46 protein-coding genes and 1 pseudogene (2 of these 47 running past the window's edge) are annotated in these 57,671 nt (G+C 71.9%); 24 read left to right on the forward strand and 23 right to left on the reverse strand.

Translation table 11 applies throughout. The features are described from left to right. On the reverse strand, positions 1-461 hold the 5' portion of the coding sequence (locus BLS99_RS10515) for a phosphatase PAP2 family protein (protein ID WP_176953302.1). Its footprint begins 313 nt before the window's first position; only the first 461 of its 774 coding nucleotides appear in the window; its start codon is at positions 459-461; its stop codon lies off the left edge, out of view. Positions 462-557: 96 nt separating this feature from the next. Next, on the reverse strand, positions 558-1,508 hold the full coding sequence (gene mdh / locus BLS99_RS10520) for a malate dehydrogenase (RefSeq protein ID WP_091048375.1): 951 nt from the start codon (positions 1,506-1,508) through the stop codon (positions 558-560). 245 nt (positions 1,509-1,753) lie between these two features. Between mdh and BLS99_RS10525 the strand changes: the two genes are divergently transcribed. Then, the gene (locus tag BLS99_RS10525) at positions 1,754-2,653 is read left to right on the forward strand and encodes a sulfite exporter TauE/SafE family protein (protein ID WP_091048378.1); all 900 of its coding nucleotides are present in this window, start codon (positions 1,754-1,756) and stop codon (positions 2,651-2,653) included. Positions 2,654-2,701: 48 nt separating this feature from the next. Here the strand turns inward: BLS99_RS10525 and BLS99_RS10530 are convergent, their stop codons facing one another. Further along, positions 2,702-3,868: an acyl-CoA dehydrogenase family protein gene (locus tag BLS99_RS10530; protein ID WP_091048381.1), complete on the reverse strand. Its 1,167-nt coding sequence runs from the start codon at positions 3,866-3,868 to the stop codon at positions 2,702-2,704. Positions 3,869-4,159: 291 nt separating this feature from the next. Between BLS99_RS10530 and BLS99_RS10535 the strand changes: the two genes are divergently transcribed. Continuing rightward, the gene (locus tag BLS99_RS10535; RefSeq protein WP_091048384.1) at positions 4,160-5,554 is read left to right on the forward strand and encodes a UDP-glucose dehydrogenase family protein; all 1,395 of its coding nucleotides are present in this window, start codon (positions 4,160-4,162) and stop codon (positions 5,552-5,554) included. Between the two features lie 123 nt (positions 5,555-5,677). Here the strand turns inward: BLS99_RS10535 and BLS99_RS10540 are convergent, their stop codons facing one another. Both BLS99_RS10540 and BLS99_RS10545 read right to left on the reverse strand, forming a co-directional pair. Further along, on the reverse strand, positions 5,678-5,929 hold the full coding sequence (locus BLS99_RS10540; RefSeq protein ID WP_218126414.1) for a hypothetical protein: 252 nt from the start codon (positions 5,927-5,929) through the stop codon (positions 5,678-5,680). A 10-nt stretch (positions 5,930-5,939) separates the two neighbouring features. Beyond that, the gene (locus BLS99_RS10545) at positions 5,940-6,530 is read right to left on the reverse strand and encodes a non-oxidative hydroxyarylic acid decarboxylases subunit B (RefSeq protein ID WP_091048388.1); all 591 of its coding nucleotides are present in this window, start codon (positions 6,528-6,530) and stop codon (positions 5,940-5,942) included. A gap of 53 nt (positions 6,531-6,583) precedes the next feature. On the opposite strand from BLS99_RS10545, the gene BLS99_RS10550 reads away from it, so the two are divergent. Further along, entirely contained in the window at positions 6,584-7,477 is an 894-nt protein-coding gene (locus tag BLS99_RS10550; protein ID WP_091048391.1) for a polysaccharide deacetylase family protein, read from the forward strand. 7 nt (positions 7,478-7,484) lie between these two features. Here the strand turns inward: BLS99_RS10550 and BLS99_RS10555 are convergent, their stop codons facing one another. The 5 genes from BLS99_RS10555 to BLS99_RS10575 form a co-directional block, all read right to left on the reverse strand. Beyond that, entirely contained in the window at positions 7,485-7,943 is a 459-nt protein-coding gene (locus tag BLS99_RS10555) for a hypothetical protein (protein WP_143034749.1), read from the reverse strand. Positions 7,944-8,059: 116 nt separating this feature from the next. Continuing rightward, complete coding sequence (locus BLS99_RS10560; RefSeq protein ID WP_091048399.1) at positions 8,060-10,069, reverse strand: CDP-alcohol phosphatidyltransferase family protein; 2,010 nt, start codon at positions 10,067-10,069, stop codon at positions 8,060-8,062. Next, positions 10,066-10,839 (reverse strand): ABC transporter ATP-binding protein, encoded by a 774-nt coding sequence (locus BLS99_RS10565; RefSeq protein WP_245712216.1) that lies wholly within the window; start codon positions 10,837-10,839, stop codon positions 10,066-10,068. Before BLS99_RS10565 ends, BLS99_RS10560 begins: the two co-directional genes overlap by 4 nt. A gap of 218 nt (positions 10,840-11,057) precedes the next feature. Continuing rightward, on the reverse strand, positions 11,058-11,390 hold the full coding sequence (locus tag BLS99_RS10570) for a hypothetical protein (protein ID WP_143034750.1): 333 nt from the start codon (positions 11,388-11,390) through the stop codon (positions 11,058-11,060). Beyond that, entirely contained in the window at positions 11,387-13,885 is a 2,499-nt protein-coding gene (locus BLS99_RS10575) for a glycosyltransferase (protein ID WP_091048409.1), read from the reverse strand. Before BLS99_RS10575 ends, BLS99_RS10570 begins: the two co-directional genes overlap by 4 nt. A gap of 163 nt (positions 13,886-14,048) precedes the next feature. Here BLS99_RS10575 and BLS99_RS10580 point away from each other — a divergent pair, with 163 nt between their 5' ends. Both BLS99_RS10580 and BLS99_RS10585 read left to right on the forward strand, forming a co-directional pair. Next, positions 14,049-15,548 carry a glycosyltransferase gene (locus BLS99_RS10580; RefSeq protein ID WP_176953303.1) on the forward strand — a complete coding sequence of 500 codons (1,500 nt, stop codon included), beginning with the start codon at positions 14,049-14,051 and terminating at the stop codon, positions 15,546-15,548. 9 nt (positions 15,549-15,557) lie between these two features. Further along, positions 15,558-16,982 carry a glycosyltransferase family 2 protein gene (locus tag BLS99_RS10585; RefSeq protein ID WP_091048418.1) on the forward strand — a complete coding sequence of 475 codons (1,425 nt, stop codon included), beginning with the start codon at positions 15,558-15,560 and terminating at the stop codon, positions 16,980-16,982. Here BLS99_RS10585 and BLS99_RS10590 read toward each other — a convergent pair. Continuing rightward, positions 16,896-18,119 carry a glycosyltransferase family 2 protein gene (locus BLS99_RS10590; protein ID WP_091048421.1) on the reverse strand — a complete coding sequence of 408 codons (1,224 nt, stop codon included), beginning with the start codon at positions 18,117-18,119 and terminating at the stop codon, positions 16,896-16,898. The genes BLS99_RS10585 and BLS99_RS10590 overlap by 87 nt on opposite strands. A gap of 338 nt (positions 18,120-18,457) precedes the next feature. On the opposite strand from BLS99_RS10590, the gene BLS99_RS10595 reads away from it, so the two are divergent. Continuing rightward, a complete protein-coding gene (locus BLS99_RS10595; protein ID WP_091048423.1) occupies positions 18,458-19,747 on the forward strand; it encodes a nucleotide sugar dehydrogenase in 1,290 nt (429 codons plus the stop codon). A 226-nt stretch (positions 19,748-19,973) separates the two neighbouring features. On the opposite strand, the gene BLS99_RS10600 is transcribed toward BLS99_RS10595, so the two are convergent. After that, complete coding sequence (locus BLS99_RS10600; protein WP_091048426.1) at positions 19,974-20,735, reverse strand: ABC transporter permease; 762 nt, start codon at positions 20,733-20,735, stop codon at positions 19,974-19,976. Between the two features lie 2 nt (positions 20,736-20,737). Beyond that, the gene (locus BLS99_RS10605) at positions 20,738-21,706 is read right to left on the reverse strand and encodes an ATP-binding cassette domain-containing protein (protein ID WP_091048428.1); all 969 of its coding nucleotides are present in this window, start codon (positions 21,704-21,706) and stop codon (positions 20,738-20,740) included. Between the two features lie 169 nt (positions 21,707-21,875). On the opposite strand from BLS99_RS10605, the gene BLS99_RS10610 reads away from it, so the two are divergent. The 3 genes from BLS99_RS10610 to BLS99_RS10620 all read left to right on the forward strand — a co-directional run bounded on the left by BLS99_RS10610 (position 21,876) and on the right by BLS99_RS10620 (position 26,316). Continuing rightward, positions 21,876-22,550, forward strand: a complete 675-nt coding sequence (locus BLS99_RS10610; RefSeq protein ID WP_176953304.1) for a PadR family transcriptional regulator — start codon at positions 21,876-21,878, stop codon at positions 22,548-22,550. Between the two features lie 326 nt (positions 22,551-22,876). After that, positions 22,877-24,619, forward strand: a complete 1,743-nt coding sequence (locus BLS99_RS10615) for an acetyl/propionyl/methylcrotonyl-CoA carboxylase subunit alpha (protein WP_091048436.1) — start codon at positions 22,877-22,879, stop codon at positions 24,617-24,619. Between the two features lie 260 nt (positions 24,620-24,879). After that, positions 24,880-26,316 carry a GuaB1 family IMP dehydrogenase-related protein gene (locus BLS99_RS10620; protein ID WP_091048439.1) on the forward strand — a complete coding sequence of 479 codons (1,437 nt, stop codon included), beginning with the start codon at positions 24,880-24,882 and terminating at the stop codon, positions 26,314-26,316. 422 nt (positions 26,317-26,738) lie between these two features. Here BLS99_RS10620 and BLS99_RS10625 read toward each other — a convergent pair whose 3' ends face one another. Both BLS99_RS10625 and BLS99_RS10630 read right to left on the reverse strand, forming a co-directional pair. Continuing rightward, the gene (locus BLS99_RS10625; RefSeq protein ID WP_091048442.1) at positions 26,739-27,380 is read right to left on the reverse strand and encodes a response regulator; all 642 of its coding nucleotides are present in this window, start codon (positions 27,378-27,380) and stop codon (positions 26,739-26,741) included. Beyond that, entirely contained in the window at positions 27,377-28,288 is a 912-nt protein-coding gene (locus BLS99_RS10630) for a sensor histidine kinase (RefSeq protein ID WP_091048446.1), read from the reverse strand. Before BLS99_RS10630 ends, BLS99_RS10625 begins: the two co-directional genes overlap by 4 nt. Before the next feature lie 109 nt (positions 28,289-28,397). Between BLS99_RS10630 and BLS99_RS10635 the strand changes: the two genes are divergently transcribed. The 3 genes from BLS99_RS10635 to BLS99_RS10645 all read left to right on the forward strand — a co-directional run bounded on the left by BLS99_RS10635 (position 28,398) and on the right by BLS99_RS10645 (position 31,089). Beyond that, positions 28,398-29,129: an ABC transporter ATP-binding protein gene (locus BLS99_RS10635; RefSeq protein ID WP_245712218.1), complete on the forward strand. Its 732-nt coding sequence runs from the start codon at positions 28,398-28,400 to the stop codon at positions 29,127-29,129. Further along, positions 29,126-29,881, forward strand: coding sequence for an ABC transporter permease (locus BLS99_RS10640; protein WP_091048453.1), 756 nt, complete (start codon positions 29,126-29,128; stop codon positions 29,879-29,881). Before BLS99_RS10635 ends, BLS99_RS10640 begins: the two co-directional genes overlap by 4 nt. Positions 29,882-30,081: 200 nt before the next feature. After that, positions 30,082-31,089 carry an L-type lectin family protein gene (locus BLS99_RS10645; RefSeq protein WP_143034752.1) on the forward strand — a complete coding sequence of 336 codons (1,008 nt, stop codon included), beginning with the start codon at positions 30,082-30,084 and terminating at the stop codon, positions 31,087-31,089. Positions 31,090-31,194: 105 nt separating this feature from the next. On the opposite strand, the pseudogene BLS99_RS10650 reads toward BLS99_RS10645, so the two are convergent. Beyond that, a pseudogene (locus tag BLS99_RS10650) lies at positions 31,195-32,586 on the reverse strand (NAD(P)H-quinone dehydrogenase); the annotation flags it as partial. Positions 32,587-32,642: 56 nt separating this feature from the next. On the opposite strand from BLS99_RS10650, the gene BLS99_RS10655 reads away from it, so the two are divergent. Continuing rightward, positions 32,643-33,086, forward strand: coding sequence for a gamma-glutamylcyclotransferase family protein (locus tag BLS99_RS10655; protein WP_091048462.1), 444 nt, complete (start codon positions 32,643-32,645; stop codon positions 33,084-33,086). A 293-nt stretch (positions 33,087-33,379) separates the two neighbouring features. Here the strand turns inward: BLS99_RS10655 and BLS99_RS10660 are convergent, their stop codons facing one another. After that, the gene (locus BLS99_RS10660; RefSeq protein ID WP_091048466.1) at positions 33,380-34,570 is read right to left on the reverse strand and encodes an amidohydrolase; all 1,191 of its coding nucleotides are present in this window, start codon (positions 34,568-34,570) and stop codon (positions 33,380-33,382) included. A gap of 536 nt (positions 34,571-35,106) precedes the next feature. Then, positions 35,107-36,693 carry an acyl-CoA mutase large subunit family protein gene (locus BLS99_RS10665; protein WP_091048469.1) on the reverse strand — a complete coding sequence of 529 codons (1,587 nt, stop codon included), beginning with the start codon at positions 36,691-36,693 and terminating at the stop codon, positions 35,107-35,109. Positions 36,694-36,875: 182 nt separating this feature from the next. Between BLS99_RS10665 and BLS99_RS26170 the strand changes: the two genes are divergently transcribed. Together BLS99_RS26170 and BLS99_RS10675 are read left to right on the forward strand one after the other, a co-directional pair. Then, entirely contained in the window at positions 36,876-38,849 is a 1,974-nt protein-coding gene (locus BLS99_RS26170) for a protein kinase domain-containing protein (protein ID WP_176953305.1), read from the forward strand. Positions 38,850-38,905: 56 nt separating this feature from the next. Further along, a complete protein-coding gene (locus BLS99_RS10675; protein WP_091048473.1) occupies positions 38,906-40,564 on the forward strand; it encodes a phospho-sugar mutase in 1,659 nt (552 codons plus the stop codon). Between the two features lie 139 nt (positions 40,565-40,703). Here the strand turns inward: BLS99_RS10675 and upp are convergent, their stop codons facing one another. Continuing rightward, on the reverse strand, positions 40,704-41,336 hold the full coding sequence (upp, locus tag BLS99_RS10680) for a uracil phosphoribosyltransferase (protein ID WP_091048476.1): 633 nt from the start codon (positions 41,334-41,336) through the stop codon (positions 40,704-40,706). 94 nt (positions 41,337-41,430) lie between these two features. Between upp and deoC the strand changes: the two genes are divergently transcribed. From deoC to BLS99_RS10715, 7 genes are all read left to right on the forward strand, one after another. Then, positions 41,431-42,345 (forward strand): deoxyribose-phosphate aldolase, encoded by a 915-nt coding sequence (gene deoC, locus BLS99_RS10685; RefSeq protein WP_091048479.1) that lies wholly within the window; start codon positions 41,431-41,433, stop codon positions 42,343-42,345. A 2-nt stretch (positions 42,346-42,347) separates the two neighbouring features. Next, on the forward strand, positions 42,348-43,766 hold the full coding sequence (locus BLS99_RS10690; protein ID WP_091048483.1) for an aldehyde dehydrogenase family protein: 1,419 nt from the start codon (positions 42,348-42,350) through the stop codon (positions 43,764-43,766). Further along, positions 43,759-44,643 carry an aldehyde dehydrogenase family protein gene (locus BLS99_RS10695; RefSeq protein WP_091048486.1) on the forward strand — a complete coding sequence of 295 codons (885 nt, stop codon included), beginning with the start codon at positions 43,759-43,761 and terminating at the stop codon, positions 44,641-44,643. Before BLS99_RS10690 ends, BLS99_RS10695 begins: the two co-directional genes overlap by 8 nt. Before the next feature lie 142 nt (positions 44,644-44,785). Next, the gene (locus BLS99_RS10700) at positions 44,786-45,661 is read left to right on the forward strand and encodes a hypothetical protein (protein ID WP_091048490.1); all 876 of its coding nucleotides are present in this window, start codon (positions 44,786-44,788) and stop codon (positions 45,659-45,661) included. A gap of 314 nt (positions 45,662-45,975) precedes the next feature. After that, entirely contained in the window at positions 45,976-47,541 is a 1,566-nt protein-coding gene (locus BLS99_RS10705) for a hypothetical protein (RefSeq protein ID WP_143034753.1), read from the forward strand. Next, entirely contained in the window at positions 47,538-47,963 is a 426-nt protein-coding gene (locus tag BLS99_RS10710; RefSeq protein ID WP_091048495.1) for a roadblock/LC7 domain-containing protein, read from the forward strand. The genes BLS99_RS10705 and BLS99_RS10710 overlap by 4 nt, the downstream gene beginning before the upstream one ends. A gap of 400 nt (positions 47,964-48,363) precedes the next feature. Continuing rightward, the gene (locus tag BLS99_RS10715; RefSeq protein ID WP_091048498.1) at positions 48,364-50,451 is read left to right on the forward strand and encodes an HNH endonuclease signature motif containing protein; all 2,088 of its coding nucleotides are present in this window, start codon (positions 48,364-48,366) and stop codon (positions 50,449-50,451) included. 203 nt (positions 50,452-50,654) lie between these two features. Here the strand turns inward: BLS99_RS10715 and BLS99_RS10720 are convergent, their stop codons facing one another. The 4 genes from BLS99_RS10720 to BLS99_RS10735 all read right to left on the reverse strand — a co-directional run bounded on the left by BLS99_RS10720 (position 50,655) and on the right by BLS99_RS10735 (position 55,412). Next, a complete protein-coding gene (locus BLS99_RS10720; protein WP_091048501.1) occupies positions 50,655-51,242 on the reverse strand; it encodes a GTP-binding protein in 588 nt (195 codons plus the stop codon). 6 nt (positions 51,243-51,248) lie between these two features. Then, complete coding sequence (locus BLS99_RS10725; RefSeq protein ID WP_091048505.1) at positions 51,249-51,626, reverse strand: DUF742 domain-containing protein; 378 nt, start codon at positions 51,624-51,626, stop codon at positions 51,249-51,251. Between the two features lie 216 nt (positions 51,627-51,842). Further along, positions 51,843-52,241 carry a roadblock/LC7 domain-containing protein gene (locus BLS99_RS10730; RefSeq protein WP_030161947.1) on the reverse strand — a complete coding sequence of 133 codons (399 nt, stop codon included), beginning with the start codon at positions 52,239-52,241 and terminating at the stop codon, positions 51,843-51,845. Between the two features lie 45 nt (positions 52,242-52,286). Next, a complete protein-coding gene (locus BLS99_RS10735; RefSeq protein WP_176953306.1) occupies positions 52,287-55,412 on the reverse strand; it encodes a sensor histidine kinase in 3,126 nt (1,041 codons plus the stop codon). 636 nt (positions 55,413-56,048) lie between these two features. On the opposite strand from BLS99_RS10735, the gene BLS99_RS10740 reads away from it, so the two are divergent. Beyond that, positions 56,049-56,852, forward strand: a complete 804-nt coding sequence (locus BLS99_RS10740) for an MHYT domain-containing protein (RefSeq protein WP_091048512.1) — start codon at positions 56,049-56,051, stop codon at positions 56,850-56,852. An 80-nt stretch (positions 56,853-56,932) separates the two neighbouring features. Beyond that, positions 56,933-57,671, forward strand: the 5' portion of a protein-coding gene (locus tag BLS99_RS10745) for an MHYT domain-containing protein (protein WP_091048515.1). It continues 329 nt past the right edge of the window; the window shows 739 of its 1,068 coding nt (coding positions 1-739); its start codon is at positions 56,933-56,935; its stop codon lies off the right edge, out of view.

Below are 57,671 nucleotides of genomic sequence, written 5' to 3' on the forward strand. Positions count from 1 at the left end.
CGGTCCGGGTAGTACAGGAGCGCCTGCGCGGCGTCCGCGTACGGGCCCGGGTCGGGCCGGGGCCAGTGCGGGTAGATCCGCGGGAACGCGAGCTTGAGCAGCAGCACCAGGCCCGCCATGCCGTACATGAACAGGAACGCGATCATCGGCCGCACCGTGTGCCGCGCCCGGGCCACCGCCGCGGCCACCGCGAGCGCCACCGCCGAGACGATGCCGCCCTGCCCGAGCTTGTTGGTGTACACCAGGACCGTCGCCAGCCACGGCGGCCGGTGCGCGTCCACGAAGTCCCGCAGCCAGATGTCGAGGTCGATCAGGGGGCTGTGGAACGCCGACAGCCACGTGCAGATCCCGAACGCGACGAGCACGGCGGCCTCGGGCCACCACGAGCGGGGACGCCGCGTCACGAAGGGCGCCCACTCGCCCGGTGGGGTCCGATCCACGCGCTGCCTCTTCACGGTCACGGGCGTAAGCCTAGCGACGCCCGATCTCGCCCCGAAGCCATGTCGGAGCACGCGGGAGGGGCGCCCGCACCCGCGGACGCCCCTCCCGTGCACGCACTACAGCTCGGCGACGTCCGCCTGCTTGGCGCGGACGGCCTCCGCGGCCTCCTTCAGGTTCGCCAGCTCGCCGTCGGTGAGGGGGGTCTCGACGACCTCGACGACGCCCGCGGCGCCGATCTTCGCGTTGACGCCCAGGTAGACGCCCGAGATTCCGTACTCGCCGTCGACCCACGCGCACACCGGCAGCACCGCGCCGGAGTCCTCGGCGACGGCCTTCGCCATGCGCGCGGCCGCGGCCGACGGGGCGTAGTAGGCCGAACCGGTCTTCAGCAGCGCCACGATCTCCGCGCCGCCGTTGCGGGTCTTGGTCACCAGCTCCTCGACCTTGTCGGCCGGCAGCAGGTCCGCGAGCGGCTTGCCGTCCACCGACGACTGGCTCGGGACCGGGACCATGGTGTCGCCGTGCGACCCGAGCGTCAGGGTCGTCACCGACTTCACCGGCACCTGCAGCTCCTCGGCCACGAAGTTCGTGAAGCGCGCGGTGTCGAGCATCCCCGCCTGGCCCAGGACGCGGTGCTTGGGGAAGCCCGAGGCGAGCTGCGCGAGCGCGGTCATCTCGTCGAGCGGGTTCGACACGACGATGATGACGGCGTTCGGGGAGTGCTTGACCAGGTTCTCGGTCACGCCGCGCACGATGCGGGCGTTCACTTCGAGCAGGTCCATGCGGCTCATGCCGGGCTTGCGCGGCAGGCCCGCGGTGATGACGATGACGTCCGACCCGGCGGTCTTCTCGTAGCCGTTGCCGTCGTTGTCGGTCGTGGCGCCCACGACCTTGGTCTCGAAGCCCTCGATGGTGCGGGACTGGTTCATGTCGAGGGCGATGCCCTCGGGCTTGCCCTCGACGATGTCGGTGAGGACGACCTCGTCGAAGACGTCGTACTCGGCCAGGCGCTGGGCGGTGGTGGAGCCGTAGAAACCGGCGCCGACGACCGTGACCTTCTTACCCATCGAATGCTCCTCTGCATTGCTCGAATGCCTGTGTGCTGCGCAGGCGGGTTGCCGGTAGGGGCTACGCGAGCGTAACCAGGACCGTTCCCCCACGCTATGACCCTGGTCTCGCGCAGCGCATCCGGCCCCTCACCGGGTGGCGGAGACCTCCATATCCCCCGGTCGCGGCCGGTACGGGACGCCTCCGGGACAGGCCCTGGGAGCGTCTATCCTGAGTCCGTCCGAACCCGAGGGAGCCACGCGTCATGATCCCGGTCGCCGTCGCCTCAGCCGTCGCCGCGGGGCTCGTCGCCCAGCTCGTCGACGGCGGCCTCGGCATGGGCTTCGGCACCGTCGCCACCGCCCTCCTCACCGGACTCGGCCTCGCCCCCGCCGTCGTCGCCGCCGCGGCCGCCTCCGCCGCCCTCGTCACCGGCACCGTCGGCACCGCCGCGCACCTGCGCTTCGGGAACGTCCACTGGCCCACCGCGATCCGCCTCGGCGCCGCCGGCGCCGCGGGCGGCTTCACCGGCGCCTGGGCCCTCGCCGCGCTCGCCGGACTCGGCACCGCCACCCCGATCGCGAGCGCCGCCCTCCTCGCCGTCGGCGCCGCCCTCGCCTGGCGCGGCTACCGCGGCACCCTCCCGGCCGGCCCGGTCCGGCACGCCCTCACCGTCCCCACCGGCCTCGTCGGCGGCTTCACCGGCGCCGTCGCCGGCACCTGGGGGCCGGTCACCGTCCCCGTCCTCCTCGCCGTCTCCCGCCTCGAACCCCGCAAGGCCGTCGGCTCCGCCGCCGCCGGGCAGGCCCTCGCCGCCGCGGGCGCCCTCCTCGGGTTCTGGGCCTTCGCCCCGCAGAGCCTCCAGGTCGCCATGCCCCTCGCCGAGGGCCTCGCCGTCGGCGGCGCCCTCGCCGCCCCCGTCGCCGCCTGGCTCACCGGCCGCGTCCCCGCCGCGAAGCTCACCGCCACGATCGGCATGCTCGCCGTCGCCCTCCACCTGCGCGCGCTCCTGACCGGCCTCGCGCTCCCCTGGCCCGCCGTCGCGGGCCTCTACCTCGTGCTCGCCGCCGCATGGGCCCTCGCGCTGGCGGGCCCGCGCCGCCGACCGGTCCCGGCGATCCCCGAGCAGCGCGCCGCCCCGGTCGAGGCCGAGGCGCAGCAGTAGGCACGGAGAAGGGCGGGCCCCGCAGGACCCGCCCGTGCCCGTACGCCTCTAGAACGCGTTGCCGCGCTGGAGCTCGCGCGCGATGACGATCCGCTGCACCTGGTTGGTGCCCTCGTAGATCTGGGTGATCTTGGCGTCGCGCATCATCCGCTCGACGGGGAAGTCGCGGGTGTAGCCGTAGCCGCCGAGGACCTGGACCATGTCGGTGGTGATCTGCATGGCGGCGTCGGAGGCGAAGCACTTGGCGGCGGCGCCGAAGTAGGTGAGGTCGGCGTCGCCGCGCTCGGACCGCGCGGCGGCGGCGTAGGTGAGCTCGCGGGCGGCGCTGATCTTCATGGCCGCGTCGGCGAGGAGGAACTGGACGCCCTGGAACACGGCGATCGGCTTCCCGAACTGCTCGCGCTCGGCGGCGTAGGCCGTGGCGGCGTCGAGCGCGCCCTGGGCGATGCCCAGGGCCTGCGCGGCGATGGTGACGCGCGTGTGGTCGAGGGTCCGCATGGCGAGCGAGAACCCCTGGCCCTCCTCGCCGATGAGGCGGCCCGCGGGGAGGCGCACCGAGTCGAAGTAGACCTCCGCGGTCGGGGAGCCCTTGATGCCGAGCTTCTTCTCGGGCTTGCCGAACGAGACGCCGGCGTCGCCCTTCTCGACCACGAACGCGGAGATCCCCTTGGCGCCCTTGCCGGGCTCGGTGACGGCGAAGACGGTGTAGTACTCGCTGACGCCCGCGTTGGTGATCCACCGCTTGACGCCGTTCAGGACCCACTCATCGCCTTCACGGACGGCGCGGGTGGTCATCGAGGCGGCGTCGGAGCCGGCCTCGGGCTCGGAGAGGCAGTAGGAGAACATCGCGTCGCCGGCGGCCACGGGCGGCAGGTATCGCTGCTTCAGCTCCTCGGACCCGTCGAGGATCACCGGGAGCGAGCCGAGCTTGTTGACGGCGGGGATGAGCGAGGAGGAGGCGCACGCGCGGGCGACCTCCTCGATGACGATCGCGGTGCCGAGGGCGTCGATGCCCGCGCCGCCGTACTCGGCGGGGATGTGCGGGGCGTGGAGGTCGGCGGACCTGAGCGCCGCGTACGACTTTTCGGGGAAGGTCGCGGTCTCGTCGGCCTCGGCCGCGTGGGGGGCGACCCCGGCGTCGCAGACCCCGCGCGCGGCGGCGCGGATGTCGGCGTAGTCGTCTGGCAGCTGGTAGGGGCTGAACCCGGTGGACATCGACGGCTCCCGGCGATTGAACGGCAGTTGTTACTGGTCAGTAATACCGACTGAGTCTAGCCCATGGATCGTCGCACCGGTGATGGCCGCCACGGTGAATTATCCGCCGGTTCGCCGCAACGTCACCACGAGTTCATGCGTGGAGCTGAATATACGATGGCGCAGGCCATAGGGGCGTTCACGTACAATTCGAGGTCGCCGCGCGATGCGGGATCATTCGTACGGGCGCCGTCGCACCCCGACCCCGCACCCGACCAGCACTGCACCGATCACAGACAGGGCACGCATCTGATGGCCAACGCGAACCAGACCCCCTCGCAGAACCCGACGACCCGTCCGCGCATCTCCTTCCTGGGCTGCGGCTACCTCGGGGCGACCTACGCGATCTGCTTCGCGGAGCTGGGCTACGAGGTGGTCGGGTACGACGTCGACACCGCGAAGATCGAGTCCTTCGCCTCCGGCACCGTCCCCTTCCACGAGCCGGGCCTGCCCGAGCTGCTGAAGAAGAACCTCGAGTCGGGCCGCCTGCGGTTCACGACCGACGTCCAGGCCGTGGCCGACTTCGCCGACGTCCACTTCATCTGCGTGGGCACCCCCCAGCGCAAGGGCGAGCACGGCGCGGACCTCTCCTACATCGAGGCGGCCGTGGTCGACCTCGCCAAGCACCTGACGCGCAAGGTCCTCATCGTCGGCAAGTCCACGGTGCCCGTCGGCACCGCCTCCTGGGTCCAGGAGCTGGTCGACCGCCACGCCCCCGCCGGGCTCGGCGTCGAGGTCGGGTGGAGCCCGGAGTTCCTCCAGGAGTCGAACGCGATGCACGACGTCCTGCGCCCCAACCGGATCGTGTACGCCGCCCAGTCCGAGTGGGCCTCGCAGCTGCTCAAGGACGTCCACCGCGGCATCCTCGAACTCGCCGCGGTCGAGGACCGCGAGGTGCCGGTCGTGGAGACCGACCTGGCCACGGCCGAGCTGGTGAAGGTCGCGGCGAACGCGTTCCTGTCGACCAAGATCTCCTTCATCAACGCGATGGCCGACCTGTGCGAGGTCACCGGCGGCGACGTCGCCGACCTGGCCAAGGCCATCGGCTACGACCAGCGCATCGGCAACAAGTTCCTGCGCGCCGGCATCGGCTTCGGCGGCGGCTGCCTGCCCAAGGACATCCGCGCGCTCTCGGCGCGGGCCGGGGAGCTCGGGGTCGGCGAGTCGTTCCGGTTCCTCGACGAGGTCGACGGCATCAACACCCGCCGCCGCACGCACACCGTGCGCGCGGTCGCGAACCTGGTGGGGCGCACGCCGGGCCCGAACGGGCCGGACCTGTCGGGGGTGCGCGTGGCCTACCTGGGCGCGACGTTCAAGCCCGACACCGACGACATCCGCGACTCCCCCGCGCTCGACATCGCGCGGCGCCTGCGCGCCGCGCGCGCCGACGTGGTCGTGTACGACCCGGAGGGCCTGGAGAACGCGAAGGCGTTCGCGCCGGAGCTGAGCTTCGTGAAGACCCTGCCCGAGGCCGTGGCGGGCGCCGACGTGGTGTGCGCGATGGTGCCGTGGGAGGAGTTCCGCACGCTCGACCCCGAGGCCCTGGGCCGCCAGGTCGCCGAGCGCCGCCTCCTCGACGGCATGAACGCCTACGACCCGGAGCAATGGCGCAAGCACGGCTGGACGTATCAGGGCATCGGCCGCTAAAGCCACATTTCGGACTCTAGAGGGACCCCTGGATCAATGCTGACACAGGGGTCCGACAAGAACCATTCGAACAAGTCGCGACGAACAATCACGAACCGACACGACAGGCAAGCGGTGCCCGCCTCAGGTCGTGACGTTCACGCGTGTGAAGGGCCACGCGTGGGGCGCCCGTTCGACGAGCTCCTCGGGCGGGTCGGGGAGGCGCCCGGGCGGCTCGTCGCCGACGGCGATGACGACGACCCGGTCGCCGGCGATGAAGACCTCGGTGCGGACCGACGGGTCCGCCACGGCGTGCACGCCTTCGTCGAGGACCCAGCGCAGCAGCGCCGCGCCCCGTCCCTCGGCGGCCTTAGCCTCCCACATCAGGGTGTCCACCGGCTACTCCTCACTCCAAGGGGTCAGTGGAGCCATTGTCGCCCAAGCCGTCCCAGCGGCGCGCCTTGGAGTGGTCGAGTCCGAACTGGTCGAGGGTCCGCGCCACCACGTGGTCCACGATGTCCTCGATGGTCTCGGGCCGGTTGTAGAACGCGGGCACCGGCGGGAGCACGACCGCGCCCATGCGCGAGAGCGCGAGCAGGTTCTCCAGGTGGATCTCCGAGAGCGGCGACTCGCGCGCCAGCAGCACCAGGCGGCGCCGCTCCTTGAGCGTCACGTCCGCGGCGCGCCCGATGAGGCCATCGGTGTAGCCGGTGCGCACGGCCGCGACGGTCTTCATCGAGCACGGGGCGATGATCATGCCGTCGGTGCGGAACGACCCCGAGGAGATCGGCGCGGCCTGCTCGCTCGCCCCCCACGTGAAGTCCGCGAGCGCGGCCACCTCCGCGGGCGAGTACGGCGTCTCCAGCCGCAGCGTCGTGCGCGCCCAGCGGCTCATCACCAGGTGCGTCTCGACGGTCCCGGTCTCGCGCAGCGCCTGGAGCAGCCGCACCCCGAACACCGCCCCCGTGGCCCCCGTCATCCCCACGACCAACCGCACGCGCGCCTCCTCGAATCACCGGACAGATAGCCCGGGACACCTACAATCACGGCATGGGACGCCACAAGTACGGCATCGCCGCCGCGCTCCTCGCGCTGCTCCTGCTCGCGTGGATGTGGCCCGAGGGCGAGACGCCGCCGTCGGGGACCCTGACCGCGACCGAGCCTACCGGGGAGGAGGCCCCCGCGTCCTCCGCGGACGAGGAGGCCCCGGCCACCGAGGACGGCGGTTCCTCCTCCGAGCAGGAGACGAGCGCCGCCGCCGAGACCACTCCTGCGGCCTCGCCGTCGCCGCAGTCGCCCGCGCCGCCCTCGTCGGCGCCCGCCGCCGAGCCGGCCGGGAACACCTACGACGGGCCGCTGGGGACCCGCAACCACACCGGGGACGAATCGGTCGCGCTCACCTTCGACGACGGCCCCTCGCCCGAGTGGACTCCGAAGGTCCTCGACATGCTCCGCGAGCGCGGCATCAAGGCCACGTTCTGCCTCATCGGCGCCTACGCCGAGTCGTACCCCGAGCTCGTCGCCGACATCGCCCGCGAGGGCCACACGCTGTGCAACCACTCCTGGTACCACGAGTTCGACCTGGGCACCTGGAGCGGGGAGGAGATCCGCGCGAACCTCCAGCGCACCAACGACGCGATCCTCAAGGCCGCGCCGGGCGCCGAGGTCCGGTACTTCCGGCACCCGGGCGGGCAGTGGACCGAGAAGGCCATCGGCGTGGCCGCCGACCTGGGCATGGAGTCCCTGCACTGGGCCGTGGACCCCTCGGACTGGGACAACGCGACCACCGAGCGGCAGATCGAGGACCACGTCCTCGACAAGACGACCCCCGGGGCGATCATCCTGCTGCACGACGGGGCGTCGAACCAGCAGGACATGTGCGGGGCGCTGGGGTCCATCCTCGACGAGTTCGAGGACCGCGGCTACGCGTACACGGCGCTCTAGGGCCGTCCTAGCGCAGGTTCGCGGGCATCCGCCGGCCCGGCAGGAGCGCGAGGAACGCGAGCGCGAGGAGGCCGACGCTCATGCCGGCCTGGACGGGGAACGCGAGGCCGAGGATGCCGTCGGACTCGTTCTCGCCGCCGTCGGCGGGGCCCGAGCCGGGGTTCCCGGCCTCGCCGGTGGGGCCGTCGCCGCCGGGGCCGCCCTCGCCGTCCGAGCCGTCGCCGCCGTCCTGGCCGTCCTCACCGTCGGGGCCGTCGGCGGTGCCGTCGCCGTCGTAGCTGGGGCTCTCGGTCAGGTCGGAGCCGGGCGGCCACGGGTTGGTCTCGTCGGCGTTCACCCAGTCCACTTCGGATACCGCTGAGTCGCTTCGCGGGTCGGCGCCGGCGTACCAGGGCAGGGAGAGCACGCCCACCGCCCCGATCACGGACGCGACGAGCACCAGACGCCGGAGCCCACACTTGCGCACACGTACACCTTAGTCGCGAGCGGCCAGGACCGCTCGCCTGTCGGGGCATGTAATCCGAACGAGTTCGCTTGACGGTCAAAGGGGATCGGGCGGGCGGCGCCGGGCGCGCCGCGGGTTCAGGCGGCGGCGGTGCGGGAGGCGCGGACGGTGCCGGCGACGACGGCGCCCACGAAGACCGCCGCGACGTACACGGCGAGCACCCCGTAGACCACTGTGGCCACTGCCGGCGCGGTCGCGACGGCGACCGCGGCGGCGGCGATGGCGATGAGGCTGCGGGCGGGCCAGCCGAGGCCGAGGTCCCGGCGGGCCACCGGGGAGGCGGCCTTGTCGAGCCCCGCGGCGAGGTCGTAGAAGTACAGTGCGATGACGGTGAGCAGCAGGTACAGGACGGGCCAGGCGACGCCGGCGGCGATCCCGGCGGCGCTGATCGCCCCGAGTTCGACGGCGCGGAGCCCGGCGGGGATGTACCAGTCGAGGATGCCGTCGTGGTCGGTGCGGGCGACCGATCCGGCGAGCACGAGCGCGAGCGCGGCGAGTCCGAAGGGGACCCACGGGGGCGCGTCGAGGGCGGCGGCGAGGACGCCGGCGCCGGCGGCGAGGACCGCGGCGGCGGTCGCGGCGAACGGCGTCATGTCGCCGCCGAGGCGGGTGCGCGGGACGATGCGGGCGAGCGGCCCGTCGTCGCGGTGCGCGGCCCGGTCGGGGCGGCGCAGGGCGGCGGTGCGGGCGGCGAGCGACCGGAGGGTGCGGCCCGCGGTCGTGTAGCCGAGGGCGAGGAGCTGCCAGGTGAGGAGCGCGGCGAGCGCCGCCTGCGGCCCGAAGGCGACGGCGGCGACGGCGAGGAGCAGCCAGCGCTCGCCGACGGGGGCGACGACGGTGCGCTTGGCCCAGTAGAGGACCGAGCGGTGGGCGCCGATGACCTGCTCGGACGCGGAGCCGAGGCGTTCGCCGAGGTGCGCGGCGCGGCCCGAGGGCGGCGCGGACTCGCGTTTGCGGGCCTGGCGGACCACGGCGGTGTCGAGGAGGACGGCGTACCAGGTGTCGGCGGTGTGCCGGACGGTCTGGGCGGCCATGGCGGCGATGGCGAGCCCCCATGCGGCGGGGGCGCTCGCGCCGCCCGCGACGGCGCCGGCGGCGAGGCCGGCGTAGATGAGGAACTCCTTGGACCGGTCGGCCATCATGTCGAGCCAGCCGCCGAAGGACGAGAAGTTCTGGGTGTAGCGGGCGAGCTGGCCGTCGACGCAGTCGAACACGAAGCTGAAGTACATGAGGGCGGCGGCCCCGAGGTACGTCCACGGCACCAGGTTGTCGGCGAGGACGGCGGGGGCGGCGGCGAAGATCGCGGCGGCGGCCACGGCGAGGGCGATGGACACCCACGTGATCGGGGTGGGGGTCCAGCCGAGGCGCGCGGCGAGCTTGACGAGCTTGGGCGACCAGGTGGAGACGGCGTAGGTGGCGAAGAGGTCGTCGTCGTGCTTGACGGCGTTCTTGAGGCGCCACGCGTCCATGTCGACGGCCTCGAACGCGGCGACGACCTCGCGGGCCTCGTCGGCGGTCTGGACCTGGCGGTGTTCGAGCCCGCCGGTCCGGTAGGCGTTGACGGGGATCGCGCGGGCGTGGAGGGCGGCGAGGACGTCCGCGAAGGCGTCCGCCCCCTGCGCGCGGCGCGGCCAGTGGCGCTCCAGCCGGGCGAGGTGCGCGGCGGAGACCTTCGCGAGCCCGCCGAGGCGGGTCGGGCCGGGCCCGGGGCCGGTGACGAGGCCGCGTTCGACCTGGACGGGGGCCGCGGACGGGTCGTCGGCGCCGACGAGGACGCCGGAGCGGCGCGAGGAGTCGGAGAGGACGGCCGCGACGGTGGTCTGGGAGGCGACGAGGTCGGCGCAGGCGAGGTAGAGCGGGCCGTCCTGCGCGAACGCGATCTCGCCGATGTGGGCGAGGTCGGCGTCGGCGTCGGCGGAGACGATCTGCGTCGCCTTGACGGGCCGGTCGGTGCCGGGCCGGGTGAGGACGGTGACGTCGTCGCATCCGGCCTCGCGGATCTGTGCGACGAGCCGGTCGAGGACGGTGCGGTCCTCGTCGATCTCGGTGGAGCCCCCCCGGGCCGGCAGGATGACGGCTCGGCTCACGCGCCCGCCTCGGCCGCTCCCGGCACGAGGACGGGGGCGGGGGCCGCCTTCGCGGCCTCGGCGGCCTTGGCGGCGGCGGCGCGGGCCTTGCGCTCCTCCTTGGCCTTCTGGTCGCGGGCCTCGGCCTCCTTGTAGGAGTCGAGGGCCTCCTGGACGGTGCCGTCGGTGACGAGGGTCCCGGCGTCGAGGAAGATGCCGCGCTCGCAGTACTTCTTCAGGTCGCCTTCGGAGTGGGAGACGAACACGAGGGTCCGCCCCTCCTTGAGGAGCCCGGCGATGACCTGCTGGCACTTGCGCTTGAACGCGGCGTCGCCGACGGCGAGGGCCTCGTCGACCAGGAGGATCGGGTGCGGGAGCTGGGTGATGACGCCGAAGCCGAGGCGCACCTTCATGCCCGAGGAGTAGTACTTGACGGGCGTGTCGATGAAGTCCTCGAGCTCGGAGAAGTCGACGATCTCGTCGAACTTGTTCTTGATCTCCTTGGTGGTCATGCCGTGGAGGGCGGCCACCAGGTTGACGTTCTCGCGGCCGGTGAGCTCGCCGGAGAACCCGGCGGACAGGGCGATGAGGGGGGCGACGCGGCCTTCGCGGCGGACGTACCCCTCGTCGGGGATGAGGACGCCGGTGATGAGGCGCAGCAGCGTGGACTTGCCGGTGCCGTTGCGTCCGATGATGCCGACGGCGTCGCCGGGGAAGATGTCGAAGTTGACGTGGCGCAGCGGCCAGAAGTCCTGCGCCGGCGTTCCCTGCTTGTTGGCGGCGCGCCGCACGAACAGGTCCTTGACCCGGCCTTTCTTCTGCTTGCCTTTCGCAAAGCAGATCCCGAGGTCACGAGCCTGAATGATCGGCTCCTCCATGGGGGCGGCCCTCCCGGAACAAGATGGTTGCAGTGCGCCTTTCGATGGCGCGCCAATACTACCGCCCGGCCTTCGCGGGCAGATCACGGCCGATCCGAGAGGAATCTCATGGGGCCGGCGCGGGCGGGGCGTCAGGCGGCGCGGTCGCCGCCGCCGGCGTGGCGGCGCTCCGCTGCCAGGCGCTCGACCTCGAACGCGGCCAGGATGCGCCGGTAGGTGACCTCGGCCCGCTCGGCGGAGGCGCGGGCTTCGAGGCGGGCCTGGCGGGCCTCGTTCCACGCCAGCGCGAGCCCGGCGAGGGTGACCAGGCTCATCAGGAATGACGCGGCCCACACGAGCCGGGTGGTGCCGAGGAGGGCGAGGGCGGTGAGGCCGGCGGCGGCGAGGATCGCGGCGGCGACGGCGAGGCGGGCGGGCGCGGGGCGGCCGAGCCGCCGGTACACGGCTTTGAGCAGTCGTTTCATCGGAGCACTCCCGGTCGGGCGGCGGTGTGGTCGAGGTCGCGGTCGGCGAGCAGTCCGGCCGCGAGTTCCCGGTAGGAGTCGTGGCTGAACCGCTCGCGCACCCGCCGCTGGGCGAGGGCGCTGCGGGCGAGGAACCGCTCGGGGTCGGCGTACAGGCCGTCCACCAATGGGACCACTTCGGCGGGCTCGCAGTACAGGGCCGCGTCGCCGAAGACCGGCGCGAACCGCGGGGGGAGGACGGTGACGCACCCGGCGGCGAGGGCCTCCAGGACGGCGCGGCCGAACGCCTCGTACTGCATCGGGTGGGGGAAGTAGATCCAGAAGTCGAGCTGGTACAGGAACGAGTCGACGTCGGTCTCGTCGAAGCCGTAGCAGGTCCACTCGGAGGGCACGGGCTCGCCGGTGATCGCGGCGACGGCCTTGACGCCGCCCATGATCCGCACGTCCCAGCGGCCGTCCCCGGGGTAGACGAGGGGGAGGTCGGCGGCGGCGGGCCACTTGGTGCGGTCGTCGCGGGAGTGGCGGCCGACGACGGGGAGCGTGGAGCGGAACCCGGTGCGGGCGGGGTGGATGCCGGCGGTGTCGAGGATGCCGGGCATGTCGAAGTCGGCGAGGCGGCCCGCGGTGAGCCCGGCCAGGGCCTCGCGGACCTGCGGGCCCTGCGGGACCCACAGGGGTTCGACGCCGAACATGTCGACGGCGTTGGCGTGGCAGCCGTCGGGGTCGTAGCGGACGTCGGTGCCGTCGCGCTCGGCCGGGGCCTGGTTGGCGAGGACCACCATCCGCTCGGGGCGCACGGACGATCGCTCGCCGGACCGGAACTGGAGGATCGGCGGGTAGCGCAGGACCAGGAGCCCGCACTCGACGTCGTCGGTGGGCAGGACCTGGTCGACGTAGCCGTCGTTGACCATGCGCTGCACCGGTTCGCACATGGGCCGGTCCTCGGTGGTCATGTGCCGCCACGACTCCAGGTGCATGACGGCGACGCTCCGGCCGTCCTCGCGGAGGGCCCGGATCTCCTCGATCGCGGACTTCTGGGGGCCGCCGAAGGGCCGCCAGTCGAGGCAGAACACGGCGTCGAAGCGGCGGCGGCGCTGGTCGGCGCGGGCGACGGCCGCGTGGTAGGGGGCCCAGAAGGGGCGCCGGACGGGCCGGCGGGGCAGGTACGGGTCGGCCTCGCCCGCGGCGATCTGCCGGTGCCACAGCGGGTACGAGGACTGGTAGGCGCGGCGGGACGGGTGCTTCCAGCCGGGCCCGAACTCCTCGCGCGACAGCGACCCGGGGGCCTGGCGCATGAGCGTGTCCGCCGCGTCCAGGCGCCGCACCGCGGCCGCACCGTAGGCGGCGGTGAAGCGGTGCAGGAGTTCGGTGTCGGCGCCCTTGCGGATCTCGTCGTAGAACCCGAGCCGGTCGAGTGCGCTGCGGCGGAACGTCATCGACGCGGTGGAGGCGGTGGTGAGGACCCGGCCGGGCCGGGTGGCGACGAGGTCCTCGGTGAACAGGAACGCCTCGCCGTACGTCAGCTGGAGCGCGGGGTCGGCCAGGAGTGGGGCGACCGAGCGGGCGAGGCGGCCGGGCGCGGCCCAGTCGTCGGCGTCCAGGCCGGTCACGAATTCGCCGGTGAGGGCCTCGAACGCGGTGTTGCGGGCCGCGAACGTGCCGCCGTTGGCGTCCTTGCGGATGACGCGGACGCGCGGGTCGAGCGCGGCGGCCGCGGCGAGGACCGCGTCGTACCCGGGCCCGGAGGCGTCGTCGACGACCAGGAGCTCCAGGTTCGCCCACGTGCCCGACAGGATCGACCGGGCGGCGGTGAGCAGGGCCCGGTCGGGCCGGTACGCGGTCATGACGACCGAGACCTTCGGCCCGTCGACGCTCGCGGGCGCGGCGTCGGCGCCGAGCCGGTCGAACCACGGCGGTGCACCGTCGGCATCGGCCTCGGCATCGAGGTCGACCCGCAGTTCCGGGTGCCCGCACAGGGCGCCGAGCCGGGCGACCCACGCCTGCGCGTCGCCGCCCGCGTCCGGGTGCTCCAGGTCCGCGAGCAGCGCGTCCCGCTCCGGTTCGGGCAGGTGCTTGTAGCGGCGCAGCAGCCGCCGGACCCGGTCGGCGTCGCCCGCGGCGAACGCGAGCTGCGCGTGCACCGCCGCGTCGCGGGCCGCGACCCGCTTCGGGCCGCCCAGCTCCAGCGCGAGGTCGTAGAGCGCCAGCGCGTCCCGCCGGTCCTCCGCGGTCCCGAACTGGAGGCCGACCACGCGGGCGAGGTCGCACAGCGCCTCGGGGTCCGCGTCGACGCGCCGCCCCTCCCGCGCCGCCGCCAGCAGCTCCGGGAGCGTCAGGTCGCGGGTCGCGGCGGCCGCGAGCAGGTACCGGCCGCCCGGGGAGCGGGTCCGCAGGGCGGTCGAGGCGAGCGAGCCCCGCCGGCGGGCCTTCGACTGCGCCAGTTGGTCGTCGATCAGGCGGGCCGGGTAGCGCGAGCCCTCGTCAGCTGGGGTCATCTCGTCCGTTCATCTCTGCGTCGCATTCAGCCAAGATCCTCGCGTGCCCAGTGGCTCGGAAGTTGAATTGAAAGCGAACGGACGCCCTCACCTGCGTAAACAGATGTTGAACTGGGAAGCCGGTCGATGTCCGCCGCCGCTCCCGGGATATCGTGGGCGCGAAATGAGCGACTCACCGAAACGCCCGCGCATCGTCCGCAACGACTATAGAGCCCTCCACCCGCCGCAGGCGGCAGCGTGGAAGCCGAGTCTCGCGGTGAGCGTCGTCATCCCAGCCTACGGCGCCCAGGAGAAGCTGGACCTCACGCTGGCCGCCCTCGCGGCCCAGACGTACCCGGCCGACCTCATGGAGGTCGTCGTCGTCGACGACAACTCCGCGCCGCCCCTGCGCCTGCCCGGGCTCCGGCCCGAGCACACCCGGCTCGTCACCACCACGCCCGACTCGTGGGGGTCCGCGCACGGCGTCAACACCGGCGTCGCCCACGCCGACGGCCAGGTGATCCTGCGCCTCGACTCCGACATGGTCGCCTACCGCGACCACGTCGAGGCCCAGATGCGCTGGCACCACGCCGCCGACTACCTCGCCGTCCTGGGCCACAAGCGGTTCACCGCGTGGGAGCCCGGCCGCCTCACCCCCGAGCAGGTCCACGAGAAGGTCCTCGTCGGGGAGGGCGAGGCGCTGTTCGCGGTCGAGGACTCGACCGCGCACTGGATCGAGAAGGTCATCGCCGACACCGACGGACTCACCGCCCACCACCCCACGAACTACCGGGTGTTCATCGGCGCCACCGGGTCCCTCCACCGCGACTTCTTCAAGACCGCCGGGGGCCTCGACACCGACCTGCGCCTGGGCAGCGACACCGAGTTCGCGTACCGGCTCTCCCAGGCCGGCGCCGTCTTCGTCCCCGAGACCACCTCCTCCGCCTGGCACCTCGGCATCCCGCAGATGCAGGAGAAGGAGGAGGAGGGCCGCCGCCAGCGCGTCCCCTACATCGCCCAGCGCGTCCCCCTCCACGGCTGGCGCCGCACCGCCGCGCCCCGCGCCTGGCGGGTCCCCCTGGTGGACATGGTCGTCGACATCACCGGCGCCAACGTGTCCGAAGTGGACGCCGCCGTGGCGCCCGTCCTCGGCGGCCCCGACGGCGACGTGCGCGTCACCCTCGTCACCGGCCAGGGCCCCGCCCCCCAGGACCGCGCCTCCATCCTCGCCGGCGACGGCGCCCAGCTCCGCCTCGTCGAAGAGCTCTACGGCCACGAGGCCCGCGTCCGCCTCAGCGCGCAGGCCCCCGAACCCGACCCCGCCGTCCCCTACCGGCTCCTCCTCCCCCGCCCGGTCCCCTTGCGCGCCAAGAGCCTCGGCCGGATGCTCCAGCTCATGGAGCGCGTCGACGCCGGACTCGTCCTCGCCGAACTCCCCGACGGACCCCCCGCTAGGCTCGAACGGACCGCCGCGTTCGCGCGCGCCCGGCACATCGCCGGCGACACCGGCCTCGACCAGGTCGTCGCCGGGATCTGGGGCGCCACCGTGTTCGCGGACCTCACCGCACCCGAACCGGAGGGCACCGTGTTCAACCCCCCGCCCGCCGACCTCGCGCGCCGGTTCGCCCGCAAGTACTTCGACGCCCGCCAGCGCGCCCGGCTGCGCGCCATGCTCAAGCGCTAGGAGCGCACCGTGAACGTCCTCCGCCGCAACGACTACGGCCCCCTGACCCGACCCGGCGAGGACCGGCCCCCCTCCCTGAGCGTCAGCGTCGTCATCCCCGCCCACGGCCACCAGGACAAGCTCGACATCACCCTCGCCTCCCTCGCCGCGCAGACCTACCCGTCGACGCTGCTCGAAGTCGTCGTCGTCGACGACGGCACCGAACCGGCGCTGCGGCTCCCCGAGATCCGCCCCGAGACCACCCGGATCGTCGCCCCCCTCGACGGCGGCTGGGCCTCCGCCCACGCCACCAACTCCGGTGTCGCCCAGAGCGACGGCGACGTGGTGCTGCGCCTGGACGCCGACATGCTCGCCTTCGACGACCACGTCGCGTCGCAGCTGCGCTGGCACCACGCCGCCGACTACCTCGCCGTCCTGGGCCACAAGCGGTTCGTGGACTACCGGACCGGCGACCTCGACCCGGTCGACGTGTTCGAGGCCGTCCGCGCCGGGAAGGCCGCTTCGCTCTACGACCGGGCCGAACCCCAGTGGGTCGAGCAGATCATCGAGGCCACCGGCGGCCTGCGCGACGCCGACCACCGGGCGTTCCGCGTCCTCGTCGGCGCCTCGTTCTCCGTGCACCGCGGCATGTACGAGGCCGCCGGCGGCATGGACGCCGACGTGGTCCTCGGCTCCGACACGGTCTTCGGCTACCGGCTCCACCAGGCCGGCGCGCTCTTCGTCCCCGACGACGACTCCTCCGCCTGGCACCTCGGCCCCCGTCAGATCGCCTCCCGCGGCGACCTCGCCAAGGCGTACCGCCGGCCCCAGATCGCCAACCGCGTCCCCGAAGTGGACCTCAAGCGGCCCAGGGCGAACCGGAGCTGGGACACCCCCCTCGCCGACGTCGTCGTCCCCACAGGGGACGGCACCGAGTCCTGTGTGGACGCGATCCTCACCGGCACGGTCCACGACCTGCGCGTCACCGTCACCGGTGAGCAGCCCGAACCCCTCACCGGCCGCCACGCGCCCCTCGACGACCCCGCGTTCGCCGCCCGGCTCCTCATGGAGACCTATAGAGGAGAGGCACGGGTCCGGTTCGCCGCCAAGGAGGAACCCGACACCCGCGTGCCCTACCGGATCGAGATCCCCGCCGCCGCCGAACCGGGACCGGACGCCGTCGCCGCCCTCATCGCGTACGCCAACGAGCACCGCCTCGGACGCCTCGAACTCGCACTCCCGCAAGGGACCGTGACACTCGAGCGCACCGCCGCCGCCGCCCGCGCCGCGCACCTCGGCACGAGTATCGAAGCAGTGTGGGGCACCGAGCGGGTCGCGACCGGCCCGCTCGCGGACGCCTTCGCGCCCTCAGCGCCCGGAGACGCGGCCGGCGGCCGGGACGGTGGCCTCGGCGGATCGCTCCGCCGCGCCGTCCTGCGCGGCCTCGGACGCTGACACCGGCGCCGACGGCGCCGCATCAGCGGCGGGACCGCTCCCGAGCGCGTCACCGGCGGCCGTGCCCGGCACGGCCGCACCATTTCCGGCCGTCCCGTTCCCGGCCGCACCGTTCCCAGTGCTCTTGTCGCCCTCAGCGCCCTTGACGCGCCGGGCCAGCCGGTACACCTGCCGCAGCGCCTCGTACCCGAGGTACGCGCGGGCCGCCAGCAGCCGCTGCTTCAGACCCGTCACCCCGCCCGCGGGCCGCCACGACTCCGGACCCGGGTGGTAGCGGCGGTACAGGGCCGACGTGCGGCGGAAGAACTCACGGCGCTTCTTCGGGTCCACCCGCTCGGTGTTCCCGATGACCAGCAGCAGGTGCCACACCATGTGGTTGAACAGGGCCACGCGGACGCCCTCGTCCGCGACGCCCTCGAAGTCGTCCCAGACCCGCTGCCACTGCGTGAACACGTCGAAGTGCCGGTCGTCGCGGGTGCGCGTGATCGAGGACCCGGCGCGCTGGCGCCACTGGTAGCAGCACTCGGTGACGACGGCGATCCGCTCGGCGCGGCGCAGGAGCCCGTAGGTCCAGGGGATGTCGGTGTACCAGCCCGCGGGGAAGCCGAGGTCGATGCCGGTGAGGAACGCGCGGCGGGAGACCTTGGTCCAGGGGGTGTGGGTGTAGTCGACGATGCGCGGCCACTCGGCGAGCGTGAACCCGGCCGGGTCGGCGGGGCAGTCGGCGGCGAGGCCGGCGAGCTCGCCGATCTCGACGGCGCCGGTGTCGCGGACCTTCTCGTGCTGGACGAGGACCACGTCGGGCCGGGCCGGTCCCTCGACGGCGGCGAGCACGCGCTCGACGGCGCCGGGCTTGAGCTCGTCGTCGCCGTCCACGAACCAGACGTAGTCTCCGGTCGCCTGCGCGAGCCCGAAGTTCCGGGCCGGACCCGAGCCCGCGTTCTGCGGGGTCGAGACGATCCGGATGCGGGGGTCCGCGGCGGCGAAGCGCTCGGCGACGGCGCGGGAGCCGTCGGGCGAGCAGTCGTCGACCACGACGACCTCGAGCCGGTCTCCCCCGCCGACGATCGTCCGGAGGCAGCCGGCGAGGTACGCCTCGGCCTCATAGACGGGGATGACGATGCTCAAAGAGGGCATGCACCGATGGTAGCCCCAGGGGGACACCCGGATTCACCGCCGAATAGGACCCAGGTCACGGCGTGTCGCGGGAGAAACCGCATGTGAACGGCGGATTTCGGGAAGGGACGGGCGGGCGTTCCGGGCGTCGCGAGTGGGCGCCGGGAATGGTGAACATTCGCCGATCAAACGGTGAACAGATCGCCCGGACCGCAATTGCGCGCACATTACATGACGGAGGAATGAACGATCGGCCAACGGGAATTGACGTTCGCCCTGGCTAGGCCCTTGGATGTTCCCATTGCTAATCTCGGGGGACTCCCCCGGAACCACCCTGCCGATTCGCAAAGGACTCCACTGTGTCTCTCAACGACGTGGCATCGAACGAGCCGGGCCTGGACGTCGACCTGGTCGTGGTCGGTCAAGGCTACGTCGGCCTCCCCCTGGCCCAGGCCGCGACGGCCAAGGGCCTCACCGTCGTCGGCCTCGACCGGACCCAGCGGGTCGTCGACGCCCTCAACGCCGGCTCCAGCCACATCGACGACATCGCCGACGCCGAGCTCCGGCAGATGCTCGACCAGGGCTACACCGCGACCACCGACGCCGCGGTCCAGGCGCGCGCGAAGGCCATCGTCATCTGCGTGCCGACCCCGCTCGGCGAGGCGGGCGGACCCGACCTCGCCGCGGTCATCGGCGCCTCCCGCGCGGCCGGCAGGCACCTGCGGCGCGGCGCGCTCGTCGTCCTGGAGTCCACCACGTACCCGGGCACGACCGAGGAGGTCGTGGCGCCGATCCTCCAGGAGGAGTCCGGGCTCGTCCCGGGCGTCGACTTCTGCCTCGCGTTCTCGCCCGAGCGGGTCGACCCGGGCAACCCGGTCTACGGGATCGTCAACACCCCCAAGGTCGTCGGCGGCCTGACGCCCGCGTGCACCGCCGCCGCGAAGGCGCTCTACTCGCGGTTCATCGACACCATCGTCGAGGCCAAGGGCCCGCGCGAGGCGGAGATGGCGAAGCTGCTGGAGAACACGTACCGGCACGTCAACATCGCGCTCGTCAACGAGATGGCGGTGTTCTGCCGCGAACTCGGCGTGGACCTGTGGGACGCGATCGGGCTCGCGAAGACCAAGCCGTTCGGGTACCAGGCGTTCTACCCCGGGCCCGGGGTCGGCGGGCACTGCATCCCGATCGACCCGAACTACCTGTCGTACAAGGTGCGGACCCTCGGGTACCCGTTCCGGTTCGTGGAGCTGGCGCAGGAGATCAACAACCGGATGCCGGAGTACACGGTGAGCCGGGCGATGGCGAAGCTCAACGAGGCCGGCATCGCGCTGTCGCGCGCGCGGGTGCTGCTGCTGGGCGTGACCTACAAGCCCGACATCGCCGACCAGCGCGAGTCGCCCTCGACCCCGGTGGGGCGCAAGCTCCTCGACGCCGGGGCGGAGCTGGCGTACCACGACCCGCACGTGACGTCGTGGAGCGTCGGCGGGCAGGAGGTCGAGCGCGTCGCCGACCTCGCGACCGCGAAGGCCGACCTGATCGTGCTGCTCACCAACCACGCCGAGTACCGCCCGGAGGCCCTCCCGGCCGGCGTCCCCGTCCTCGACACCCGCGGCGCACTGCGCGGCGCGGACGGAGTCGAGACGCTGTAGCATTCAGGGTCTTCATGGCCCTGAACTGGGAAAACACCCGCTCGACCACCCCAGGGCACTCCCCCGCCCTCCCAGGGGGGCTACCCCACGTCAAGTCTCTCGCGCGGGTCCGACAAGAACCGGCCGTTCTTACCGTCGTAACCCGTTCCTGTCACCCGAAAGCGTGACGGGGCCGCCGCGCACCTCCGGTGCGCGGCGGCCCCGGATCTCCGGTTCCGAATCGGGCTCAGGCCACGGCGCGGGCGAACTTGCGGGTCGCCCACCACACCAGCACGATCGTGAGCGCGCCGAGGATCGCGGGCGCCTCCCACACGACACTGCTGCCGAGGTTCCCCGCGAACAGCTCGCGCGACGCCTGGACGGCGTAGTAGAACGGGTTGAAGTCCGCCACGTTCTGGAGCCACGCCGGCGCCATGACCATCGGCAGCATGATGCCGGAGATGAGCATGATCGGCTGCACCAGCGTGTTGATCGTCGGCGCCATCGCGTCCTCGCTCTTGAGGATGATCGCGAGCCCCAGCGACACGGCCGCGAGCATGAACGCGGTGAGCATGACGATGAGCAGCATGAGCGCCACGCCCGGCCAGTACACGTCGAGCTTCCCGGTCAGCGACGCCAGGAGCACCAGCGCGAGCGACTGGAACACCGTCGTCGTCACGGTCGACAGCGTGCGCCCGAGCATGAGCGCGACCCGGCTGATCGGGGTGACGCGCATGCGCTCGATGACGCCCTGCCGCAGCTCGGCGATGAGGCCGAAGCCCACGAACGCGGAGCCGAACAGCGCCATCATGATGATGAGGCCGGGCACGAACGTCTCCATCGCGCCGTTCTCGAACCCGGGCATGCCGTCCATGGGCTCCAAGAGCGGCGCGAACAGGAACAGGAAGTAGATCGGCTGGATCAGCATGACGATGAGCCAGACCGGCTGCTTCAGGTTGAGCTTCATGGCCCGGGAGTAGACGAGCCAGGTGTCGCGGATGACCTTCACGACTACTTCTCCTCTCGCAGTGACCGGCCGGTCTGCTTCAGGAAGACGTCGTCGAGGCTCGGCCGGTGCAGCTCGATGGAGGCCGGGGAGATGTCGGCGCCGTCGAGGGCGCGCAGCAGCTCGGGGAGCGCCGAGGCGCCGTCGTCGACGTAGAGGCGCAGGACCGCCACACCCGTCGCCGGGTCGGGTTCGCCGGCCTCGACCTCGCGCACGAAGTCCTTGGCGCCGAACAGGTCCCGGGCCTCGGAGGCGCGGTCGGCGACGCCGACGGCGACGACGTCCCCGGCGACCTCCTTCTTCAGCGCGATCGGGGTGCCCTCGGCGACGATCTCGCCGTGGTCGATGATCGCGAGCCGGTCGCACAGGGCGTCGGCCTCGTCGAGGTAGTGGGTGGTGAGGAAGATCGCGGTGCCGCGCTCGCGCAGGGCCCGCACCTCGTCCCACATGTGGGCGCGCGACTGGGGGTCGAGGCCGGTGGTGGGCTCGTCCAGGAACAGCAGCTTCGGTTCGTGCATGATGCCGAGCGCGATGTCGAGGCGGCGCTTCTGGCCGCCGGAGTAGGTCTTGACGTTCCGGTCGGCGTACTCGCCGAGCTGGAACGACTCCAGGACCTCGATCGCGCGCGCCTGCGAGCGCTTCTTCGACATGCCGTAGAGCCGGCCCTGCATGACGAGCTCCTCGCGGGCCGTCACCTCGCCCCAGGTGCCGCCGGCCTGGCCGACGTAGCCGATGTCGCGGCGGACCTTGCCCGCCTCGCGGGCGAGGTCGTGGCCGCAGACGACGGCCTCGCCGTCGGTGGGCTCGATGAGGGTGGAGAGCATCCGCATCGTCGTGGTCTTGCCGGCGCCGTTCGGGCCGAGGAGGCCGAAGACCTCCCCCTCCTTCACGGCGAGGTCGACGCCGCGCACGGCCTCGACCTCCTTGCCGCGGGACTTGAAGGTCTTCTTCAGTCCCTTGGTCTCGATGAGCATGGGTACCTCGCGGGTGGATCGGTGGTGGTCGGCGCGGCTCGGGCGCCGCGCCGGTATGAGTGAGTCGATCTCCTTGTTCAAGTTTGACTATAACCAGACCGCTGAGACGGCTGCAACTCGGTTTCCGGGCCTACACGGTCATAGTCAACGCTGGAGTAATATCACCTGCATGTGGAGCACGCGATTGCTGGTACTCGGCCTGGTCCGGTGGCTCGGCCCCGTCCACGGCTACCTGGTCCGCCGCGAGCTGGACTCGTGGCGGCTGCCGGGGGTGTCCGAGATCGGCGCGGGCTCGATCTACCACGCGCTCAAGCGGCTCGCGCTCGACGGCAGCATCGAGGTCGTCGACACCGAGTCGGTCGACGCGCGGCCCGCGCGGACCACGTACCGGGTCACCGCGAAGGGCGAGACCGAGTTCCAGCGGACGCTGCGCGAGAAGCTGTGGGAGGTGTCGGCGTCCGAGGACCCGTTCCACACCGCGTGGACGTTCGCGCAGGTCCTCAGCCCGGCCGAGAACGTCGCCATGCTGCGCCGGCGGGCCGAGACCCTGTACGAGCGCGTCGAGCTGGTCACCCAGGTGCTGGCGGCGACGACCTCGGACTTCAAGGAGGCGAACGGCGAGGCGTTCGTCCCGGCCCACGCGAGGGCGATGATGCGGCGCCAGGCCGACCTGTGGGCGGTCGACGCCGAGTGGTGCGAGCAGACCGCGGAGCGGATCGAGTCGGGCGACCTCGAACTCGGGCCCGACCTCGACGCGGAGCAGGCGGGGTACTGGCGCGAGGCGATCAAGAGCGACCGGTTCGTGGAGCAGGTCGCGTCGTGGTGCGAGGGCATCGGGAAGTAGGGCCCCGGGAAGCGAGGCCCGAATGGTCCGTAGCAACGGGACAGGGTGGCGGATCGACGAGCGGATCAGCGCGGCGGCGACGCGGTGAACAGGTCGGCGTGACGGCGGATCCGCGCGGCGGCGACTCGGTGCGGCCTCGTGTCGGCGGATCGGTGTGACGCGTCACGGCGCTGCGTCTCAAACGATCGTTCAGGGGATCACGCTAAAAAATAGACAACCCGTCTTGTGGAGACCCACTAAAGATGGTCCGGTTCGTACCGTTTCTTCCGGGCACTGTGCGTCGCCGTCCCCCCGGACCCGGATACCCGGCCACTACACTGCGGGACGTGCGCAAGGTTTTGATCGCCAACCGCGGCGAGATCGCAGTGAGAGTCATCCGGGCCTGCCGTGACGCCGGCTTCGAGTCCGTCGCCGTCTACGCCGACGGCGACCGCGATGCCCCCCACACCCTCCTGGCCGACGAGGCGTTCGCCCTCGACGGCCTCACGGCCGCCGACACCTACCTGCGGATCGACAAGCTGATCCGGATCGCCCAGCGGTCCGAGGCCGACGCCGTGCACCCGGGGTACGGGTTCCTCTCGGAGAACGCCGAGTTCGCCCAGGCCGTCATGGACGCCGGGCTGACCTGGATCGGGCCGACCCCGCAGTCCATCCGGGACCTCGGCGACAAGGTCACCGCGCGCCACCTCGCCATGAAGGCGAACGTGCCGCTCGTGCCCGGCACCAAGGACCCCGTGAAGGACGCGTCCGAGATCCTCGCGTTCGCCGACGAGCACGGCCTGCCCGTCGCGATCAAGGCCGCCTTCGGCGGCGGCGGGCGCGGTCTCAAGGTCGCCCGCGACCGCGACGAGATCCCCGACCTGTTCGAGTCCGCGGTCCGCGAGGCCGAGGCCGCGTTCGGGCGCGGCGAGTGCTTCGTCGAGCGCTACCTCGACCGGCCCCGCCACGTCGAGGCCCAGGTCCTCGCCGACACGCACGGCAACGTCATCGTCGTCGGCACCCGCGACTGCTCGCTCCAGCGCCGCCACCAGAAGCTCGTGGAGGAGGCGCCCGCGCCGTTCCTCACCGACGAGCAGCGCGCCGTGATCCACAACGCGGCCAAGGCCATCTGCAAGGAGGCCGAGTACCACGGCGCCGGCACGGTCGAGTTCCTCGTCGCCGTCGACGGCACCATCTCCTTCCTCGAGGTCAACACCCGCCTCCAGGTCGAGCACCCCGTCTCCGAGGAGACCAGCGGCCTCGACCTCGTGCGCGAGCAGTTCCGCATCGCCTCCGGCGAGCGCGTCCCCGTCACCGAGGACCCCGAGCCGCGCGGCCACTCGATCGAGTTCCGCATCAACGGCGAGGACCCGGGCCGCGGCTTCCTGCCAGCGCCCGGTGCGGTGTCGAAGCTGCGCCTCCCGGCCGGGCCGGGCGTGCGCGTCGACACCGGCATCGAGGAGGGGTCCGTCATCGACGGGAACTTCGACTCCCTGCTCGCCAAGGTCATCGTCACCGGCGCCACCCGCGAGGAGGCCCTGCGCCGCTCCGCGCGCGCGCTCGCCGAGATGGAGGTCGAGGGCATCGCCACGGTGCTCCCGTTCCACCGCCTCGTGGTCGAGGACCCGGCGTTCGCCGAGGACTTCACCGTCCACACCCGCTGGATCGAGACCGAGTGGGACAACACGCTCGACCCGTACAGCGCGGGCGCGGGCGCGAACGGCGAGGCCGAGGAGCGCACCAGCCTCGTGGTCGAGGTCGGCGGGAAGCGACTGGAGGTGTCGATCCCGGCGGGGCTCCTCAACCCGGTCGCGTCGAGCAAGCCGAAGAAGCGCGCCGCGAAGAAGCAGTCCGACTCGGGCCCGGCGATCGGCGGCGACTCGCTGCCCTCGCCGATGCAGGGCACCATCGTCAAGGTCGCCGTCGCCGACGGCCAGTCCGTGGTCAAGGGCGACACGATCGTGGTCCTGGAGGCCATGAAGATGGAGCAGCCGATCGAGGCCCACAAGTCCGGGACCGTCTCGGGCCTGGAGGTCGGGATCGGCGACGTCGTCGCGGCCGGGGCGCAGATCTGCCAGATCTCGGAGTAGTCGGATCCCGGCGGCGCGGATCCCGGACCTAGGCGAATCCCGTTGCAACACGGATCGGGCGGTAGTCAAGGGCCCGCGGTGACGGGAAGCCGTAACGGATCTGTCGGGTGCAAGACTTACAGGCGGCACCCGAACGAGGGACAATTGACGTTGCTGTGCGTAGCACCACATGCACTGCTGCCGACGACCGAAATCGGGTTAGGGTTCCCGGCGGCGGAAATCCTCCGCTGGACCCGACCACTCCCTACAGGGGGCTTGCCATGCGCTTCATCGACGGAACTCCTGAGCACGATCTCACCTACGCCGACGTGTTCATGGTCCCCAACCGGTCGAACGTCGCCTCGCGGCTCGACGTCGACCTGTCGACCGGCGACGGCACCGGGAACTCGATCCCGATCATCGCGGCGAACATGACCGCGGTCTCGGGCCGCCGCATGGCCGAGACGCTCGCCCGCCGCGGCGCGCTCGCCGTGATCCCCCAGGACATCCCCGTCGACGTCGTCGCCGACGTCATCGCGCGCGTCAAGTCCCGCCCGCTCGACTGCGACGCGGCCCTGACCCTGCCCCCGACCGCCACGGTCGCCGAGGCCATCGCGCTGTTCCCCAAACGCGCGCACGGCGCCGTCATCGTCATCGACTCCGAGCGCCGCCCCCTCGGCGTGGTCACCGAGGCCGACTGCCGCGGCGTCGACCGCTTCACGCAACTGGAGCAGGTCGCCTCCGACCGCCTCGTGACCCTCCCGATCGGGACCTCCGAGGCCGATGCCTTCCGCACCCTCGAAGAGGCGAACGTGAAGCTCGCGCCCGTCCTCGACGCCGAGGGTCGCCTCCACGGCGTCATCACCCGCGCGGGGGCCCTGCGCAACACCATCTACCGGCCGAACACCGACGCGGACGGCAAGCTCCGGATCGCGGTCGCCATCGGCATCAACGGCGACGTCACCGGCAAGGCCACCGCCCTCGTCGAGGCCGGCGCCGACGTCATAGTCGTCGACACCGCGCACGGCCACCAGGAGAAGATGCTCGACGCCCTCAAGCTCGTGCGCGACGCCGCCCCTGACCTCCCGGTCGCCGCCGGCAACGTCGTCACCGCCGAGGGCACCATGGACCTCATCAACGCGGGCGCCGACATCGTCAAGGTCGGCGTCGGCCCGGGCGCCATGTGCACCACCCGCATGATGACCGGCGTCGGCCGGCCCCAGTTCTCCGCGGTCCTCGAATGCGCCGCCACCGCCCGCCGCATGGGCCGCCGCGTCTGGGCCGACGGCGGCGTCCGCCACCCCCGCGACGTCGCCCTCGCCCTCGCCGCGGGTGCCTCGAACGTCATGATCGGCTCCTGGTTCGCCGGAACCCACGAGTCCCCCGGCGACATGCACTACGACGCGAACGGCAAGCCCTACAAGGAGTCCTTCGGCATGGCCTCGGCCCGCGCCGTCAAGGCCCGCAGCGCGGGCGAGTCCTCCTTCGACCAGGCCCGCAAAGCCCTGTTCGAGGAGGGCATCTCCACCGGGCGCATGTACCTCGACCAGCAGCGGCCCGGCGTGGAGGACCTGCTCGACTCGATCGTGGCCGGCATCCGCTCCGCCGCGACCTATGCCGGGGCGACGAACCTCGAGGAGTTCCACGAGCGCGCCGCCGTCGGCGTCCAGTCCGCGGCCGGATACACCGAGGGCGCTCCGGTGCCCAGCAGCTGGTAAGCCTCTGTGCGAGGCCGCGGGCGTCCGCCTTTCGGCGGGCGCCCGCGGTGTTTCTCGCGAGGTGTCCCGGCAGGAGCCGAGCGCGGGTGCACCCGCGCTCGGTCTTCGGGGGCGGCCCCCGGGGTTCCCACTTTCGCCGCCGGTCCTGCCGGGACCGAACCTCCGCTCCGCACTTCCACCGGAGCAGGGGTTTTTTCTCTACCAACAATCACATGTCCGGTAGCTGCTGCCAAGTACTGTTTTCGGCCCTGTGGATAACTTCGTGCCTGATCGTCGGTTCGCATCCTGCAACGGTCGCATGCTGGGCCGGGATCGCCCAGGGGTATTTGGTGGGCTGTGGATAAGTGTGGGTTGGAGGCAGCTGGAGGTCGGGTGGGGATACCGCGACCAGGGATGGACGGAGGTTGGGGGTTGACGGGTGGTCAGGTTCTTGCGTCTCTTGCCAGGAGGGCGGCCTGGACCCGGTTGGTGCACTCCAGTTTTGCCAGGATGCGGCTGACGTAGGTCTTCACCGTCGCTTCGCTCATGTGGGCCCGGCCGGCGATCTCCGCGTTTGCGAGCCCTTCCGCGAGCAGGTCGAGGACCTCGCGCTCTCGCGCGGCGAGGCGGGCGACGCGGGTGACCGCGTCGCGGCGGCGCGGGGCCGCGTCGGGGGCGACCAGGCCGAGGACCATGCGCGTGACTACCGGGGACAGGTACGCCTCGCCGGCGGCGACTGCGCGGACCGCGGTCACGAGTTCTTCTGGGGTGCAGGTCTTCAGGACGAACCCGGCCGCGCCGCGTTCCACCGCGGCGAGCACGTTCTCCTGGTCTCCGAAGGAGGTCAGGATGAGCGCGTGGGTTCCCGGCGCGACCGCACCCAGGCGCTCCGCCACCGCGAGGCCGCCGAGGCCGGGCATGTGCAGGTCGAGCAGGACCACCTCCGGCCGGTGCCGTTCCACCGCCTTGAGCGCGTCGCGTCCGTTGTGGACGACCTCGGCAACGGTACAGCCCGCCGCTTCGAGGACCGTTCGGACTCCTTCGACGACCAGCGGCTCGTCGTCGGCGATGACGACCCTCGTCATTTCACCCCCGTGACCGCGGTGAGCGGCACGAGCACCAGCAGGAGCACCAGCGTCGCCAGCGCCGCCGCGCGTACCCTCGCCGCGACCTTCGGGGCCACCGCCCTGGGCAGCATGGCGCTCAACCGGAATCGACCGGCTTCGCGGCGGTGGTCGAGCAGGCCGCCGGCCGCGTCGACCCGCTCCCGCAGACCTTGCAGTCCGTGGCCTCCCGAGCTCTGGAGCGTCGAACCGGAGGACCATTCGGGTGGCGGGCTTTCGGCTTGGTCTTCGGCGTCGGCCTTCCGAGGGGCTTGGTTCTCTACCACCACCAGCAGCGCGTCCTCCTCCCATGTCACCGTCGCCGCCACCGGAACACCCGGCGCGTGCTTCACCGCGTTCGCGAGGCCCTCCTCCAGCACCGCGTAGGCCGCGCTCGCGGCCGCGGCCGGGATCGGGCCCGGTTCGCCGCGCTGGTGGAGGTCGACGGCGACGCCCGCCTCGACGAACTGGGCCGCCAGGGACGCGACGGCGGCTGGGTCGAAGACCGGGCCCGCCTCCTCGCCGCCGCGCAGGACCGCGACGAGGCCGTGGAGGTCTTCGACGGCGCCGCGGACGGTGTCGCCGACGCGGCGGGCCTCGGCGCGGCGGTCGGGGTCGGTCTCGCTGACTTCGAGGGCCGCGGCCTGGACGGCGGCGAGGCCGAGGCGGCGGCCGATGCGGTCGTGCATGTCGCGGGCGAGGCGCAGGCGCTCGCGGTGGACCGCGGCCTCGCGTTCGCGTTCGGCGCGGCGGTGGCGCTGCCAGAGGGCGACGACGACCGCGGCGGCGAGGAGGGCGAGGACGCCGGCGGGGACGGGGCCGGCGGGGAGCATCGCGAAGACGGCGAACTCGACCAGGACGACCGCGACCGCCGCGAGGAGACCTCTCATGGGGCCAGCGTACGCACCGGCCGCCGCGCCTGGCCGTGCACTTTCGTCGCGGGAACGCGCGACCTTCGGGGACTGTGCCGGCGCCGTTCGGCGCTCCTACGGTGGCGGCGTGATCGAAGTGAACCATCTGACCAAGCGGTATCGGGGCGGCACGGCCGTCGACGATCTGACCTTCACCGTGGAGCCGGGCCGCGTCACCGGCTTCCTCGGACCCAACGGCGCGGGCAAGTCCACCACCATCCGGATGGTCCTGGGCCTGGACCGGCCCACGGCCGGGAGCGCGCTGATCGGCGGGCGCCAGTACGCGGAGTTCAAGCGGCCGTTGACGGCGGTCGGGGCGCTCCTGGAGGCGTCCGATCTGCATCCGGGACGCAGTGCCCGCGACCACCTGCTGTGGCTCGCGGCCTCGAACGGCCTGGGGCGCAAGCGGGTCCAGGAGGTCCTGGAGGAGACCGGGCTGTCGGAGGCGGCCGGGAAGCGGGTGCGGGCGTTCTCGCTGGGGATGCGGCAGCGGCTGGGGATCGCGGCGGCACTGCTCGGGGATCCGGGGGTGCTCATCCTGGACGAGCCGGTGAACGGGCTCGACCCGGAGGGCGTGATCTGGGTGCGGAACCTCGCGAAGCGGCTCGCGGGCGAGGGCCGGACGGTGCTCGTGTCGAGCCATCTCATGGCGGAGATGGCGCTGACGGCCTCGCACCTGGTGGTGATCGGCCGCGGGCGCCTGCTCGCGGACCTGCCGACGGAGGAGTTCGTGTCGGCGCATTCGGGTGCGAATCTGGAGGAGGCGTTCATGCGTTTGACGAGCGAGTCGGTGCAGTACCGGGCGGGCGGTGCCCGGTGAGCGCGCTGGGGGCCGCGGCGGCGGCCGAGTGGGTGAAGGTGCGGTCGGTGCGGTCGACGCCGATCATGCTGGCGGCGTTCGCAGTGGTCGGGGTGGGCCTGGGCTGGGTGGTCGCGGGGAGTTTCGCGGACGCGGCGCGGGAGCAGGATTCGCTGGCGGCGGGGTTCTTCAGCCTGCTGCTGGGGCAGCTGGTGCTCATCACGTTCGCGGTGCAGTTCGCGGGGGCGGAGTTCTCGACGGGGACGGTCCGGGTGTCGCTGGCGGCGGTCCCGTCGCGGGGCCGGTTCTTCGCGGCGAAGATGCTCGTGACGGGCCTGGTGGTGGCGGGCGCGGCGGTGGTGGTCGAGGTGGCGACGTTCTTCACGGCGCAGTCGCGGCTGGGTGAGCGGGCGGCGCCGTTCATGGAGTGGGAGACGGTGGAGGCGCTGCTGGGCGGCTGGATCCACTTGACGCTGCTGAGCCTGTTCGCGGCCGGGGTCGCGGTGATGGTGCGGAGCACGGTGGTGGCGCTGTCGGTGCTGCTGCCGATCCTGTTCCTGAGTTCGCAGGGGCTGGGGAACGTGGACGCGATCAGGCCGGTCGCGCAGTACCTGCCCGACCAGGTGGGCATGGTGGTCATGCACTTGACGGTGCCGGGCGATCCGCAGTTCGGGCGGGACTACGGGCCGTGGGAGGGCATCGGGATCCTGGTGCTGTGGACGGCGGCGGCGCTCGTCGGCGGGTGGATCGCCATGCGCCGCAGGGACGCCTGAGGCAAGGGGAACGCGAGGAGGGGTGCGGGGCGGCAGTCCCGCACCCCTGTGGACTGTCCCCAATTGAGGGAACTTCCCGCGTGTGCACAGTGTTCTCATATAGCTTCGCTCTGTAGTCGGTCCGTCTCTCGGGCCGCACGTGACCTGCGGGCGCGGCCGGAGCGGGCCGGCGCTCCGCGCACCTGAACGAAGGAGCACCTGTGAAACGCATGGCCATCCTCGGCGCGGGCTCGATGCTGCTCGCCGCCGCCCTCGCCGCCCTCCCCGCGACCGCGGGGGCCCAGGCCCCGGACGAGCTGACGAAGAAGCTGCTGTTCAGCGCGCCCATGACCGGCAACGGCGACAACGTGCCCGCCGACGCGCTCTCGCTCGACGCGTGCCTGACGGCGGCGACCGAGCTCGTCGGCCCCGACTCGTTCGACTCGTGCGCCGACCAGGCCGTGGGCCCGGTCCCCGAGTCCGGCAAGTCGCCCGGCTACCTCCAGCTCACCGACGCCAGCAAGTTCAACACCGGCGCCGCGATCCTCAACAAGGCGCTCCCGAACAAGGGCGGCATCGAGGTCACGTTCGCGCAGTACCAGTACGGCGGCACCGGCGCCGACGGGATCTCGTTCTTCCTCGTCGACGGCGGCACCGACCTCACCGAGGCGGGCGCGTTCGGCGGCAGCCTCGGCTACGCCCAGCACGGCGACAACCCGGGGGTGGACGGCGCCTACCTGGGGCTCGGCCTCGACACGTGGGGGAACTTCTCGGCCGACACCGAGGGCCGCGGCACCGGCTGCCCGGCCGCGTACCAGGCGCCCGCGCACCTGCAGGTGCCGTTCAACCGCGCGCCCGACAACGTCGCGCTCCGCGGCCCCGGCGAGGGCACGCAGGGCTACTGCCTGCTGGCGACCACCGCCACCGACGAGAAGATCGGCGAGTACGCCAACGGCGACATCTACGGGACCGACTTCCCCGAGAGCCTGCGCTCGGCGACCCTCGACGGCGCCAAGCGCATGGTGAAGCTCAAGGTCGGCGACGGCCAGCACCCGAAGGTCACCGTCGACATCGACTTCCTGGACGGCGAGGGCTGGACCCGCGTCCTGGAGACCGAGGTGCCGTTCGAGGCGCCCGACACGTTCAAGATCGGCTTCGCCGCCTCCACCGGCGCCGCCACCGACGTCCACCTCATCCGCCACCTGCGCGTCGAGACCTTCGTCGACTGAGGAGCTGCAGGACTGGGGGACCGGGGAACGGTCGAGTAACAGGAACTGAGAACGAGGGGCCCGCGCCGATGGCGCGGGCCCCCTGTTCGCTGGTGCGGCTTCGGGTCAGAACTCCATGAGCTGGCGGGCCGCCTCGGCGACCGAGCCCGACAGGGACGGGTAGATCGTGAACGTCCGGGCGACCTGCTCCACGGTGAGGCGCTGCTCCACCGCGAGCGCGATCGGGGTGATGAGCTCGGAGGCGCGCGAGCCGACCACGACGCCGCCGGCGACGATCCCCGACGACTTCCACGCGAACAGCTTCACGAAGCCCTCGGTGCGGTCGAGCATCTTCGCGCGCGGGTTCGACGCGAACGGCAGCAGCACGCCCCGGCAGTCCACCTTGCCCGAGTCGACGTCGGCCTGGGTGACGCCGACCGAGGCGAGCTCGGGGTCGGTGAACACGTTCGCGGCCACGTGGGCGAGCTTGATGGGGCGCACGGCCTCGCCGAGCGCGTGCCAGATCGCGATGCGGCCCTGCATGGCCGCGACCGAGGCGAGCGCGTGGACGCCGGTGACGTCGCCCGCGGCGTACACGCCGGGGACGTTGGTGCGCGAGACCTTGTCGACGGGGATGAAGCCGCGCTCGTCGACGGTGATCCCGTAGGCGTGCAGGCCGAGGTTGTCGGAGTTGGGGATCGAGCCGACGCAGATGAGCGCGTGGCTGCCCTCGATGACGGTGCCGTCGTCGAGTTCGACCTCGACGCCGTCGTCGGTGCGGCGGGCGGCGGCGGCGCGGGAGTGGTTGCGCACGTCCATGCCGCGGCGCACGAACACGCGGCCGACGGTCTCGGCGGCCTCGGCGTCCTCGTGGGGCATGACGCGGTCACGGGAGGAGATGAGGGTGACCTCGGAGCCCATGGCGAGGTACGCGGAGGCGAACTCGGCGCCGGTGACGCCGGAGCCGACGACGATGAGGTGCTCGGGGAGCTCCTTGAGGTCGTAGAGCTGGCGCCAGGTGAGGATGCGCTCGCCGTCGACGGGGGCGGAGGTGAGGGTGCGGGGGGTGGCGCCGGTGGCGATGAGGACGACGTCGGCGTCGGCGTCGAACGGCTCGCCTTCGAGGGGGACGACGTGGAGTTCGTGGACGTAGTTGTAGCCCTTGTCGACGCGCAGCGCCCCGCGCCCGTAGACGATGTTCACGCCCTGGTTGACGAGTTTCTGGGCGATGTCGGCGGACTGCTGGGTGGCGAGGCGGCGCACCCGGCCGTTGACGGCGACGGGGTCGGTGGTGGCCTCCTTGGCCGCCACGCCGAGCTCGGCGGACTCGTGGATCTCGGTGAGCACGTTGGAGGCGGCGATGAACGTCTTGGAGGGGACGCAGTCGGAGAGGACGCAGGCCCCGCCGGCCCCCGTGGCCTCGATGAGGGTGACGTCGGCGCCGAGCTGGGCCGCCACGAGGGCGGCCTCATACCCGGCCGGGCCTCCGCCGATGATCGCTACTCGTGCCACGGGTGCGCCTTTCGGTGTTCGGGATGCTTCAGTGCGGGCTGGTTTAAGGGTATCTTCGAGTCGTGCATCTCTATGCCGCGTATGGCTCGAATCTCGACCCTGCCCGCATGCGCGCGACCTGCCCGCGGTCGCCGCTGGTCGGGACGGGCTGGCTGGAGGGCTGGCGCCTGACGTTCGGCGGCGCCGACCTGGGCTGGGAGTCCGCGGTCGCGACGGTGGTCGAAGCGCCCGGCGAGCGGGTCTTCGTGTCGCTGTACGACCTCGACCCGGCGGACCGGCAGGTCCTCGACGAGCTGGAGGGCTTCAACTCCAAGCTCTACCGGAAGATGCACACCCAGGCCGCGACGCTGGAGGCGAACCGCCAGGTGTGGCTGTACGTCTTCGAGGGCTTCGAGGGCGGCCTGCCGAGCCAGTGGTACCTCGACGAGATCCTCCGCGCCGCCGAGGCGGCGGGCGCCCCCCAGGACTACGTCGAGACGCTCCGCAAGCGCCCGACCGCCGAGTAGGGCCCGCCGAACACCGGGCCGATGCGCCGAGCCCCGGTCCACCCGGAAGGACGGCGTTCGTGCCGCGACGCTGTCGCACCTGCCGGATACGGTTCGGATAGGGGCGCTTCGGATGTCCGTTTTCTCCTGGACGCTCCGTTCACGTTTCCCGCCGCGACCTGGTGTCGCACCCGCTGGGTAGCGTTGAAAACGGGGGGTCCCCGGGTGCCCGATTCGTCCCGGACGCTCCGTTCACCTTCTGCAGTACGGCGGCGGGGCGGGCGCGATGCGCCCGCCCCGCCGCCGTCGCGGTGCTAGAAGGCCGGGCTCTGGGCCGCGGCCAGGACCGTGTGGGTCATGACGCGGACGCCGTGCGAGAGCGCGGTCTCGTCGATGTCGAAGTTGCCCTGGTGGATGTCGAGGCGCTCGCCGGGGCGGCCGACGCCGAGGCGGGCCATCGCGCCCGGGATCTGCTCCAGGTAGTACGCGAAGTCCTCGCCGCCCATGGACATCGGGGCCTCGACCACCGCCTCCGGGCCGAGCGCGGCGGCGGCCGCGCCCGCGAACATCGCGGAGGCGGAGCGGTCGTTGACGACCGGCGGCACGCCGCGGCGGTAGTCGATCTCGCATTCGACGCCCGAGGCGCGGGCGACCGAGCGCGTGACCTCCTGCACCAGGTCGGGGATCATGTCCCACGTCTCGCGGCCGTGGACGCGCACGGTGGCGCGGGCCAGGGCCTCCTGCGGGATCGCGTTCGCGGCCTCGCCGGCCTGGACCGCGCCGAAGACGATCGCCACGGACTGGCGCGGGTCGAGGCGGCGGTTCACCAGGGCCGGCACGTCGACGACCACGCGCCCGATGGCGTTCACCAGGTCGTGGGTGAGGTGCGGGCGGGAGGTGTGGCCGCCGCGGCCGGCCATGCGGACCTCCATGACGTCGCACGCGGCCGTCAGCGGCCCGTTGCGCACGCCGATCTGCCCGGCCTGGAACTGCGGGTCGCAGTGGAAGGCGAAGATCGCGGCGACGTCGGTGAGCGCCCCGTACTTGATCATCGTGGGCGCACCCGAGGGGAACTGCTCCTCGGACGGCTGGAAGACCAGGCGGAAGCGGCCCGGCAGGCCCTCGCGGCGCTCCAGTTCGTGGAGGACGCGGCCGACGCCGAGGAGCATCGCGGTGTGGGCGTCGTGCCCGCACGCGTGGCAGACGCCCTCGACCGACGACCGGTACGGGACCTGCTTCGGGTCGTTGATCGGCAGGGCGTCCATGTCCGCGCGGATCGCGATCACGCGGTCGCCGGTGCCGATGTCGCAGGTCAGCCCCGTGCCGTCGGGGATGAGCTGCGGTTCGAGGCCGGCCTCGGCCAGGCGCGCGGCGACGTAGTCGGCCGTGTCGTGCTCCTGGCGCGAGAGGCGCGGGTTCGCGTGGATGTGGCGGCGGGCGGCGACGACCTCGGCGGCGTGGGCGGCGAGCCATCCGTCGAGGAAGTCCGGCAGCGGTGTGGACATGACCTGCTCCGAAGCGGTGGTGCCGGGCGAAGCGCTCCCGGCTGCGGTGTCGTGCGAGGGCAAGGCGGCGGGTACCACGAGACACGCCTCCGGTGCGATCGCACTCGGCAGCGGCTCATTCGATTTCGTGGCGGTACCCATCTCGACGACTTTCTCCGCAGTGAGCGTGTACATTTCCTTCGCGCCTCGCAATTCGCGTTCGAGGATCAAAGCCAATGGAAGGCGATTCGGCAAGCTTAATCCGATCGCACTCCGTTGCGGCTAGCGCCGTGATCTGCGACGCCCGGCGGCCGCGACCGGGTCGTCGTGGCGAGCCCGGGGTCACGGCCGCGCGACAGCCGGTCACGGCCCTGTGGGCCGAACCCGCCGTCATAAGGCATAACGCTTGCCGGGCCGAGAAGTTACGGCCGCGATCCGACTTTTGAACGGACGGCGGATGCGTCGCCGGTCGATGACGCATCCGCGGCCAAGTCTTTCCCCGCGAGACGCCCCCTGCAACAGACGCGCTGTGCGCTTCGCCCCTCGCGTCTATTCGCTCACCAGTTGTCGGTCGGGACGTGGCGTCCCCATTCGGCGGCGAGCGCCGCGCACACTTCCCCCACGGTGGCTCCTGCGGCGAGCGCCGTCTTGAGCGGATACAGCACGTTGTCCGTTCCCGAGGCGGCGCGCTTCAAACCGGCGAGGGCGGAGGCGAGCCTCTCAGAGTCGCGTCCGGCGCGGTGCGCGGCGAGGCGGTCGACCTGCGACGCCTCGATCGCGGGGTCCACTTTGAGCGGAGCGTACGGGGCCTCGTCCCCATTGAGGACGTATTTGTTGACGCCGACGACGGTCTGCTCCCCGGAGTCGATGCGCTTGGCCGTCTCGTAGGCGCTGCGCTCGATCTCGCCCTTCTGGAAGCCCTCCTCGATGGCGGCGACGGCCGACCCGTGCGCGAACACGGCGTCGATGAGGCGCAGGGCCTCGGCCTCGACCTCGTCGGTGAGGGCCTCGACGGCGTAGGACCCGGCGAAGGGGTCGACGGTGGCGGTGAGGTCGGTCTCGGCGGCGAGGACCTGCTGGGTGCGCAGGGCCAGGCGCGCGGAGGTGTCGGTGGGCAGGGCGATGGCCTCGTCGTAGGCGTTGGTGTGGAGCGACTGGGTGCCGCCGAGGACGGCGGCGACGGCCTGGACGGTGACGCGGGCGAGGTTGACCTCGGGCTGCTGGGCGGTGAGCTCGACCCCGGCGGTCTGGGTGTGGAAGCGGAGCTTCATCGACCGGGGGTCCTTCGCGCCGAAGCGGTCGCGCATGATGCGGGCCCAGATGCGGCGGGCGGCGCGGAACTTGGCGACCTCGGTGAGGAGCGTGGAGCGGGCCACGAAGAAGAAGGAGAGGCGGGGCGCGAACGCGTCGACGTCGAGGCCCGCGGCGAGGGCGCACTCGACGTACTCGATGCCGTCGGCGAGGGTGAACGCGAGCTCCTGCGCGGGGGTCGCCCCGGCCTCGGCCATGTGGTAGCCGGAGATGGAGATCGTGTTCCACTGCGGCAGTTCGGCGGCGCAGTACGCGAACGTGTCGGCGACCAGGCGCAGGGAGGGCGCGGGCGGGAAGATGTACGTCCCGCGGGCGATGTACTCCTTGAGGATGTCGTTCTGGATCGTGCCGCGCAGCGCGGCCGCGTCGACGCCCTGCTCCTCGGCGACCAGCTGGTACAGGACCAGCAGGACGGCGGCGGGCGCGTTGATCGTCATGGAGGTGGAGACCTCGCCGAGGGGGATGCCGTCGAAGAGGGCGCGCATGTCCGCGAGGGAGTCGACGGCGACGCCGACCTTGCCGACCTCGCCGGCGGCCTCGGGCGCGTCGGAGTCGTAGCCCATCTGGGTGGGCAGGTCGAACGCGACGGACAGGCCGGTGGTGCCGGCGGCCAGGAGGTCCCGGTAGCGCCGGTTGGACTCCGCGGCGGTGGCGAAGCCCGCGTACTGGCGCATGGTCCAGGGCCGCGAGGTGTACATGGTCGGGTGGACGCCGCGCGTGTAGGGGAAGGACCCGGGTTCGCCGAGCCGGTCCGCCAGATCCTCCGCGGCGTCGCTCGGGCCGTAGACGGGCCGGATCTCGATCCCGTCCCGGCCTTGCGGTGACGACTGCATGGCTGACATCCTAGGTGGTGAACCGCGCCTCCGGGAGTCATGGTGCCCCCCGGCGGCGCCTTCGCGCTATCGGAGCCGCCTCCGCCCGGCCCCGTGACCGAGGATCACTTGCGTCTCCCCGGTACAGCGAGGGTGGCCGGGGCGCGGCAGACTAGGGGGGATCCCTCGCGAGGAGTGGTTGCATGACGTACTCATCTGACTACGGTCGCGGTGGTCCCGGCGCCTATGAGGACCCCCGATCCGGCCCGGCGCCGTCCCCTCGGTACAGCACGGAGCCCCCGCAGGGGCGCCAGGGCGGACCGTACGGCGCCGAGCCGCCCGGGCGCGACCCGCACCCCTCCTTCGGGGGGCAGTCGTGGCGCGAGCCCGACGGCTCCGACCCGTACGCGTCGAGCCGCCAGGGCTTCAACCGCGACCCGTACGGCGGGGACTCCTACGGGGACTCCTCGTACCGCCACAGCTCCTCCTACGGCAACTACGGGAACCTGGGCCAGAGCTTCGCCGCCGGCGGCGAGCCGGGGCAGCGCCCGCCCGGGCCCGGCCCGGCCAACCGCGCCCGGCCCGGCGACCTCGTCGGGGACCGGTACCGCCTCGAAGACCTGGTCGGCAAGGGCGGCAACGGGTCCGTGTGGCGCGCCCACGACACGGTGCTGCGCCGCGAGGTGGCCCTCAAAGAGGTGTTCCTGCCCCCGGACCTGCCGCCGCAGGAGCGCGTCCAGCTCATCGACCGCTCCCGGCGCGAAGCGCAGATCGCGGCCGGGCTCTCGCACCCCTCGGTGATCCGGGTGTTCGACGTGGTCGAGCACGCGGGCCTGCCGTGGATCGTCATGGAGCTGCTCCAGTCGCGCAGCCTCGCCGAGATCCTCTCCCAGGACGGGCCGCTCCAGCCGCGCGTGGCCGCGAAGATCGGCCTCGCGCTGGTCGGGGCGCTCCAGGCCGCGCACGACGCGGGGATCATCCACCGCGACGTCAAGCCCGGCAACGTGCTCATCTCCACCGACGGCCGCTGCGTCCTCTCCGACTTCGGTGCGGCGCAGCTCCACCAGGTCTCGGGCGGGACGACGCCCGGGAAGGTCCTCGGCTCGGCGCACTACATCGCGCCCGAACGGGCGGTCGGGCACCCGGCCGAGCCCGCCAGCGACGTGTTCAGCCTCGGCGTGACCCTGTACGCCGCGGTCGAGGGGCGCCCGCCGTTCGACCGGGGCGACGCCGTCTCGACGATGCGCGCGGTCGTGCAGGAGCCGCCGGAGAGCCCCCGCAACGCCGGGCCGCTCACCCGGCTCCTCGGCGGGATGCTCGCGAAGGACCCGGGGGCGCGCATGGTGCTCCCCCAGGTCCGCGACGAGCTCCAGGCGCTGCTCGCCGGCCCCCTCGGGGGCGCGGGCGGACCGGGCCACCAGTCCCCGCCGTACCGCGGCGCGGGCGCCTCCTCGGGCTTCCAGGAGGTCTCGCCCCCGCACACCGGCGCGCGCCCGCGGGTGCGCGAACCCGAGCCCGAACCCGAGCGCGGGAACCCGTGGAGGTCCGGTGCGGTCATCGCGATCTGCGTCCTGCTGGTGCTCGTCCTCGGCTGGGGCGCCTACAAGCTCCTCACCGGCGACGGCGGCGGGAGCGGCGCGGAGGACCCGGGCACGAGCGAGGAGGCCGGGGAGGGCGGCGAGTCCCCCGAGGGCGGCGGCGAGTCGCCGGAGGGCGAGGGCGGCTCCGCGCCGTTCGAGACCGCCGTCTACGAGGGCGACGGGTTCACCGTCGAGCACCCCGCGGACTGGCCCGAGGGCGAGGGCGGCGACGACCACGTGCTGTTCTTCAACCCCGAGGACGAGACGCAGTGGGTGCGGATCTACGCGGCGTCCGAGAAGGGCGCGGGCGACCCCGAGGGCTACCTGGGCGACTACTTCGACGGGCTCCCCGCCGAGATGACCGACCTGGAGCAGGTCCGGTTGGAGGGCATCGAGTTCGCCGGGCTGAGCGGCACGGTCCTGGAGTACACCGGCACGAACCTCGACGAGGCCGGGGCCGAGCGGCACTCGGTGTGGGCCATCGTGGACGCCGGCGACGGGACGACGTTCGGGGTGTTCGTGTCCGGCGACGCGGATGCATGGGATCTATCACAGGCGGTGTTCGACACGGCCGTGGCTTCGTTCCAGACCGGCTGAGGCCACACCGTCCGCAACACCGGTCTCCCAGGCTGCGGATATGCGACCATTTCCCCATGACCGACCAGACCAAGCTCGACGCGCTGCGAGCCGAAGCGCTGCAGTGGATCACCGACGACCCCGACAAGGACGGCCGCGACGAGCTCTACCGGCTCCTCGACGGACTGCCGGAGACCGCCGACGAGTTGGCCGACCGCTTCTCGGGGCGCCTGAAGTTCGGCACCGCCGGGCTGCGCGGCCCGCTCCGCGCGGGCCCCAACGGGATGAACCTCGCGGTGGTGCGCGCCGCCGCGGCCGGCCTCGCGAACTGGCTGGACGCCAAGGGCGCCGACGGCCCCGTCGTCATCGGCTACGACGCGCGGCACGGCAGCCGCGACTTCGCGGTCGAGACCGCCCGCGTCGTCACCGGCTCGGGGCGCCGGGCGCTGCTCATGCCCGGGCCGCTGCCGACCCCGGTGACCGCGTTCGCGGTGACCCGCCTCGACGCCGCGGCCGCGGTCCAGGTGACCGCGAGCCACAACCCGCCGCAGGACAACGGGTACAAGGTGTACCTGGGCCGGGAACTGGGCGGCGAGCTCGGCGCGGGCGCGCAGATCGTTCCGCCCGCCGACACCGAGATCGAGGCCGCGATCGAGGCGCTCGGGCCGCTCTCGGAGATCCCCCTCGGCGACGAGGGGGAGACCCTCGACGAGTCGGTGCTCGACGCGTACCTCGCGGCGGTCGCCTCCGTGGTCGACCCCGACGACCCCAAGCGGCTCGCGTCGGTCGCGACCCCGATGCACGGCGTCGGCGGCGCCACGCTCGTCAAGGCGATGGTGCGCGCGGGCTTCCCCGCGCCCGCGCTCGTGCCCGAGCAGGCCGAACCGGACGCAGACTTCCCCACGGTCGCGTTCCCCAATCCCGAGGAGCCGGGCGCGATCGACCTGCTCAAGGCGCTCGCGGTCGAGGAGGGCGCCGACGTGGCGCTCGCGCTCGACCCCGACGCCGACCGCTGCTCGGTGGCCGTCCCCACCGGCGACGGCGGGTGGCGCCAGCTCTCGGGCAACGAGGTCGGCGTGCTCCTCGCCGACCACTGGATGCGCAAGGGCCGCAAGGGGACGTACGCGACCACGATCGTGTCCACGACGCAGCTCAAGGCCATGTGCGCGGCGCGCGGCTTCGGCTACATGGAGACCCTGACGGGCTTCAAGTGGCTGGCGCGCACCAGCGGCGACCTCGCGTTCGCGTTCGAGGAGGCCCTGGGGTACTGCGTGGCGCCGGAGTTCCTGCGCGACAAGGACGGCATCTCCGCGTCCCTCGTGGTCGCCGAGATCGCCGCCGGGCAGGCCGCCCGCTTCGCGACCCTCCAGGACCGGCTCGACGAGCTCGCCGAGGAGTTCGGGGTGTACGAGACCGGGCAGCTCTCGGTGCGGGTCGAGGACCTGGACGAGATCGCGGCGTGCATGAAGCGCCTGCGCGCCAACCGGCCCGCGTCGCTGCTGGACGAGCCGGTCGTCGACTACCTCGACCGGATGCCCGAGGCCGACGTCGTCACGATCACCACCGCCGACGCGCGCGTGGTCTGCCGCCCGTCCGGCACCGAGCCGAAGCTCAAGGCGTACCTCGAGGTCCGCGAGGAGGTCGGAGGCGACCTCCAGGCCGCCCGCGAGCGCGCCCGCGCGGGCGTGGAGGCCCTGCGGGCCGAGGTCGCCGGCATCCTCGGCGTGCCGCACTAGACGAGAACGCGGAACGGGGGCCGGGCGCATCGCGCCCGGCCCCCGTTTCGTTTCGCGCGTCATGTTCAGGAGCGACACGCCCTCACAAAAATGATGAGGCCGAGCGCACATCGCGCCCGGCCTCTCGTTCGCGTCGGGGTCAGAAGCGGCGGTAGGCGCCGAACTGGCGGTCGCCGGCGTCGCCGAGGCCGGGGACGATGTACGCCTTGTCGTTCAGCTCGGGGTCGACGGCGGCGGTGGTCATGCGCATGGCGATGCCCGAGCCGGCGAGCTTCGCGATGCCGTCGGGCGCGCACAGGACCGACACGAGGTCGATGTCGGTGCAGCCGCGGGCGGCGATCATCTCGCAGCAGCGCAGGAGCGAGCCGCCGGTGGCGACCATCGGGTCGAGCACGATGACGTGGCGCCCGGCCAGGTCGTCGGGCAGGGACTCCATGTAGGCGTAGGGCTCGTGGGTCTCCTCGTCGCGCGCGAGGCCGACGAAGCCCATCGACGCGTCGGGGATCATGGCCTGCGCGGCGTCGGCCATGCCGAGTCCGGCGCGCAGGACCGGTACGAGGACCGGGGGGTTGCCCAAGCGGTAGCCCTTGGCGGGCGCCACCGGGGTCCTGATCGCGTACTCGGCCACGGCCGCGTCGCGGGTGGCCTCGTAGACGAGCATCATGGTGAGCTCGTGCAGGGCGGCTCGGAACCGCGGTGAGTCCGAGCGCTCGTCGCGCATGGCGGTGAGCCGGGCGGCGGCGAGCGGGTGTTCGACGATCTTGACATCCACGGTTCATAACCTTAACGCCCAGTTCGCCGCGCTAATGTGAGCTGGTCACCACCGGGTGGTCCAGCGGTCTCCAGGGAACGGATACGATCGGGTCATGGGATCAATTCTGAGCGGCGCCGAGGCCGCCTCCCTCGTCCGCGCCCTCCCGGGCGTCGACGCGGTCGGCCTCGAGGCGCGCGCGGCGGGGCTGTCGACCCGCTCGGTCAAGACGACGTCGAAGGCGCAGGTGATCGACCTGGCCATCAGCATGATCGACCTCACCACGCTCGAAGGCGCCGACACCCCCGGCAAGGTCCGCTCCCTCGCCGCGAAGGCGATGCGGCCCGACGGCGACGCGCCCGCCACCGCCGCGGTGTGCGTCTACCCGTCGATGGTCGCCGCCGCGAAGGACGCCCTCCAGGGCTCCGAAGTCAAGGTCGCGTCCGTCGCCACCGGCTTCCCCGCCGGGCAGGTCCCGCTCGACGTGCGGCTCGCCGACACCGAGTCCGCGGTGCGCGCCGGGGCCGACGAGATCGACATGGTCATCAACCGCGGCGCGTTCCTCGCCGGGGACCTCGAACGGGTCTACCAGGAGATCCGGGCCGTCAAGGCCGCCGCCGGGGACGCCCGCCTCAAGGTCATCCTCGAGACCGGCGAGCTCGCCACCTACGACGCGGTGCGCCGGGCCTCGTGGCTCGCGATGTACGCGGGCGCCGACTTCATCAAGACCTCCACCGGCAAGGTGGGCGTCAACGCGACCCTGCCGGTGACGCTGCTGATGATGCAGGCCGTGCGCGACTACCGCGCCGCCACGGGCGTCCAGGTCGGCGTCAAGCCCGCCGGCGGCATCCGCAACACCAAGGACGCGGTCAAGTACCTCGTCACCGTGAACGAGGTCCTCGGCGACGACTGGCTGTCGAACGAGTGGTTCCGCTTCGGCGCGTCCAGCCTCCTCAACGACCTCCTCATGCAGCGCCAGAAGCTCAAGACCGGCCACTACTCCGGCCCCGACTACGTGACGGTGGACTAGCCATGTTCGAGTACGCCCCCGCGCCCGAGTCGGTGCGGCCGCAGATCAAGGAGCACTACGGGCTCTTCATCGACGGCGAGTTCGTCGACGCCGAGTCCGACTTCAAATCGGTGAACCCCGCCACCGAGGAGGTCCTGTTCACCGTCGCCGAGGCCGACGAGGCCGACGTCGCGAAGGCCGTCGCCGCCGCCCGGCGCGCGTACGAGACCGTGTGGGGCCCCATGAGCGGCACCGAGCGCGGCAAGTACCTGTTCCGCATCGCCCGCCTCCTCCAGGAGCGCGCCCGCGAGTTCGCCGTCGCCGAGTCCCTCGACAACGGCAAGCCCATCAAGGAGACCCGCGACTTCGACGTGCCGACCGCGGCGCAGCACTTCTTCTACCACGCGGGCTGGGCCGACAAGCTCGCCTACGCGGGGCACGGGCCCGACCCGCGCCCGCTCGGCGTCGTCGGCCAGGTCATCCCGTGGAACTTCCCGCTGCTCATGCTCGCGTGGAAGATCGCGCCCGCGCTCGCGTGCGGGAACACGGTGGTGCTCAAGCCCGCCGAGACCACGCCGCTGACCGCGCTCATGTTCGCCGAGCTGTGCCAGGAGGCCGACCTGCCCCCGGGCGTGGTCAACATCCTCCCCGGCGCGGGCGCCGCCGGCGCCGCGGTCGTCGACAGCGCCGTGGACAAGGTCGCGTTCACCGGCTCCACCGCCGTCGGCCGCGCCATCGCCAAGGCCGTCGCCGGGTCCGAGAAGAAGGTGACGCTCGAACTCGGCGGCAAGGCCGCGAACATCGTGTTCGACGACGCCCCGATCGACCAGGCCGTCGAGGGCATCGTCAACGGCATCTTCTTCAACCAGGGCCACGTGTGCTGCGCCGGCTCGCGCCTCCTCGTCCAGGAGTCCGTCGCCGACGACGTGCTGGAGCGCCTGAAGGAGCGCGTCGCCACCCTCCGCGTCGGCGACCCCCTCGACAAGAACACCGACATCGGCGCCATCAACTCCGCCGCGCAGCTCGAGCGCATCACCGCCCTCACCGAGGCCGGGCGCGGCGAGGGCGCCGACGTGTGGCAGCCCGCCTGCGACCTGCCTGAGCAGGGTTTCTGGTTCCGCCCCACCGTGTTCACCGGCGTCCAGCAGTCCATGCGGATCGCGCAGGAGGAGATCTTCGGGCCGGTGCTCAGCGTCCTGACGTTCCGCACCCCCGACGAGGCGATCGCCAAGGCCAACAACACGCCCTACGGGCTGTCGGCCGGGGTGTGGACCGAGAAGGGCTCCAAGATCCTGTGGGCCGCCGAGCGGCTGCGCGCGGGCGTGGTGTGGGCCAACACGTTCAACCGGTTCGACGCCGCCAGCCCCTTCGGCGGCCTGAAGGAGTCCGGATACGGCCGCGAAGGCGGCCGCCAGGGACTGGAGGCGTACCTCGATGTCTGAACACGCTGAGCGACTGCGGGTGAAGAAGACCTACAAGCTGTACCTCGGCGGGAAGTTCCCCCGCTCGGAGTCCGGAAGGAGCTACCCGGTGAGCAGCCCCGACGGCGCCGAGCTCGCGAACGCCGCGCTCGCCAGCCGCAAGGACGCCCGCGACGCCGTCGCCGCCGCCCGCAAGGCCCAGCGGCCCTGGGCCGGGCAGACCGCGTACCTGCGCGGGCAGATCCTCTACCGCGCCGCCGAGATGCTCGAAGGCCGCGCCGGCCAGTTCGCCGAAGAACTCGCCGACGCCACCGGCGCGGACGCGCACGACGCCCTCGGCACCGTCGAGGCCGCGATCGACCGGCTCGTCCACTACGCGGGCTGGACCGACAAGTACGCCTCTGTCCTCGGCGGCGCCAACCCCGTCGCCGGGCCGTACTTCAACCACACCACGCCCGAGGCGCTCGGCGTCGTCGCCGCCGTCGCCCCGCACGACGACCCGCTCCTGGGACTGGTCGACGCGTTCGCGCCCGCCATCGCCGCCGGGAACACCGTCGTCGTCCTCGCCAGCGAGGCGAAGCCGCTGCCGGCCCTGAGCCTCGGCGAGGTCCTGGCGACCTCCGACCTGCCCGGCGGGGTCGTGAACCTGCTGAGCGGCAAGACCGCCGAGGTCGCGCCGCACCTCGCGTCCCACGCCGACGTCAACGGCCTCGACCTCACCGGGGTCGCCGACACCGCGCTCGCCGCCGACCTCGAGGCCGCCGCCGCCCAGACCCTCAAGGTCGTCCGGCGCCCCGGCCGGGGCGCCGACGCGCTCGACCTGCTGCGCCAGTGGACCGAGTACAAGACCGTGTGGCACCCGGCCGGAATGGCCGCGGGCGCGGGCGGGGCGTACTAGCAACCGAAACGGAGGGCCTTTTCGCAGTGGCGGAAGGGCCCTCCGCGCTATCCACAAAGAAAAGCGCACACCGGATGCGGAGCGGTGCGCACTCGGGTCGTAGGCTGTTCCCCAGCTAGACGACCTACGGGAGGGACGCGACATGGCGGCCGAATCTGACGCGCCGGAGCGCGGCGCCGAGACCGAGAAGCTCTGGAACGAGACCGGGGTGGACCCGGTCGAACTCCACCTGGGCAAGGACTCGGGGTACACCCTGCGCGCCTACCGGATGTCGGACACCCTCCCGGGTGCGAAGGCGGACCGGGACGCGGCCGAGGACGACGACACCGTTGACGGCACCGACGAAGACGACGACGAGGGCGCCGAGGCCCTCGACGCCCTGGACCCGGACGGCGACCGCGAGCGGCCCGAGGCCGACGACGAGCGGGTGCTCCCCGAGGACCCCGACGCCGGCGAGCCCGACCCGGCCGACTTCGAGGACGAGGCCCCCGAGGCCGACGAGGCCGAGGAGGAGGACGCCCTCGACGCCGAGCCCGAGGAGGTCCCGGTCTTCCTGACCCGCAAGGGGAAGCTGCTGGTGTTCCGCGAGCGGGCCGCCCTCGTCGCGTACGTCAAGGGCAACGACGACCACGACCTCGCCGTCATCGACGAGTACGCCGACCTCCGGGACCGCGTGGACGTGGACGACATCGTCTGTGACGAGAACGACATCTACGAGCTCGACCTCGTCGTCGCGAACCTCCGCGGCGGCCAGGAGGGCTGGGAGCCCGAGCTGCTCATCAAGGCCGCCGAGGCCGGCCGCGACCTCGGGTACGCGCTCAAGAACGACTCCGTCGTCGCCGCGCTCGCGCCCGGGTCCCCCCTCGACGACCTCGACGAGACCTTCCGCATCGTCGCCGAAGGCGGCCTCAAGGGCAGGTTCGCCAAGCGCCGCCTCAAGCGCAACGACCCGCAGCAGGCGGCCATCGCCTGGCGCGGCGTCATCGCGAAGATCAACGACCATGTGGAATGGCGCTGACCGCACGCCGGTCAATCCACCGAACAGCCCATTGCGGATGGGCCGCCGAGTCCGAATTCCGGAGCCGCCGCGCCTGTCGCGCGGCGGCTCCGCTGCGTCATTCCACAAGGGAACACCCAGGTCGCGACTGCCAGCGAATTGACGGTTATGCCTGCTATGACCTTCGCTCCGTAGGTGAACCCGCACTGGTTGTCCGCTTGCAGAACCGAGTATTCTGCGGAAAACTGATAACGGACTGGTAAAAACGGGCCGGGCTCCAGCCCCGGCGACAGGGGACAGCGCCGGCTGCGCGCCCTACGAGAGGAGCTCCGCGGGTGCAAGTGTTCTGCGGCATCACCACCGACCAGCAGGTGTCCGGGGCCGGGCACGGCGACACCGCGTGCGCCGTCGCCCTCGTCGCCGCGGGCGGCAGCCTCATCGCCACCGACACGTTCGGCGACGATCCGCGCGGCTGGGTCCGCCTCAACGGCCTCCTCGCCAGGTCGGCCCCCGGCCAGTCGGTCTCGGTCGCGGTGGACGGCGACGTCCTCCAGCTCGCCGAGTTCGCCGCCGCCGCCGGACAGCTCGTGGTCCGCGCCGACATCCCCGCCTCCCGCTCCAAGGACGCCCTCGACGACGCCATCGCGATCGCCCGCGGACTCGCCACCGGCGAGGTCGCCGGGCCGCCGCTCGCCGCACGCCCTGAGATGGCCGCTCTGCGCCCCATCCTGGACACGGTGGCCTCGGCCGCCAGGGCCCGCCACGACGCGGCAGAGGCGCTCACGTGCCTCCTGCGCGCGGTCTTCCCGGCGGCGCTGGCCGCGTGGGACGACCCGAGCGAGGCCAACGCCGTCGCGATCCTCACCCGGCTCCCGCAGCCCGGTGCGCTCCAGTCCATCTCGACCGAGGAGCTCGCCGCCGACCTCGCGACCGTGGCCGACCCCGGCCAGGTCGCCGCGATGGCCGGCGCGCTCACCGAGGCGATCCGGGAGATCGGCGGCGGGGACGACCCGTCGGTGGCCCCCTCCGTCTCCGCGACCGCCGACGCGGTCTCGGCATGGGACCGGTCCCTGGAGGGCCTCATCGGCCTGCTGCAGGCCAAGCGGCCCAAACCCGAAGCGGCGCCGCACGTCTCGCAGCCGCTCCCCCACCAGTCGCAGCCGCAGGTGCCGCAGCCGCAGGAGGACCGCACCGCGGCCGCCCGCAGGCGCGGCCGCGGGCACGACACCGACACGCACCGGACCGTCCGCCTCCCCGGGGACCTGCCCGACCGCCAGAGCCTGCGGGCCCTGGACCCGGCCTCGCAGCTCCACTCGGTGCTGCCGGACCTCGAAGCGACGCAGGTCATCCCGGACTCGTTCTCGTCGCCGTCGATGCAGCAGCCGGTCGACTCCGAAGGCGGGCACACCCGCTCGATCCGGCGCCGCCGGGCCGAGCCGGCCGAGCTCCCCCACAACGACGACGCGCCGCGCCGCCACCCGTGGCAGCCGCGCGAGGACGTCAACATCGTCGACGTGGCGAGCCTCGCCGCCGACGACGACGGCCTGCTCATCTTCGGCCAGGCCAAGAGCGCCTGGTTCAAGCGGCCCGAGAGCGAAGAGCCCGAGACCGAGTCGTGGAACCTCCCCGGCGACGACGGGTGGCGCACCGCCCGCTCGGCCACCGAGTCCCCCGCGACCGAGGAGCCGACTACGGCGGCGGGCCTGCCGCGGCGCAAGCCGCAGGCGAACCTCGTCCCAGGCGCGGTCGTCGCCGACGAGCACCCGCGCTTCGACGAGCCGATCGACCGCGACCCGGAGCTGCTGGCGCAGAACACCGCCGGTTACTTCCGGGGCTGGGGCCGCGCTCGCGGCGGACGTCCCGGCATGGCGTCGCGGACGGAGAGGATGGCGGCCCGATGAGCGCCAATCTGGGCGTCTACGAGCGGTCCCTGAGCATGCTGCTCGGGTCGCTGGTGGCGCGCACTCCGGGGCTGTCGCACGCGGTCCTGGTGAGCGTCGACGGGCTGCCGCTCGCAGTGTCCGCCGGGCTGCCCAAGGAGCGCGCCGACCAATTGGCGGGCATCGGGTCCGGACTCCTGTCGATCGGCGAGGGTGCCGGGCGTTCGATGGACCACGGTCCGGCGCAGCAGGTCATCGTCGAGATGGCCGAGGGCGTGCTGCTCGCGGCTCCGGTCGGGCCGCAGATCTGCCTGACGCTGCTGGCGGTGTCGCAGTGCGACCGCGAGCAGCTCGGGTACGAGCTGGGGCAGTTCACGATGCAGGTGGGGCCGCTCCTCAACGAGGCCCTGACCAACACCGGCTCGATCCCGAAGGTCGTCTGAGGCGGGTCTTCGGAGCAAGCGCATGCACGGCCCTGGGGCGTGAGCCTCGGGGTCGTTTTGCGTCGTCTCATGGTTCGGTTTTGTTGGTGGCCTTGAGGTGTCGGTGGGGTCTTGGTCAGAGCGGCGGCGACGAAGGGGGAGGTTGGACTCGGCCTCCGTTGTCGGCCATGGGGTGTCGCTCGGGCCCGAGTCCTGAGGCGGCGACGAAGAGGTCAGACGGTTCTCGACTTCCGTTGGCGGCCTTCGGGTTCGACTTGGGCTCGGGGCGAACAATCCTCATCAAAGTTCACTCTTCAGGGTGTTGGCACCTCTCTCAACATCAGTCACAATTGAGTCACAACCATCGAACAGGCACACGGAAAACAGCAAGGCATTCGAGAACAGAACGGGGGTGACACCGATGGCGACCAATCCGAGCGACCAGGCCCAGGCCATCAGGACCACCCTCGAATCCGCTGCCGACCTCATCAACGCCCAGTACGCTCAGGTGCTCTCCGCGGTCATCGCGATGAAGCAGGCGAACCTCCACCGCACCGCCTTCGGCTACTCGGCCCTGCGCGACCTGTTGCTCTCCCAGTTCGACTTCACCTATGCGACAGCGGGTTCGATCGCTGCCATCGCACGGCTGTCGACGAAGTTCCGGACGCTGGCGGCAGCAGCCACCTCAGGCAGGGCGAGGATCGACCAGGTCGCCTACGCAGTACGGCAGTTGGACAAGACTCCGGCAATGCGACTGTTCGCCCGCACCCCCTTCCGGGAACCGGTGGCCTCCCCCTTCGATGCGGACACCCTCTGCGCGACACCCGAACACCTGATCGCCGAGTACTGCGAGCACGCCCCCTTCAAGGACCTCCAGCGCCACTTGGACGAGCTGGCGGCGCACCTGGCCGAGGAAGACGAACTCCTCGACGGCCTCGGCGAGCAGTCCCTCCAGTGGATCGAACTCGCGGAGCAGGGCAACGGCATGTGGGCGCTGTCGGGCGAGCTGTCGTGGGACACCGGCCTCCTGCTGGACAAGTACCTTCAGACCGCCTGCCCGCCTCCGCGCCAGGAGGAAGCCGAATCCGAGCCCGGTGAAACGACCGGACTGCTCCCCGCCGCACCCAACCGCCACGCCGAAGCCCTCCACCAACTCCTCGCCGGATACGGCTCCTCCCCCGAAGCGGCGAAGCGCCACGGCCACACCGCCACGCTCGACCTGACCGTCGACATCCACGCCCTCCAGGGCCGGCACACCGGCCAGGCCGACACGAGCGCCGAAGCAACGGGCGCGACATCACAGCAGGGCCCGGGCACCACCCGCACGCCGCTCTTGGAAGGCCGACCGATCAGCATCGCCAAGGCCCGCCTGCTCGCCTGCGACACCAAGGTCATCCCCTCGGTCTTCGACTACGAAAGCGGCGAAGCGATCGAACTCGGCCGCACCGCCCGCCTCCCTAACGCCTCGCTGCGCAGAAAGCTCGAACTCGAACAACGTGACGGCTGCGCTTGGAACGGTTGTTCGCGGCCGGTGGCCTGGGCCGAGGCGCACCACATCGTGCACTGGGCGGACGGCGGTGAGACGAACGCCGACAACCTGATCCTCCTGTGCCGCTTCCACCATGGTCGGATCCACACCATGGGCTGGAGCGTCGAGAAGACCGGGCCCGGTCAGGCGGTCATCACTCACCACGACCACCTTCTGATCGAGGACGGGAATGCCGGGCAGGGCGGGTGCGGGTGCGCGGACTGGCGCAGCGATACCGACATCGACGCCGAGAACCAGGGTTCCGACTGGGATGTGTTCCCGACCGGGCTCTATCGGTCCGAGTGGTCCGAGGGGCTGAAACCGGACCTCGATGCCAGAGCCGAAGCGGCCGAGAGGCAACGTGCCCTGGCCGCCATCAGAGCAGCCCGAGCCAAATGCCGAGACAGATTCGCACCACCCCAGGTGCCGGGCAAGACCGCACCACCCGAGACCGCAGGGAAGGCGGCACCTCCTGAAGCGCCCGGCCCTGCGAAGTCGACAGCACGACCGGTCGATCCCGGAGACCTCGGCGACCCGCCCTTCTTAGGCCGCCCGCTCCGGACCGGCCGGGGCGGGGGAAGGGAAGGCCCGCAAGTGCAATGCCTCCCAGCTCGGACCCCACCAGGTCCGGGCCCACCGCCACGCCCAGGCCCGGAGTACCGACCCGCTCCCCCGCCCACCTCACCCTCGCTGCCTCAGGACCTGCACCCGCACAACGCAGAAGGTCGAAAGACCCGCCCACATACCCACCCGCCTTCGCTGCCCCAAGACCCGCACTGGTGCGAGGCGGAGACTTGGAGCGCCACCCCGAAGACCCACCCGCCGTCGCCGCCTCAAGACCTGTACCCACGCAGCGCGGAAAGCCGAAGCGCCGCCTCCGAATCGCCCGCCCTTCGCCGCTTCAAGACCCGCACCCACGCAACGCGGAGAGCCGAAGACGTCACACCGGAATCAACCCGCCGTCATCGCTGCCCGCTCTGACTCGCACCCGCTCGGCGCAGGAGCCCGGGGACTCGGCTCGGGATGCACACGACGAGCCCGAGAACAAGTGCCCTGCACAGCAAAAGGCCCGAGGCGTTGCCTCGGGCCTTCGCTATGGTCCAGGTGGTTCGGGTCAGCCTAGACGGTCGCCGCGCTCAGGCGCGGTTCCCGGTTGTGGTCGTCGTGCGTCCGTCTGTGGGCACTTAGTGGACGCCGACGGTGCGGGTGCGCCGCATCGACAGCACGTACTCGACGAGCTTGATGAGCACCTGCTTGGTGGACTCGCGGTTGCGCGCGTCGGTGTACACCACGGGGACGTCCTGCGAGATCTGCAGTGCGTCGCGGATGTCCTGGATCTCGTGGAGCTGCTTGCCGTCGAAGCAGTTCACGGCCACCAGGTACGGGAGCTTGCGGTGCTCGAAGAAGTCGATGACCGAAAAGCAGTCGGCGAGGCGCCGCGTGTCGACCAGGACGATGGCGCCGATCGCGCCGCGCACCAGCTCGTCCCACATGAACCAGAAGCGGGTCTGGCCCGGGGTGCCGAACAGGTACAGGATCAGGTCCTGGTCGATCGTGATGCGGCCGAAGTCCATCGCGACGGTGGTCGTCGCCTTGTCGGGCACCAGGTTGTTGTCGTCGACGCCCTCTGAGGCGGAGGTCATGATCGCCTCGGTCGTCAACGGGGTGATCTCGGAGACCGAGCCGACCAAGGTCGTCTTGCCGACGCCGAAGCCACCGGCGATGACGATCTTGGCAGAGGTCACACGAGAGGTGTCTGCGGGTGAGTTCATTAGGGTCTATAGCCTCCTGAGTCCACTGAGAACGCGCTCAAGGAGCTCGGTTCCGACCGATCCGTCGCCGCCGTCCGCGTCGAAACCGGTGGGTTCGTGCACTGCCAACAAGCCGTCGGCCGCCATGTCGGCGACCAGCACGCGGGCGACGCCGAGCGGCACCTCCATGCGTGCGGCGATCTCGGCCAGCGACTGCAGCCGGCCGCCGCACAGGTCGACGATCACCTTCTGCTCCCTGCCGCCGAGGAACTGCCCGGACCGGCCGCGCGCGGTGGTCTCCACCAGCGCTTCGAGGGCGATCTCCAATTGGGGCCGCGTGCGGCCGCGCGTGACCGCGTACGGTCTGACGAGTGAGCCAGTAGGCTCATCACCACCGAGGACCATTGTTACCTCCAACCACGGCACTTGATCCCACAATCCTTGTGCCGCAGTCTTGTCAGTTATCCATGTACCGCGTGCCCGGGGAGGCACCGGCCCGTCGCCTGGGGATGCGACGGAGGGGTTCTTGTTCAGTTCGTCCCACTCGTGCTGCGTTCCGCTCGAATGGAGCCTACCGTGCCGCAACCCGTTGCGCCAAGCGCGCACCGGAAGCGGCCCGGATCAGCTTCGGGCCGAAGGCGTCAGGGCCTGGCCGACCCGGTCGACCAGGAGGGCCATCTCGTAGCCGACCTGGCCCACGTCGCAGTTCTTCGACGCCAGCACCGCGAACGAGGAACCGTCGCTGATGGACATCAGGAACAGGAATCCACGGTCCATCTCGACCACCGTCTGGAGGACGGCGCCGCCCTCGAAGCAGCGGGACGCGCCCTGGGTCAGGCTCACCAGACCCGAGGTCACCGCCGACAGCTGGTCGGCGCGGTCCCTTGGCAGGTCCCGGGAGGACGCCAGCAGCAGACCGTCGGCGCTGACCGCGACGGCGTGGGCCACGCCCGGCACGCGTTCGGCGAAGCCGGCCAGCAGCCAGCCCAGGTCCTGGACCGAGGTTCCACCAGTGCTCATCGTTTGCGCTCCTTAGTAGCGTCTGCCGTGTTGCGGATCAGCGACTCAGTTGCCGTCATTGCCACGTCCTCGCTGCACCCCACGGTGATAGGCCGACAGCAGGCCACGAATGCCCTCAGGGTTGCGCTTCTGCGCGCTGACGGTCTCCTGAGATTCCTCCACCGCGCCGGGAACGAGGCGTTCCATGGGCCGGCGCTTGGGGAGACCGACCGTGGTCGTCTCCTCGATGGTCTCGGCGAAGGCGTCGTCGACCCGGGACCACCCGTCGTCGGCGGCGGTGCGCCACGCGTAGGACCCGGTGTCGGTCTCCGGAGAGGTGAGACGGCGTCGCTCGAGACCCGAGGCGGCCGGCGACTCGTCGGCGGCGGGGGTGCTCTGCATGGTCGGGCCTTCCGTGGGCTGCGGAGGGGAGGGCGGCACCGCGTCCCAAGCCGGGGCGGGGGACTCGGCCGCACCTGACTGGTCAGCGTAGCGCGGCGGCGTAGCCTCCGCCACCTCCGCAGGTGCAGGCGGGGCCGCCCGGAAGGACGACTCGGGCGCGTCCTCGACCTTCGCCGACTCGTCATCGACCTTCTTGGGCGCGGGGGTGACCGCCTTGAACCAGGCGGACTCCACCTCCCGGAAGATCGGGAGCTCGGTCGTGGCGTCCAGGGCGGACACGCGGTCGCGGCGGGCGGCCCGCGGCGCCTCCGTGCCGGACGGGGCCGCGGCCACGTCGGGCCACGACGGCGGCACCGGCTCGGGCTCGGGCGTCCACGCCTCCAGCTGGATCTTCGGCAGGGCGACGTGCTCGGAGGAGACGATCTCCCCGGTCACCTCCATGACCTTGCCGTTGGCCTTGCGCTCGTCGGCCAGGCCGCCGGGCCGGAACATGAAGCCCGGCTCCTCGTCGGCGGGGCGCTGCTGCGGGAACGGCGGCTGGAACGCCTGCGTCTGCTGCGGGCGCTGCACCGAGTACTCGCCGGTGACCGGCTCGACGGGCGGCGGGACGTTCGGGCGCGAGGGCATCTGCGGCGCGCTCGGCTGCCACGCGGGCGGCGTGGGCTGGGGCGGCGGCGGGGAGTGCGGGGCCTGGGGCGCGGCGGTGTCGAACAGGCCCGCCGGGCTCTCGGGGACCCGCGGCAGGGCGCCGGTGGCCTCCATGCCGGAGAGCAGTTCGCGGGAGCCGTTCGCGCCATCGAGCGGGACGCCGCTGCGCAGGCCGCGCTCGGGGAGCTTCGCCTCGGTGAGGACCGCGTCGCCCAGGATGACCTCGGCGACCGTGCCGCGCTGCTCGCCCGGGCGCAGTTCGACGTGGACCTCGTGGCGCTTCGCGAGGCGCGCGACCACGACCAGGCCCATCATCCGCGAGGACGCGAGGTCGATGGCGTCGGCGGACTCCGAGAGCTGGCGGTTGATGTCCTCGATCTGCGCCGGCGGCATGCCGATGCCGACGTCGTTGATGCGGACCCGGATGGCGCCGTTGGGGCTGCCGGCCGTGCGCATCTGCTCGGCCTCGACCAGTACCGGGGACTCCGGCGGGGAGAACGCGGTCGCGTTGTCCATGAGCTCGGCGATGAGGTGCACGAGGTCGTTGACGGCGGCCGGGCGGATCTCCCGCTCGGCCTCCAGGCTGCCGAAGTCGATGCGGGTGTACTGCTCGACCTCGGACTGGGCGGCCTGGAGGATGTCGCCGATCGGGGCCGGGTAGCGCTCCTGGCGGGTGGAGTCCGCACCGGCGAGCACCAGGAGGTTCTCGTCGTTGCGGCGCATGCGGGTCGCGAGGTGGTCGAGCTGGAACAGCTCGGCCAGGCGGTCCGGGTTCTCCTCGCCGCGCTCCAGGTGGTCGAGGTGGCCGATGAGCCGGTCGACCAGGTTCTGGGAGCGGCGGGCCAGGTTGATGAACATCTGCGAGACGTTGGCGCGCAGGGCGGCCTGCTCGGCCGCGATGCGGATGGCCTCGGTGTGGACGATGTTGAACGAGTGCGCCACGTTGCCGATCTCGTCGCGCTGGTCGATGTCGATGACCGCGCCGGTGTCGGCGGCGACCTCGTCCGGGGTCCGGTTGCCGATGCTCTCCGCGTCGCGCATCTGGGCCACCGCCTGCGGCAGCGACACGTGCGCCACGTCCAGCGCGCCCTCGCGCAGGCGCCGCAGCCCGGTCGCCATGTTGCGGGCGATGAGCAGGGCGATCACGGTCGCGATGACGAAGGCCGCCAGGATGAGCACGGCTTCGAGCAGCAGCTGGAAGATCTGCGAGTTGAGGTCGGCGGTCGCGTCGTCGAGGACTTCCTCGGACTCGTCGTTGATGTAGTCGAGGCCGTTCTCGAGGATCGCGTTGTACGAGTCGATGACGGCGGCGTCGACGGTGAGCGCCTGCGTGGTGCCGGCGTTGACCGCGGAGTTCTCGAACAGGAGGGCCGCCTCGGCCTCGGTGGTGTTGAGGCCCCCGGGGCTGAAGAAGAACGCGAGCTGCTCGTTGCGGTCGGCGACGGTCTTGAATTCGTCGGCGGCGGTCTCGCGGAGCTTCGCGAAGGCGATGAAGTTCTGCCAGCGCGTGTTGTTGATGAACTTCTTGTCGTTGCCGACGTTGATCGCGATCGCGCGCTCCTCCTCCAGCGTCTCCAGGACGGTGGTGGCGGCGGCGATGGCCTGCAGGTTCCGGGCGATCTCGGGGTCGTTGACGATACGGGAGGAGATGTCGGTGATCGTCACGAGCTCGTCGACGAGCCGCTGGTAGACGCGGGAGGTCGCGTCGATCGACACGCCGTCGGGGCTGTCGGCCGCGGCCTGGCGGATCTGGATGAGGCTCTCGTACTGGGTCCGGACCGCGTCGATGCGGTTGGAGATGTCGTCCGAGACGTCGGGGAGGCCGTCGGCCTTCTCGTTGAAGACGTCCAGGGCCTCGTCGGTGGACGCCTGCTGGGCGGCCACGGCGGTCTCGTCGTACTGGGAGACGTCGATGCCCTCGACGTGGTCCTCGCCGAGCCGCAGGTTCGTGACGAGCAGGGACCGCTCGACCTGGAGGTCGTAGCGGAGTTCGGCCGTGACGGCGTTGAACTCCACGAGGTCCACCATGTCGGCCGACTCGAACACCCGGTTCGCCAGGTCGTAGAGCCGGAGGCCGGCGACGGCCACCAGGACGACGAGGGGCACGAGGAGGATCAGTCCCAGCTTGGACCGGATTCGCATGTCGGCGATGCGGGGCAGGCCGAGCGGTCCTCGTCGAGCCGCTGAACCCGCACGGTTCGAGCTGCGCTTGCTCACCTTGTCTAGCCTCCTGGGGTGGTCCTCTGTGTCAGACCGACGGGCCCGTGCCGGGCCGGGCTCGGTCTCGGGCCGACGGCGCGCGCCGGCTGCCGTCCTGCCGCCGGGGGCGGCGGGGGCCGGCATGTGAAGCCCAGCAGATTCCATCATGACGAATGACGGCGTCGAAATCCAGGGGCGTACCGGAGTACTGAAAGCGGCTCCGTATCGCACCGTGTTACAGGGCGAATCTCAAGAAACACTGATCTTTCGGACACACGCCTACGCGGTATTCGGCCGTACGGCTGAGAAAACCGACTACTCGGACGACGACCGTGGCGCTGAACGGCCCTGACCGCCTCCGACGAAGGTCGCCGCGACCGAGTGCCCTGATCCGGGCACGTTCGGTAGTGCCCGAAAGGCGGCATTGGTCCGGTGGCGCGGCATCCCCGGGCGCCCACGGGTTCCGGACAGATCCGCCATATCCGTCGCCGCGTCCGGGACAACTCGCACATCCTGTGCGACGGGAGACGCCTCCCGCTCGGGCACGGTTGACCCACGACGCCCCGCAGGAGGAACCCCATGGACCCGCTAGCGGTCACCCTAGAGCACCACCACTTCACGTACGGCTGGCTCAATCCGGCGATGGGCCTCGCCTTCGCCGCCGCCGGGTCCTTCCTGGGCCTGACGGCCTCCCGCTACGCCCGCGCCGCCGCCACCTCCGGCGGTCGGCTCCGCTGGATCCTCATGGCCGCCTTGGCCATCGGCGGGATCGGCATCTGGATGATGCACTTCATCGCGATGATCGGCTTCACCGTCACCGGCGCCGACATCGCGTACGACCCCGCGCTCACCGCCGCGTCCTTCGGACTCGCGGTGCTCGCGGTGGGGACCGGGCTGTTCGTCTCGGGGGGCAAGCGCGCTGGCTGGCCGCGCCTGCTCCTGGGCGGACTGCTCTGCGGCGCGGGCGTGGTGGGCATGCACTACACGGGCATGGCGGCGGTCGCGACGGGGGGCCGGGTCGTCTACGACCCGGCGCTCGTCGCCGCCTCGGCGGCGGTCGCGGTGGTGGCCTCGACGGTGGCGCTGCGGTTCACCGCGGTCGTCGACCGGCGCGGCTCGATGGCGCTCGCCGCCGCGGTCATGAGCGTCGCGGTCGTCGGCATGCACTACACGGGCATGGCCGCGGTCCGCATCGAGGGCGTGGCCGATCCGGTCGTCTCGGGCATCGATCCGCTGATCCTGCTGCTGCCCATCATGATCCTGGCGCTCATCGCGATCGTGGGCATGGTGTTCGGGGTACTCGCCTCGCCGAACCTCGACCGACTCGACCGAAATGACCGTCCTAGTGCAACTGTCCGTCTTGCGGATGCAGCCGGACAGTAGTCGTATAAGTTTCGAATCGCGCGAATCGCAATCGCGCGACATTCCGAATACGGGCGTACGCCTGGGGAGGAAGACAACTGATGGAACACGTGAGCCACTTCACTTACGGGTGGATCAACCCCATCATGTCGTTCGGATTCGCCTTCGCAGGCTCGATCCTGGCGCTGATGTGCATGACGCAGGCGCGCCGTCAGGACGGCACCGTCAAGGCCGTCCGCAAGCGCGTCCGGTGGATCGCTCTGGCCTCGTTCTCGTTGGGCGCCACCGCCATCTGGATGATGCACTTCACGGCGATGATCGGGTTCAAGGTCATCGACTCCGACATCGCCTACGACCCGCTCACCACGTTCCTGAGCCTGGTCGCCTCCGTCGGCTCGGTGTTCTTCGGCCTCCTGGTCGCCGGCACCGGCTCCCGGGGCACCGTCGGCAAGATCCTCATCGCCGGGCCGCTCACCGGACTCGGCGTCGTCGTCATGCACTACTCGGGCATGGCCGCCATCAACGTCTCCGGCCACATCACCCACGACCGCACCTACTTCATCGCGTCGGTCGCGATCGCGGTCGTCGCCGCGACCGCCGCACTGTTCTGCGGCATGTACCTCGACGGCTGGAAGTGGCACACCGCGGCGGGCGTCGTCATGGCGATCGCGGTGTGCGGCATGCACTACACGGGCATGGCCGGCGTCCGCGTCACCCTCTACAACCGGGGGCGCGACACCGTCGAGGGCATCGACCCGATCATGCTCATCCTGCCGATCCTCGGCGTCGCCACGATCGGCATCATCGTGCTCCTGTTCGCGCTCATGGGGACCACCCCGA

Source organism: Glycomyces sambucus (genome assembly GCF_900102815.1).
Classification (GTDB): Bacteria; Actinomycetota; Actinomycetes; order Mycobacteriales; family Micromonosporaceae; genus Glycomyces; species Glycomyces sambucus.

Excerpts from the sequence above, each read along its gene's own strand:
- BLS99_RS10710 (WP_091048495.1), top strand. The coding sequence starts at position 47,538 with ATGAGCGCCAATCTGGGCGTCTACGAGCGGTCCCTGAGCATGCTGCTC.
- BLS99_RS10620 (WP_091048439.1), top strand. The coding sequence starts at position 24,880 with ATGCGCTTCATCGACGGAACTCCTGAGCACGATCTCACCTACGCCGAC.
- BLS99_RS10725 (WP_091048505.1), bottom strand. The coding sequence starts at position 51,626 with ATGGTCCTCGGTGGTGATGAGCCTACTGGCTCACTCGTCAGACCGTAC.
- BLS99_RS10695 (WP_091048486.1), top strand. The coding sequence starts at position 43,759 with ATGTCTGAACACGCTGAGCGACTGCGGGTGAAGAAGACCTACAAGCTG.
- BLS99_RS10715 (WP_091048498.1), top strand. The coding sequence starts at position 48,364 with ATGGCGACCAATCCGAGCGACCAGGCCCAGGCCATCAGGACCACCCTC.
- BLS99_RS10610 (WP_176953304.1), top strand. The coding sequence starts at position 21,876 with ATGTGGAGCACGCGATTGCTGGTACTCGGCCTGGTCCGGTGGCTCGGC.
- BLS99_RS10720 (WP_091048501.1), bottom strand. The coding sequence starts at position 51,242 with ATGAACTCACCCGCAGACACCTCTCGTGTGACCTCTGCCAAGATCGTC.
- mdh (WP_091048375.1), bottom strand. The coding sequence starts at position 1,508 with ATGGGTAAGAAGGTCACGGTCGTCGGCGCCGGTTTCTACGGCTCCACC.
- BLS99_RS26170 (WP_176953305.1), top strand. The coding sequence starts at position 36,876 with ATGACGTACTCATCTGACTACGGTCGCGGTGGTCCCGGCGCCTATGAG.
- BLS99_RS10525 (WP_091048378.1), top strand. The coding sequence starts at position 1,754 with ATGATCCCGGTCGCCGTCGCCTCAGCCGTCGCCGCGGGGCTCGTCGCC.
- BLS99_RS10730 (WP_030161947.1), bottom strand. The coding sequence starts at position 52,241 with ATGAGCACTGGTGGAACCTCGGTCCAGGACCTGGGCTGGCTGCTGGCC.
- deoC (WP_091048479.1), top strand. The coding sequence starts at position 41,431 with ATGGGATCAATTCTGAGCGGCGCCGAGGCCGCCTCCCTCGTCCGCGCC.
- BLS99_RS10675 (WP_091048473.1), top strand. The coding sequence starts at position 38,906 with ATGACCGACCAGACCAAGCTCGACGCGCTGCGAGCCGAAGCGCTGCAG.
- BLS99_RS10625 (WP_091048442.1), bottom strand. The coding sequence starts at position 27,380 with ATGACGAGGGTCGTCATCGCCGACGACGAGCCGCTGGTCGTCGAAGGA.
- BLS99_RS10550 (WP_091048391.1), top strand. The coding sequence starts at position 6,584 with ATGGGACGCCACAAGTACGGCATCGCCGCCGCGCTCCTCGCGCTGCTC.
- BLS99_RS10535 (WP_091048384.1), top strand. The coding sequence starts at position 4,160 with ATGGCCAACGCGAACCAGACCCCCTCGCAGAACCCGACGACCCGTCCG.
- BLS99_RS10665 (WP_091048469.1), bottom strand. The coding sequence starts at position 36,693 with ATGCAGTCGTCACCGCAAGGCCGGGACGGGATCGAGATCCGGCCCGTC.
- BLS99_RS10575 (WP_091048409.1), bottom strand. The coding sequence starts at position 13,885 with ATGACCCCAGCTGACGAGGGCTCGCGCTACCCGGCCCGCCTGATCGAC.
- BLS99_RS10590 (WP_091048421.1), bottom strand. The coding sequence starts at position 18,119 with ATGCCCTCTTTGAGCATCGTCATCCCCGTCTATGAGGCCGAGGCGTAC.
- BLS99_RS10580 (WP_176953303.1), top strand. The coding sequence starts at position 14,049 with ATGAGCGACTCACCGAAACGCCCGCGCATCGTCCGCAACGACTATAGA.
- BLS99_RS10570 (WP_143034750.1), bottom strand. The coding sequence starts at position 11,390 with ATGAAACGACTGCTCAAAGCCGTGTACCGGCGGCTCGGCCGCCCCGCG.
- BLS99_RS10660 (WP_091048466.1), bottom strand. The coding sequence starts at position 34,570 with ATGTCCACACCGCTGCCGGACTTCCTCGACGGATGGCTCGCCGCCCAC.
- BLS99_RS10740 (WP_091048512.1), top strand. The coding sequence starts at position 56,049 with ATGGACCCGCTAGCGGTCACCCTAGAGCACCACCACTTCACGTACGGC.
- BLS99_RS10735 (WP_176953306.1), bottom strand. The coding sequence starts at position 55,412 with ATGCGAATCCGGTCCAAGCTGGGACTGATCCTCCTCGTGCCCCTCGTC.
- BLS99_RS10530 (WP_091048381.1), bottom strand. The coding sequence starts at position 3,868 with ATGTCCACCGGGTTCAGCCCCTACCAGCTGCCAGACGACTACGCCGAC.
- BLS99_RS10690 (WP_091048483.1), top strand. The coding sequence starts at position 42,348 with ATGTTCGAGTACGCCCCCGCGCCCGAGTCGGTGCGGCCGCAGATCAAG.
- BLS99_RS10700 (WP_091048490.1), top strand. The coding sequence starts at position 44,786 with ATGGCGGCCGAATCTGACGCGCCGGAGCGCGGCGCCGAGACCGAGAAG.
- BLS99_RS10630 (WP_091048446.1), bottom strand. The coding sequence starts at position 28,288 with ATGAGAGGTCTCCTCGCGGCGGTCGCGGTCGTCCTGGTCGAGTTCGCC.
- BLS99_RS10605 (WP_091048428.1), bottom strand. The coding sequence starts at position 21,706 with ATGCTCATCGAGACCAAGGGACTGAAGAAGACCTTCAAGTCCCGCGGC.